Below are 54198 nucleotides of genomic sequence, written 5' to 3'. Positions count from 1 at the left end.
ACGCGGCCCGTCGTACACCAGAGCCTTCATGAGATTCTCTCCTCCTGTCCGATATTTCGGATATCGATGGAAGGAACAAATTCGCGAATGAATCAAATCAACATCCGCCGCGTGAAACGCGCACGCAGGACGCACGCGGCTGCCAGCGCCAGCACGCACTGGCAGCTCTCGCAAAAAAACTCACTCGAAATCGACGCGAGCAACTCACCGGGGAGGAACTCATCCGGGAGGTACACGGCCTCAATCGCCGGGCCGCTGCATCACGTTGCCTTTTCAACCGCAGCATTGGGCACAGCAGGTGAGCCCCGCGGACCATTCACTTCAACCCTCCCACCGGGACACTGCATGTCAACTGGAGACTGAGGTCTGCTCAGCGGTGATCACTCCCAGGTCCCGTTGAGGACGAAATGAGTTCTCGCCGGGTCGCGCGGCTCGATGTGGCCGTGGTCGTCGGCTTGACCTTGGTCGTCATCGCTGCCGTGTTCGCCCTCTTCTACGGCAGCGCCGAGGCGCCGGGGACAACACGGGCTGACCCAACCCCGCGCAGCCGGGCGCTCGGACGTTCTCCGGCCACGCCTGGTTCGGATAGGCGACGTTCTCCGGCGTGGCCTCGTTTTACTGGGCGACGTTCGAGACGGCCTCGCGGCTGGGTCCTCTTGTTTGCCGGCCCGCTAGGCCCGGCACAGCACTAGCGTGACGACCCGGTCTTGGCGAACTGGTCGACGATGGCCCGGCAGAAGGCTGGCAGGTCCGCCGGCGAGCGGCTGGAGATGAATGTCCGTCGATGACGACTTCCTCATAGACGACCTCGGCCCCGGTGTTGCGCAGGTCAGTGCGCACACTGGGCCAGGAGGTGAGTCAGCATCCGCGCACATGAGCAGCCTTTGCACCTTGGCGAGATGAGCGGCGGGCGGGGCGGCCAGGACGGCCATGCCGAACCGTTCTTTGCCCTCGCCGTTGACTCCAAGTCCTGAAACGCGTTGATGACGCACTGCCGTGCAGCGCCAGGAAGAACCCTCGTCCTCCTGGTTCTCGGTCGTAGGTCGGATCTGGACCGGACCATAGACCGATGGCGCCGGCCCGAACGGTTGCTAGCCTGGAAAGCAGTTCCGGCAGCCAGGGGGGCAGCCAGGGGGAAGGAGGCCGACCGATGGCGGTCGAACTCAACCACACGATCGTCGCCGCGCACGACACGATGGCGTCCGCACGGTTCCTCGCGGATCTGCTGGGTTTGGAGGTGGCACCGGAGTACGGTCCGTTCGTCCCGGTGCAGATACCGAACGGCGTGACGCTGGACTACATGGAAACGGCCGAGGCGATCAGCCCACAGCACTACGCGTTCCTTGTCTCCGAGGACGACTTCGACGCGATCTTCGCCCGCATCGGCGACGCGGGCCTGACCTACTGGGCGGACCCGTCCCACCACCACCCCGGCGAGATCAACCGCAACGATGGCGGCCGCGGGGTGTACTTCGACGACCCCAACGGACACCACCTCGAGATTCTCACCAGGCCATACGGCAGCGGCAAGGACTGATACCCCGGAACGTGCCGGGAGCCGGAGCCCCTCGACGACGTGTGCCGTGCCCAGGGCGCCATTCGGACCACAACTCCTCCAAGTGCCTGTTGTCGTACCGATCGTGGGGCCTGATGACTCGAACGGGGTTTGCTGCCGGTTCCGGCCTGGCTCGAGGGCCGGGGCGGACAGCCAGAGGGCTACTGCCACCGCGAGATGCTCGATGCGGTCCGCCATCTCATCGACAACGGCATCAAGTGGCGGGCGATGCCGGTCGACTTTCCGGCCTGGAGCGCGGTCTGTGCGTTCTTCCGCCGATGGCGAGAGCAAGGGCTGATCACAGAGTTCCACCACGGCTCCGCGCCCGAGTGCGGCGGGCCGTGGGGCGACCGGTGGGCCCTGCGGATGCCGATGAATCATCCGCCCAAGTGGCGGCCTTGATCACCGATCTCTGACTGTGCCCGCCGATCGCCCCAGTGTCTCACCCTGACCGGCAGGCGCCAGCACATCCTTGCAGTCATCGAGCATGCCACCCGCCGCATCCCGATCTTGGGCACCACCACGCACCCCACCGCGCCATGGGTGCCCAGGCCATCCGGAACCTGGCCATGGACCTCAAGGACACGGGAACCAGCGCCACTTGCCTCATCCTGGATCGAGACGCGAAACTCCCTGTTCTCTTCGACCAGATCCTGTGCGACGCCAACATCCAGACCGCACTAACCGGCGTCCGGATACCACGCATGAACGCCATCATCGAGTGCTGGGGCCCGGCCTGCAGCCACGAACTCCTGGACCGCACGCTCATCTGGAACGAACACCACCTGAGCCACGCCCTTCGCCAGTTCGAAATCCATCACAACGCTCACCGGCCCCCTCGAGCGATGAACCAGGCGACGCCACTGCGCGCGGCCCCCGAACCGATCACCGATCCCGGACAAAGCCCCGTCTCGACATACGCCGCCGAAACCGGCTCGGCGGAGTGATCCAGGCGTACCGGAATGCCACCTGACCTGGGCGGATGCGATATTCGGCAGCCGCAGCGTCAGCCCACGTCGACGCCAGCAGTGGGGAGATTTTCGAGAATGGTCGCGACGGTCTGCTCTGGTGTCTGCTCCGAGGTGTCGAGCCAGGGCCCGATACGCGGGGTCTCCCCGCGCAAGGATTGATCGAGAGCATCAACCACCCAGCAGTTCCAACTAGGCCCTGGCCTCTGAGGTTTCCTCGGGTAGTAGTTCCTCTCGGCTAGAGGCCATCATCCGCCGAAAGATGTCGCCGCGTACATTGGCAGCCCGAGGTAGCCGCCTGGCAAGCAGGTCGGCCACAGTGGACCTGGACCTGCCGCCATCACACCTGTGACCAGGACGACCGCAGCACCCAGTTCTTCCGCCACGCGGGCCTCTCGCTCAGGGACGGCATCCGAATCAGTCAGCATGCCGCCGACAGCCTGCCGACACAGCACGAGACGAAGCATCCGGATTTCCCGCACGGGACGGGGCGCATCTCCGGATTTTTGTCCCGTGTCATTCGTATTGACGTACGGCGGCCCCGTCCAGCATGATCACGAATCGTGCACGCCTCCGGTCCGTATCTCCAGTCGACGCTCGTCGAGCGGCTGCATGTCGACCTGGCCCGGCAGTCCAGCGCACTCTGTCGCTCCCCACGCTGAACAGCGCCCGCAATCACCGCACTTGCCGCCCTGCACAGTCGCACCCGGGAGCTCCGCCATGCCTGCACCCCACGTAGCCTTCGACGTCCCTGTCACCCGCCGCACGTTCGCAGCGCTGGCCGGGGCGGTGGCCGCGACCGCCGCTACCGCCCCGGCCGCCAGCGCCGCTACCAGCCGGACACCGGCCGAGCGCCCCAACATCCTCTGGCTCGTCGCCGAAGACCACTATCCATTCGTCGGCGCGTACGGGGACCCCGTCGCGCGCACCCCAACCCTGGACCGTCTCGCCCGCGAGGGCATCCGCTACGAGAACTCGTACTCAACGGCGCCGGTGTGCGCGCCATCCCGGTTCGCGCTGCTCACTGGCGTCGCGCCGCAGAGCGCCGGGCCGGCCGAGCACATGAGGGCCCTCGGCCGGACTCCCGCATTCCTGAGGGGCTTTCCGGAGTACCTGCGCCAGGCCGGCTACTACACCACGAACAACTCCAAGACCGACTACAACACCACCGTCGACATGACGGCGACCTGGGACGCGTCCAGCGCGACAGCCCACTACCGCGACCGCCCCGCGGACGCCCCGTTCTTCGCAGTCTTCAACGACATGACGACCCACGAGTCGAGCCTGTTCACGGCGCAGGACGGCCGCACTCGACGCGACGAGATCCGGTTGCCTGCCTACCTGCCCGACACTCCCGAGATCCGTGGCGACTTCGCGCACTACTACGACGCGATGGAGACCATGGACAGCCATGTCGCGGCGCGGCTGGCCGAGTTGGAGGCGGCCGGCCTGGCCGACGACACCATTGTCTTCTTCTACTCCGACAACGGTGGTGTCCTTCCCCGCAGTAAACGCCACTGCTACGACGAAGGCATGCGCACGGCGCTGATCGTGCGATTCCCCGAGAAGTGGACGCACCTGGCCCCGCGCGCGACCGGGTCGGTGGAGCAGCGTGCGGTGACGTCAGTCGACTACGGGCCGACTGTTCTCGCCCTCGCCGGCCAGGACATACCCACGTACATGCAGGGGCGTCCGTTCGCCGGGGTGCGCCACCTTCCGCCCGCCCGTTACGCGTTCGGGGGACGCGACCGGATGGACGAGCGCTACGACATGGTCCGCACGGCCCGCGACGAGCGTTACCGCTATCTGCGCAACTACGCCCCGCACCGCCCATGGGGTCAGCACGGCGCCTATGCCTGGCTGGCGCGCGGCTACCAGTCGTGGCAGCAGGCCCATCTGGACGGCACGCTCGACGCCGTCCAGGATCGCTTCTGGGGCACCAAGCCCGCTGAGGAGCTGTACGACCTGCACACCGACCCCGACGAAATCCACAACCTGGCCGGTGATCCGGCGCACACCCGTACGCTCGACCGGCTCTCGCGCGCCCTCGACGAGCACATCGTGGCCGTGCACGACAACGGGTTCATCCCGGAAGGCAGCGCCCTGGAGGGATGGGAGCAGAGCCGAAGGCCCGGGGCCTATCCCCTGCGCCGTGTCATGTGCCTCGCCCAGCAGGCCATCGAGCGGGACATCCGTCATCTCCCCGACTTCATACGGGAGTTGGGCAATGAAAATGAAGTCGTCCGGTACTGGGCCGCGCAAGGACTGCTGCTGCTAGGACGCGCCGCCGGGCCCGCGCTCAAGCGACTTATCCGGACCCTACGCACCGACGTGTCGCCGCAGGTGCGGATCAGCGCCGCCGAGACGCTGATCCGGCAGGGACACCACGTCTCCGAGGCAGTGGACTTCCTCGGCCGCACACTCGCCGAGCACGCCGACGTCCGTGTCCGCCTCCAGGCGATCAACGCGCTCACGTTCATCGACACGGACCTCGCGCGCCCCGCTCGCCCGGCGATCGAGGCGGCTGCCACCAGCAAGGACGAATACCTTCACAACGCGGGCCGGTACCTGACGTTTGTCCTCGACGGCACGTACACGCCGTCGTCACCCGTTTACGAGCCGGTGGCGACGGGCTGAGCCCGACAAGTACGACATCCTCAATTCAGCCCGGCCCAGCTCCTGAGGCTTGCCCTGAAGGGCACGTGGACGCGAGCTGCTGCACCGCACGCTGATCTGGAACCAGCGCCATCTGCTCCACACACTGCGCGAGTTCGAGACGATCTACAACGAGCACAGGCCGCACCAGGGCATTGCCAACGCCCGCCCATCACACCCACTCCCCCAACCGATCACCGACCCCGAGCAGATCACCCACCTCGACATACACAAACGCCACCCACTCGGTGGCCTCCTCAACGAGTATGAACACGCCGCGTGACCTGCCCGGATGAGGTCACCGGCAAGGGCCGGGTCGTCGGGTCGTCGATGACAGACCCGATCATTGCCGGTACTCATCGCAGAGGCGGCCGAAACGAGTACCGGTCCGCGACTTGCCACCGCACGACGACCCATCGGACGACCCATCGGACAGGTCAGTCCGACTCCTGTCGAAGGACGCGGCGAGCCGCCTCAGCCTCGGCGGCCGGCGGCGACACCTCGTCGAGGACATCAAGCTCGTCATCACCCTCCAACTCCCTTTCCCAGGCTGTGGCGAGCCGCTCCTGCTCCTCCCTGGGCCTGGCCACGACGGCCTCCCTGTCCTCAGGCGTCAGGACCGCCAGGAAGCGTGCGACTGAGTCGTTCGGCATGCTAAGCACCCCTTCGCCGGGACATGGTGCTGATCCGGGCTCAGCATGATCAATCAGTCCGGCGATCGCGGCCCGACACAACCGCAGCACACTCGGATGGCGCCATCTCGAGTTCCAGCCTCGCCCCACTCGTACCGTCGCCGTCCCGAATGCGCCTCTTCCAGGACCCGTACACGTCGCTGAACCCGTCCCACACCATCGGCGACACCCTCGCCGAACCGCTCCTCGCGCAGAGCGTCGACGCCCGCGAGGCGCGCGGTCGGGATCGGCGGCCTGCTCGACCGGGTCCGTCTGCCGTCCGACACGGCGCGACGCCTGCCGCGCGAGTTCTCTGGCGGCCAGCGCCGGCGCCAGCGCGTCGCCATCGCCCGCGCCATCGCCCTCCGCCCCCGCCTAGTCGTCTGCGACGAACCGGTGTCCGCACTCGACCTCACCACGCGCCGGACCGCGCTCGGTCTCCTCCTGGAGATCCAGGAGGAGACCGAAGTGTCGTACCTCTTCGTCTCACACGACCTGTCGGTGGGCCGCTGCATGAGCCACCGGGTCGCCGTGATCCACAAGGACGAGATCGTGGAGACGGGCGACACCGACCACCTCACGCGCTCCCCTCACCACCCCTACACCCGCACCCTGCTGCTGTCGGCCCCGTGGCCGACGTAGCGGAACAGCGCCGCCTCAGGCAGCTGCGCCAGGAGCCGGATCAACCGAGACAGGCTTCGTGACCGCGTCCGTCGCCCGGCGCCCGGCGTCACTTCGGCTTCGCCCTCGAAGACGATCCAGGTCCCGGACGCCGCGCCGAGACCCTTACTCGCGGCCATTGCGCCTGCCGAGAATGCCGTCCGTGCAGCTCACTCAGGGGTCTGTGCGGTGCTGCGGCAGCCCACGAGCAGCGCCTCCCCCTGGCTGCTTAGGAAGTCGGCCATGTTGTGCGCTCGCGCTGGGGAGACGGTTCAACGCCGTGCGCTGGCAAGATTTCCCAGATGGTGGAGGCAGCCGCCTTGACGCCCAGTGCGGCCAGCTCGCCGTGGATACGCCGGTAGCCGCCGCGGACCTTCCGCAGCGGCATCCCGAACGGCGGAAGGTCCCCCGTGGACTTCCCCGGTGGGCGCGCCGTCCTCCCTCTGGCCGCCAATCGCCTGCACATGTCTTGCGGAACCGCTGTGGTCACCCTTCCAGCGGACCGTTGACACGTTTGTAGACCTTCTCGGCGGGCGCGGCGACGCCGTACTCATATGTTTGAAATAATTACCTCATTACCCTTTCTGCCGTGCGACTCCATGACCTCGATCGCTGAGGGTCCTGCCAGGAGGCCGAAATGCACTCCTCAATCGTGTGGGCGGACCCGACAACAGTGCGGAGCGAGTGCCCCAGACCGAAGGCGACCTCGATCGGCTGTCCGTTCTCCGGGGGCGTGTGATGGCGGGAACCGAGGAAGGCACCCACCCGAGGCAGCCGCGCATTCCCGACCTGCACGAACGTCTGCGTGCCGAGTTGAGCCGCATCGACGAGCAGTTGCGGTCTCTGCTGGACGCCATGGACCGGGTCCAGGGCCTCCTGGACGCGGTGGTGTCCATCAGCCGGGAGGTGGAGCTGCCCGCGGTGCTGCACCGTATCGTGACCACCGCCATGGATCTGGTGGGTGCCCGCTACGGGGCACTGGGCGTACTCGACGAGTCCGGCGACCGTTTGAAGCGGTTCATCGCCGCCGGCCTGTCCGAACAGGAACGCGGCGATCTGGCCCCCGCTGGTTACCCCCGCGGTCTGGGGGTCCTCGGGCACCTGATTCGCCACCCGGAGCCCCTGCGTGTGGAGAGCATCCTCTCTCATCCGTCGTCCGCCGGGTTCCCGTCCGGTCACCCTCGTATGCGTACCCTCCTCGGCGTCGCGATCAGCGTCCGCGGCGAGATCTACGGGGACCTCTACCTCTCCGAGCGGCTTGACGGACAGCCTTTCGACGCTCACGACGAGAGCGTCGTCGTCGCCCTGGCCGGCGCGGCCGGGATCGCCATCGAGAACGTGCGCCTGTTCGAGCGGGTTCGGGTCGGAGCCGAGCAGTTCCAGCGGCTTCTGTTGCCGACACTTCCCGACCTGCGGCCTTTCACCGCGGCCGCCATCTACCGGCCCGCCGCCGAGCCCAGTCAGCTCGGCGGAGACTGGTACGACGCCATTCCGCTGCCCGGCAACGTCGTGGCGATCGTCATCGGTGACGTGGTCGGTCACGATCTGCGGGCCGCGGCCTCCATGGCCTCCACCCGCAACATGCTGCGCGCCCTGTTGTTCGAAGGGGGTAGCGCGCCAGGTGCCGTCCTCACCCAGCTCGACCGCACACTGCAAGCCATCACAAGCAATCTCGTCACCACCACGACGCTGGCGCGTATCGAACCGGCCGGACCGGGCTGGCGCCTCCACTGGAGTAGCGCGGGCCACGTCCCGCCCCTGCTGATCGTCCCTGGGCGCCGTGCGGAATCCCTGTTCGCCGAGCCGGGGCTGCCGCTCGGGGTCGACACCGAACAACCCCGCCCCGATCACTCCCGATATGTGCCCCCCGGCTCCACCGTCGTCTTCTTCACGGACGGGCTGATCGAAGATCCTGCCCGATCCATCGACGAGAGCCTCGACGAGCTCACCGATCTCGCCACCGAGTACACCGCCCTGCCCCTGGCCGGATTCGTTCAGGCGCTGGCCGATCACCACCCCAGTGACGGTCACGACGACATGGCCGTCCTCGCCGTGCGCACCCCGCCCGCCTGATCGCGAATCTGCGCCGAACGCCCGGCTCAACGATGCCGTGGAGAATCCGAGGCAAGCGGCGGATGATGGATCACGGAGCGATGTCGAAGCGGAGGCCGCCCCCATGACTGTCGCCCGGCGAGAACGGATCCGGCGCGGCACTGTGGCCGTCCTGGAGATCTGTGTCGTGGCCGCGGTCTACTACGGCGCGGCCAAGCTGGGACTGCTCCAGCAGCTGGTGCGCGGCCAGGTGACGCCGCTGTGGCCGCCGACCGGCATCGCGGTGGCGAGCCTGCTCCTGCGCGGCCCGCGGGTCTGGCCCGGGATCGCGCTCGGTGCGCTGCTGGTCAACGTCTCCCTCGGCCCGTCACTTCCCGCCGTGCTCGCCATCATGGCGGGAAACACCCTCGCACCCGTCTGCTCGTACGCACTGCTCCGTCATGCGGGGTTCCGCATCGAACTGTCCCGCCTGCGGGATGTGCTCGCACTGATCTTTCTCGGAGCGTTCACGGGGATGCTGGTCAGCGCGACGATCGGCAGCGGGACCCTGGCCCTGGCCGGAGTGGTGGGCGCGGGCGGCTTCTGGCCGACGTGGTCGGTCTGGTGGACCGGCGACGCGATGGGCGTCCTGGTGGTGACGCCGGTCCTGCTCGTTCTGCGCTCGGCACGCTGGCCCAAGGAGGCTCCGCCGTCCCGTTGGGCGGAGGGTTTCCTGCTCCTGGCTGCCACCGCGAGCGTCGGACTCCTCGGGACCAGTAACGCGCCCCTCATGTTCCTGGGCTTCCCGCTGCTGATCTGGGCAGCCTTCCGCTTCCAGTTGGCTGGGGCGACACCCTGCGCGCTGGCCGTGTGCACCTTCACGATCGTCGCCGCCGCCCGGGGGGCCGGCCCGTTCGCCGGTCACGATCTGCTCACCAACATGATCACCCTCCAGGCTTTCAACGGTTCCTCGGCGCTGACCGCCCTGCTCGTTGCGGCGGCCGTCAGCGAGCGCAACCAGGCCCAGAAGGAGATCTCGAGAGCCTGCGCGTATCTCGCCGAGATGGTGGCCAAGATCTCCGCGGGCGGCTTTTCGCCGATGCTCCCCGTCGGCCTCGGCGAAAAGGACGGCGACGAAAAGGACGGCGGCGAAAGGAACGGAGTCGGCGAAGAGGACAAGAACGAAGAGCGCGGCGGCCGAACCGACAGAACGGTGTGATCGGCCTGGCTCACCGCGGGACGGTGATCCACCCGTCCTTCGCACGGTGCGCCGTGCCATCGCGCCGGAGGGACATCTGGGGGAGCGGGAAAAGGCGGCCCGCACGGCTCGCCGGAGAGCTGAGCGGACCACTCCGCGGGGCGCGGGAAAGGGGCGCGTGTGTCTCCGTCTGACTCGGTGCCGACGCTTGAAGGCTGTCCTTCTGGCTCGGTGCCGACGCTTGAAGGGTGTCCTTTTCCACGCGGGCGTTGACCTGGAGTTCTGGCCGACGCTGTGGGCTAGGCGTGATCGTCGGTTGTGGCCTCGGCGACGGCTCTACATGATCTTCTGTCGGATACTCGGCCAGCTCACCTGTACAACTTCTTCGTGATGGAGGTCGGCACCAGAACCGTCCACGTCCTCGGCGTCACCACGCATCCCACCGGCGACTGGGTCACCCAGCGGGCCCGCACCCCTCTCCTCCAACTCGAGGACCGCGCCCACCCGTTCCACTTCCTGATCAGTGATCGCGACGCCAAGAACTCCGTCAGCGCGATGCGCTACACGTCCTCAACGGTGTCCGGCCGCTCGCCAGTGCGGCGGGCGCGGGCGAGATCGGCCGCGCCGAGGGCCAGCAGCCGCTCGCGGTCGTGCCGCTGGTGGGGCTGGTCGCTGTTGAGGGCGGTCAGCACCTGCCGCCACCGGCCCGTCATCGGTGCCGGGCACCGGCCGAGGGCGTTCAGGACGGCTTCAGGTTGGGGCTGTCACGGTCAGGAACCCTGATCCACCAGGTGTCCGCGCGCGCTGAGGAATGGATGCGACCGGTCCCGTCGGCCACGGACCTTGAAGAGGCGACGGGACGAACTCGAGTGATAGGCAGCGCAGGCGAAAGCGTCGCGTTCCCTCCGGGCGGGCGGCTTTCCTGTCGGTAGAAGCAGATGCCGCCGCCGCATCATCCGGTGGGTCGCATACGGCTCTCTCGCGCTATCTGCGCCAAGGGTCCAGAGGTAGCGCCAACGGCACGGTCGGGTGGACTCTCCTCGCTTGCGCATGAGATGCGGCGCCGGAAGCAACACATGAATTGTTCCCCCCACTCGATGATGCGCTCCGGGAGCGCGGCGTCGATGCACCAACCAGGAGTAATGACCATGGCGAAGTCAAAAGCGCTGACCGAGTTCGAGGTCGCCGACACCGCCCCCTACGTGATGAAGAAGTTGCCAGAGGTCACACTCGCGTTCTGGATCATGAAGATCGCCGCGACGACCCTCGGCGAGACGGCCGGTGACCTGTTCTCCCAGACCCTCGGACTCGGCTACTTCCTGACCACGATCGCGCTGTTCCTGATCTTCGTGGCCACACTGGTCGTGCAGCTCAAATCCAATCGGTACAACCCGTTCTTCTACTGGACCGTCATCCTGTCCACCAGCATGGCGGGCACCACGATGTCGGACTTCATGAACCGTGACGCCAGCACCAAGTTCCTTTCCGGCGGGGCCACTTCACTGGGCTGGGGCCCACAGGGACTGGGGTTGGGATACCCGGTCGGAGTCACAATCTTGATCTCGATCCTGATCGCGATCTTCGCCGTCTGGAAGTTCACCGGCATGACCTTCGTCATCCGGGACATCACCACGTTCCGCGGCGAGGCGCTCTTCTGGACAGCGATCCTCGTGTCAAACACGCTCGGGACGTCCATGGGTGACTTCCTGTCCGACAGTTCCGGGCTCGGGTACCTGGGCGGTGCACTCCTCGTCTCCGGACTGCTCGGGGTGCTCCTCGTCCTCATGCGTGTCCCTGCTGTGCCGAACGTCCTGCTGTTCTGGATCGCCTTCGTCCTCACCCGGCCGCTCGGCGCCACCGGGGGTGACTTCCTCACCAAGCCCATCGCCAAGGGCGGCCTGGACCTGGGCACCATGGGCGCATCCGCAGCGCTCCTCGCAATCCTGATCAGCCTCATGGGCTGGGCCCACGCACAGGAGCGCAAGCCCGCCCTATCGGGCCGCTAAGAGGAAGCCGTTCAGATCCGGCCGCGTCGAGATCACAACATCTGCGTCCGTGTCGGCGAGCCAGGCCGTGATGCGTTCTTCATGCAGGTGTCTCCCGTGGGGGAATGCCCGTGCGAGGGGCGTGGCGGTCTCAGCAGCGCGGCGACGTGCCCGTGCTTCCTGGCCCACCGGGTGTGCCGGGCGCGGTTGCCCAGTTCGCGGGTGGCTTGCAGACCGCTGATGCGCGCGTCGTACGTGTCCGCGCTCTCGCCCATGTCGTAGGCATCGGCCGTGGCCAGGCCGCTCGGCCCATCCGGTGCCGTCTGGCCGGGTCGTCGATGAGCCCGTGCAGAGCGGTCGCGAGTGTGTCGCGGTCTCCATGAGGTACGAGGAGGCCGTCCTCTCGCCGTCGGTGATGATGTCGGCGGGTCCCCGCGGGCAGTCGGTGCCGACGACGCGTACAACGCAGTGCATCGCACAGCCCTGGCGCCCGGTGCACCGTCAGCGTTCCAGCCGGGTGAGGGGGGACGCTCCGCATCGAGTCGTGACGAAGACAGGGTGCTCGCCCACGTCCCGGACGAACACCCTGCCCATGAGCCGCCGCACAACGGCTGTCGTGGCCAACGGCCTTGGCAGCAGGATCCTGAACGCGGTGCCGGGACCGGTTCGTCGCGTCAGGCCGTGAGCTCGCCCTCCGCGTCGGGTTCGGTGACGTCCTTGCGCGTCACGGCGAGGTACACCACGAGCGCCAGAATGACGGCGAGGAACAGCACGCTGGTCACCACCGTGCCCAGTCCCAGGCCGCCGTCCCCGGTCGCCTGAGAGAGGTAGTCGCCGATCGAGGCGCCGAGGGGCCGGGTGAGGATGTACGCGATCCAAAAGGCCCAGACCGCGTCGAGACCGAGCGCGAAGTGAGCGATGGCGACCGCGGCGATGGCCAGGCCGAACAGGACGGCGGCGAGCCAGTAGCCGAGGTTCATGCGCTCGGAGACCAAGTCGCCGGCTGCGGTACCCAGGGCGAAAGTGAACAGCACGGCGAGCCAGTAGAAGGACTCGCGGGGCGTGGTGTCGATGCTGTGGATGGAAAGCGTGCGCTCGCGGCGGTACCAGATCACGAAGACGACCGCGAGGGCGACGGCGAACACAGCGGTGCTCGTCTCCAGCGGCACACCCATGTTGTCGGTGAGGTTGTCGCTGATGAGTGTGCCGACGACGCTGATCAGAGCCACGGCCAGCCAGTACACACCGGCCTTGTACGCCCGCGTACGGAACTGCACCACCAGCACCCCGGCGAGCAGCAGGCTCATGAGCACCGAGACGCCGGTCAGGCCGAGGCCCGCCTTCTCGTTCAGCAGGTCGGCCGCGGTCTCACCGACGGTGGTGCACAGCACCTTGATGATCCAGAAGTAGACGGTGACCTCGGGCACCTTGTTCCAGCGCATCCGGTGCCTTGTCGGCCCGTCCGCCTCGGGGGTCGCTGATGTCTCAGACGTTTCGTAGGTCATGGCCGACGACGGTGCCACCGCAAACCTGAACGCATCCTGACTGCCGCGCGGCTCCGCTCGCGCCCCACGACCCGGCGTACCAACATGATGTCGTGCACAAGTACATGCCTGGCGTGAACACGACCGAAGTCCCTCCCGGCACCCGCGCCGCGTGGAAGAAGGCACCCGTGTCCACCCCACCGACCCGCCCATCAGGGACGGAGCGCGCAACGAACTGGTTACGCCACCGGCTCGGCTGTGCGGTCGTGCTCGCCTACGCCGCGGCCCTCTTCCTGCCGGGCCCCGGAGTGTGGCTCCGGCACACCCACCCGCTCCCCCTCGTACCGGGCGGACCCTCGTGGTCCACCTCACAGATCCTGCTCGCGCTGGTCCTCTTCTCCGCCGGTCTCCAGGTGCCCGTACGCGCGCTCGGCGCCTTGTTCCGGCGGCCGCTCGCCCTGCTCGCCGGGCTCGTGCTGCACCTGGCGATTCCGCTGCTGGCCATCCCGGCGGTCGCGTTCCTGCTCCACCGCACATCCGATACCGATGGCGGCAGCGGCCTGATCACCGCGATGATCCTCATCGTGGCCATGCCCGTCGCCGCCGGAGCCACGGTCTGGACCGGCAAGGCCGAGGGCGATCAGTCGACGATGGTGGGCCTCGTCCTCGCCTCGACGCTCCTCAGCCCCCTGACCATCCCGCTCGTCATCCGTGCCCTGCAGCCACTGCTCAGCGGCGAGTACGCCACCACGCTCGCCCGTGCCGGACACACCGCCCAAGGTGGATTCGCCTTGGTCGGGGTGGTCGGTCCGTGTGCGGCCGGGATCGTGCTCCGTCTCGTACTCCCCGCGCCATGGCTGAAGGGGGGACTCTGCACCGTCGTGCCGCTCGCCCTCACCGGTTCGGTCCTGCTGACCTACGTCAATGCCAGCGGCGCGCTCGGCAGCTTCCTCACGCACCCGAGACCGCTGCTGCTGGCCGCCGCGCTCACCGTGGCCACGCTCGTCTGCCTGCTGTCCTTCGCCGTCGGCCACGGCGCCGCGCGCCTGTTGGGACTCGACGCCCCCGCGGCGTCGTCCCTCACCCTGGCCTGCGGAATGAACAACAGCAGCGCGAGCGCGGTCCTGCTCACCACCACCCTGCCTGACAAGCCACACCTGCTCCTGCCCGTGCTGGCCTACGGGCTGCTGCAGAAGACCGCGGCGAGCCGCGTCGTGAGACGGCAGGTGCCACTGCCCAGCAGCGGCACCTGAACGGGTGAGGGCCGATACGGAATGCGGGAAGGGTTCGGTAGGGAGCTCTCAACTGGCTTTTGATGACGGCATGTTGGTCACACACCGGAGGCTCCCTGAGCGTGTCCTCCTCTCTGCTCCCGCTTTTGGGCCTTGCGAACCCCGCCGGGCCCGGCTTTCGCGGTCGCAGGCGCCTTGCCCTGGCGCCCCTGGCCTACGGCTCCTACTCGACAGTGCTGGCCATGCAGGCACCGTGACGAACTCGCGCGGCCGTTTGCCGCCGGCGAATCGGGCGGAAGCGATCCGAGGACGACCGCTCTTCATATCAACCGCCGAACGAGCGCGACCAGGGCTGAGCGTGCCGCGTTCAGGTTGCTTTCAGGGTCGCGCGCGGCTCGGGCAACATCTGCACCAGGAGCGCCAAAGCCCTGGCAAAAGGGTCTGGGAAACCGGCAGTCGACCGTGTCAGGGTGCGGGCCATGAGCGCAGAGCACGTCCTCGACCACCAGGGCGAACGTCCCGTCACCCACCCTCTTGTCCGCCGTACGGCGAACAAGGTGCCACACGTCACGGTCTACTTCTGGATCATCAAAGTGCTGACCACCGGCATGGGCGAGACGGCATCCGACTACCTGGCCAAGACCCTCGACCCGGTTGCGGCGGTTGCGCTCGGTGGGCTCGCCTTCACGGCGGCCCTGGCGCTCCAGTTCTCCGTGCGCCGGTATGTGGCGTGGATCTACTGGACCGGGATCGTCATGGTCAGCGTGTTCGGGACGATGGCCGCCGACGTGTTGCACGTCGTCCTCGGCGTTCCGTACACCCTCTCCACACCGTTCTTCATGATCGTGCTGGCCGCCGTTTTCGCCCTTTGGTACGCGAGAGAGCGGACCCTGTCCATCCACAGCATCCATACCCGCCGCCGGGAGTTCTTCTACTGGGCCGCTGTCCTCGCCACGTTCGCGCTGGGCACCGCGGCCGGCGACCTGACCGCGTCCCTCGGCCTGCGCTACCTCGGCTCCGCCGCCTTGTTCGCCGCCGCGATCTGCGTCCCCGCCCTCCTGCGTCGGTCCGACACCCTGGGCTCGGTGACGGCGTTCTGGATCGCGTACGTCATCACCCGCCCCCTGGGTGCCTCCCTCGCCGACTGGATGGCGCTCCCGCGCAGCCGCGGCGGACTCGCGATGGGCCTCGGCCCGGTCACCCTGTCCTGGACCGTGGCCATCCTCGGGTTCGTCGCCTACCTGGCCGTCTCGAAGCGGGATGTACAGATCGACTGACCTGGACCGGACGACATGGTCGTCCTGATGAACTGGGCTCGCTCCCGGCCTGAAGCCGACACAGAAGCTCGTGGACCAGGTCCTTCAGTAACTGCCCCACCTTGCCGAGGCCTTTCAGGCGGACTGAGCCTGCCCCATCGCGCTGAGCGCGCTCGGTGTCAGTCAAGTTCGAGCCGGTAGCCGTGCCCTCGCAGAGTGGTGATGCGCGGCACCTTGTACGGGGGCGACACCCGGTGGGGGTGCACCATCACGTCGGTCAGACGCCGGCGGAGCCCTGCCATGGTGACGTCGAGCGTCTTCGTCGAGCCGAACCAGTTCTCGTCCCACACTTCGGCCATCAGCGTCTCGCGGGACACGGCTTCGCCGACGTGCCGGGCAAGCACGGCGAGCAGCTCGAACTCCTTGGGACGCAGCTCGATTTCCTGGTCCTGCACGGTGCACCGCCGCGCGATCACGTCGATGACGACATCGCCTGCCCGGACCGGCTCCTCGGGAGGCGCCGCGATGGTCCGGCGTCGCAGATGGGCTCGCAGTCTGGCCAGCAGCACCGTCAGGCTGAAGGGTTTGACCAGGTAGTCGTCGGCTCCGGCGTCGAGCCCCGCGATGACGTCGATGTCGTCGGTACGCGCGGTGAGGATGAGGATCAGCAGGTCGGGAAAACGGGCGCGCAACTGGCGGGCGACGTCGAGACCGTCCATGTCGGGCAGACCGAGATCAAGGAGCAGCACGTCGTACGGGGACTGCGTGGCCTCGGTGAGCGCGCCCGCTCCGGTGCGGCTCCAGGCCGGCGCGTAGCCGTTGCTGCGCAGTCCGGAGTCCAAGTGGCGACCGATGGTGTCGTCGTCTTCGACGACAAGGATCCGGAATCGGGCGGGGGCGGGTGCAACGGGCCTGGGCATGAGGGGCAGCGTAGAGCGGGAGCGGGTGTTCACAGATCCCGGAGTTCCTCGACGGCGGGTCGGGCGGCCCGGCGTACCCCGTTCAGGGCCGCGGCCAAGATGGCGACCGTAGCCGCGAGCGCGGTCAGCACCAGATAGCTTCCTGGCACCGAGAGGGCTGCCGGTGGCGGGTCAAACACTCCGGTCAGGACCTTGACCAGCATCTCCGACAACGCCCAGCCGATGAGCCCGCCGCCGGCGAGGCCGCCTGCGGTCAGCAGGAGGGCTTCCGTGAGGACCATGCCGCGCAGTTGCCGTGGTGCGGCACCCAGCACGCTGGCAATGGCGAAGGTGCGCCGTCGTTCGGCGAGCCCGAGCGCGAGGACGAGTCCGCCTGCTCCGGCCGCGAGGAGTACCGCGAAGGCCAGCTCGATCCGGGTGAGGCCGGCCAGGTCCACGGAGGTCAGGCTGGTGCCCACGGTGCCGCGGGTCTGGGTCAGGTCGGTGACTGTGGCACTGGTGCCCAGCTGATGGCGCAGGCGCTCCGCGATCTGCTTCTGATGAGTGCCTGCGGTGTCCAGCAGGAACGCGCCGACCGCGTCGCTGCCGGTCGCCTTGGCGACGTATGAGGCGTTGGCGACGAAGAAGCTGTCCTTGGGCGCGGTCGGGAACTCCTTGGCGACGCCCACGTAGTGGAACGGCACCGTGCGCAGTGCCTTGGTGTGTGCGTCCTGGATCCGCAGGTTGACCGTGTCGCCGGGTGTGAGCTGGAAGTCGTGGACGGTCTCCGCACTCACCAGCAGTCCGTCGGGCTGGTGAGCCAGCCGCTTCATGAGTGTGGCAGCGCTGCCTCCGGCGAAGTACGCGTCCTGCAGTGAGGTGGCTGAGGCGACCGTGGCCGGGCGCACACCGTAGAGGTCCTGGAGGTCGGAGCCCACGTACGCGAACCGGTGCTGAATGGGCTCGACGTGACGAACTCCGGAGACCCGCAAGGCGCTCCCGGCGCTTGCCGGTGTCTGTGCCCCGGGCGGCTCGGTGACCGTGACGTCGGCTCCGTTGGTGAGCCGCGCGTCGACCTCGGCCTGCTGCTGGTAGGTCGCGTTGAAGGTCGCAGTCGACACCGCGAACGACACCGCGAGTGCGAGCAGCACCACTGAACGTGCCAGCGGACGCCGACGTCTGGAGAGGACTGCGGCCGTCGTCCCGCCCAGGCTGGACGCAAGCGGCCGCGACAACAGGGTCAGGATCGGGCGTCCGTGTGTGAGAGCCAGCAGCGTGAGCCGCCACACCAACAGAGCCGAGCCGATCCACAGCAGCGCAGGGCCGAGGAAGGCCCAGTAGGACACGGAGATGCTCGGCACTCCCTCAGGGGCGAGGACCAGCGCGTACTGGTTGCCGGACGAGGCCCGGAATATGAGCCAGGAGCCGATCAGCAGCACGAAGTCGAGCCCGTACCGCAGGACCCACGGGGAGCCCGTGCGGCGCTCGGTGCGGCGCGTGTCGGCAACGGTGACGGTGCGCAGATCGCGCAGCGCGGGGATGAGGACCGCCCCTGCGGCTACCGCGGCACCGAGTGCGAAGGCAAGGACGTACCAGGCGATCCACTGGCCGGTGCTCGTTCCGAAGGAGGCCGAGCCGAAGGCGATCCGGCCCGTCAGCGCCGCGGCGACGAGCCCCACGGCGCCCCCCGTGACGCCTACCATCGCGGCTTCCAGGCCGGACAGGGAGGCGATCCGCCGGGGCCGCAGTCCGCGCAGCCGCAGCAGGCCCTGCTCGCGGCGTCGCCGCTCCCCGCCCGCGGCGGCCACCGCGGCGGTGAGCGCGGCTGCCAGCACCGCGCCGGGGACGCCGAGGAAGAGGAAGAGGATCTGGGCGTACAGCGCGTCCTGGCGTGCGGAGTCGAGGGCGGCGCCGAGATTGTTCCCGACCACGGCTTGGCCCGAGGCGCGGGCCTCCACGTTGTGGGCGGCGCGGGTCACGCTGTTGAAGGCGGACGCAGGGTCGGTCGGCAGCTTGGCGTCACGTGCCGTGTGGATCTGGGTGGTGACGGCGGCACCTGACGCGTGTGCGGTCAAGGAGGAGAAAGTTGCGGTGGGGACCAGCAGCACGTTGTCCGGTGGCGCGGTGGGCTGGGTCTGGCTGGGGGCTCCGACCTTTTGGAACAGAGAGTCGGCCTGAGGGAGGTCGACGACTCCGGCGACACGGACCTGGTGCGTGCCCGTCCCGGGGAGCTGGACGCTGATCGTGTCGCCGGGAGCGACATGCAGGTTGGAAGCGGTCTGCTGGGCCAGCAGGACGCCGCTGGTGCTTCCCGTGAGCGGTCGGATCTCGCCCGGGAAAAGCTTCTGGTAGCCGTCGGGCAGGCCGAGCAACACGCCGGGCCCGGTGGTCTGCACGCTGCCTTGTGCTCGCGCGGCGTACGAGCTGCTGTGGGCGAATCCGACCGGCAGGGCCGATTGGACGCCGGGCGTCTTGCGCACCAGCGAGAGCACTGCGTTCGGGTCGGCTCCCTGTTGGACCTCGACCTGCCAGTCGACGGCGACCGACCGCACGGCGCGCTGTGTCATGGTGGCCTTCGACGCGGTGAGGAAGGACCCGAGCGATGCGACGAGCGCGACGGCCAGGGCGATTCCGGCGAGGGCCGCGAGAAGCCGTCCGGCGCGGTGCCGGGCCAGGCCGCCCGCCCATGCAGAGTTCATGACGCTTCCGCTTCCTTCGGTTCCGTGGCGCTTGCGGTGCTGTTGTGCAGACGGCCGTCGCGCATGGTCAGCCGGATGTCGAGACGAGCGGCGACGGCCGGGTCGTGCGTGGTGACCACGAGGGCCGCGCCGGTGCGGTCGGCCGCCGCGAGCAGGGCGTCCAGGACGAGGCCACCGGTGGCGTGGTCGAGCCGGCCGGTGGGCTCGTCGGCAAGGATCAGCCGGGGCGCCTGGGCGATCACCCGGGCGGCGGCGGCACGTTGGGCCTGGCCGCCGGAGATCTCCTCCGGCAACCGGTCGGCCAGGTCGGCCGCGTGGACGAGGGCGAGCGCGGCTACGGCCGCTTCCCGCGCGCGGGCGTCCGGCTCCCCCGCGAGGACGAGTGGCAGCGCGGTGTTTTCGGCGACGTCCAGGGCGGGGATCAGGCTGTCTCCCTGGAAGACGAGCCCGATGTCGCGCGGGCCGGCGAGAGCCGGCCACACGACGGTGCCGCTGGTGGGCTGCTCCAGCCCGGCCAGCAGGTGCAGCAGCGAGGACTTGCCCGACCCGGAGGGCCCGACCACCGCGAGCCTGTCCCCGGCTCGCACGTGCAGACTCGCGCCGTGGACGGCGACCACGGCGCCCGCGCCACGGCCGAAGGTGAGGGCGGCGTCCTCGCACGCGACCAGGACATCGCCTGGCGCCGCAAAGGGCCCGTCTGAGGGTGAGTCGGGCTCGTCCTGGGGCGTGCAGGGCTCGTTGGAGGACGGACCGGATGCCTCCTCGGCCCTGGCGCCCCGTTCAACTGCCGTCGAGGGCTTGCCGGGTGGCACCGCGCGCTCGGCCGAGGCCTGCGCGCCCTCGCGACGCGGCGGCACAGTCTGCCGGGGAGCGCTCACGAACTCGCGGGCGGGTGTTCCACGCTCGTCCCCTGTCATTGCGGGTTCACTCGACGGCGACCTGTCCTCATGGGCGTACATCACTGGCCTTTCCGTCATCCAGGGCGATCACCCGGTCGGCGACCCGTACCGCTTCTGCGCTGTGCGTGACGATCAGTACCGCGCAGCCCGCCGAGGCGCGGTCGCGCAGCATCTGGAGAATCACGCGTTCGGTGTCGCCGTCGAGCTCGCCGGTGGGTTCATCGGCGAGCAGGACGCCGGGCGAGTTGGCGAGCGCGACTGCCAGCCCGGCCCGCGCAAGCTCACCGCCGGAGAGCTGCCGTGGCAGCGCGTGCGAACGCTGCGCCAGCCCCACCTGTTCAAGCAGGTCCTGCGCGGGTACAGCCGGGTGACCGCGCACGGCACTGTGCGCGAGGCGCACGTTGTCGCGCACGCTGAGATGCGCGACAAGATTGCGGGTCTGCAGGAGCACGCCGATGTGGCGGGCCCGCAGCCGGGCCCGCTCCGTCTCAGGCCGGTGGCTGATGCGAACACCTCCGACGCGCACCTCGCCGCCCGAGGGCTCGTCGAGTCCGGCCAGGCAGGACAACAGGGTGGACTTGCCCGCCCCGGACGGGCCGACGACGGCGACTGTCTCGCCGCGCCCCACACGCAGGGACACGCCGCGCAGCGCGAGTGTCTCTTCCTCCCCCGATCGGAAGAAGCGGTACAACTCCCGTGCGGAGAGGGCACTTTCGGCTGCCTCGGTCTCCGGACCGGATGCGCATGCGGCACCGGCGGGACTCTGCGGATCGCTCAGCATCCCGCGCCTCACTTCCACGCGAAGGAGTCGCTGACGATGCGCCAGGGGTCCACGTTGTCGGCGTTGACCGGCCCGGACAGAGTGAGATCCACCTCTCGGCCGTGCTGATAGAACGCGTATCGCTCGAACGCGTCCCGCACGACCTTGCCGGTGACCGGGTCCGCCGCGGAGTCACCCCGGTACTTCAGCAGGACAACGGGCCCCGCCTTCCGCGCCGCCTGCATCACCTTGGGGTCGGCGAACCTGGCCACCTGATGTTGAAGTTGCGGGACGATCTTGGATGTGACAGAGGCAGCCGTGGGCGCGGACGAGGTGGTCGCGGCGGAGATCTGGACACGGTTCAGCTTGTCCGTGAAGGTCGTGGTGCCGCCCTTGTCTGTACGGGCCCACCCCTCCGGCACCTTCACCGTGAAGCCACCGCCGGACGCCTTGTAGGTGACGTAGGCCTGGTTGTCGGGGATGTCGCCGGGAGGGTTCGACTCGGTGGGGGCCGGAGCGGCGCCGCCACTGTGTGCGGCGGCTCCGGGCCCCGAGCCCGTCCCCGCGGTTCCGCCTGCGCCGGAACACCCGGCGGTCAGCGCCGCGGTGAGTACGAGCCCGACGACACCGATGTTCCGTACGCGTGCCATGCCCACTGCCCTCCTGAGTACCTGGCTGCTGACCGGACGGTCATGGAACCGACGCTACGAACCGGCCGGTTAACGCCCGGCCCGGCGATGGTTAGACGACGGCAAAAGCGCGTGGCGGGCTGCGTGCAACCCGGCGGACGGCCCGCATGATGTGGGCATGAGACAGCGCGTCGTGCGGGTGGCCGTCACCGCGGTGCTGGTCGCGCTGGTCCTCCTCGCGGTCCCGCTCGCCCTCGTTATCCGGTCATCCCTGTACGCCGACCAGCGAGACTCTCTCGAGCGGGCGGCCCTGGCGGCCGCGGTCCGTGTGAACCCCGACTACCGCAGCGGTGACCCGGCGGAGCTGCCGCCACCCGCGGCCGGCGAACGCCTCGGCTTGTACGACCCGCAGCTGACCCGGCACGCGGGCGATGGACCTGCCCACGGCGACGCTGCGGTCCGGCGGGCGCTTCGGGGACTGGTCGCGCATACGCAGACAGGCAGCGACCTCGTCGTCGCCGTACCCGTCCCGCACGACGAAACCGTCATCGGCGTCGTCCGGGCCTCCTCACCCGTGTCGACCGTCCGCAACCACGTGTTCCTCGGCTGGTCGGCCTTGCTCGGCGCGGCCGTGCTCGCCCTCACCGTCGCCGTCCTGGTCGCCCGCCGTCAGGCACGCGTGCTCGCCGCGCCACTCGAAGATCTGTCGCGGCACAGCCGAGCGGTCGTTGAAGGCGATCTGACGGCTCGCGCTGCCCCCAGCACCGTCCCCGAGATCGACCAGGTCGCCCGGACGCACAACGACATGCTGCACAGCCTCGCGGAACTCCTGCGTCACGAAAGAGACTTCACTGCCAACGCATCACACCAGTTGCGCACCCCGTTGACCGGCCTCCAGCTCACCCTTGAATCAGGCCTCGACCAGAGCGACGCCCAGCTGCGTCCCGTCCTGGAAGAGGCGCTGACGTCCGCACGGCGGCTACATCACACGGTCGAGGAGGTACTGCGCCTGGCGGGCTCGCCCGAACCGGCGCACCGGGCAGTGCCGGACCGATTGGTCACCCAGCTGCTGCAGGAGACCGAACAACGATGGCACGGCCTCTTCGCCCGGGACGGAAGACGTCTGGACTTCGCCGTCCAGGACGCCCCTGCCGACGTACGCGTCCCGGGTGGGCCCGTCGCGGAGATCCTCGGCGTCCTCCTGGACAACGCGCGCGCACATGGCCACGGCAGCGTCCGGGCCTCCGTCCGGGATCTCGACGACGCTCTTGCCTTCGACGTGTCCGACGAGGGCACTCTGGGCATCGAGCCGGCTCTCCTCTTCGACCGCGGACACACCGGTGCCGGCAACGGTGGCACGGGGATCGGCCTCGCACTCGCCCGCGATCTGGCCGCTTCTCTGGGCGGCCGAGTGGTCGTGTCGAGCGGCCGCCCCACGACCTTCACCCTCCTCATCCCCGTACACCGCGAGGACTCCGTCCAGTAGGCGCCCCGACCGTGCCGCACTGGCGGATGCGTTCCCACTCCGGCCGACAGAGTCAGTGCACGCGCTTGTCCGGCCGCCGGACGTCGGCTCAGTCTGCGTCGGGCCGGGCGAGGCCGTGGTCGCAGGCGAAGTTCACCGCCTGGATGCGGTCGCGGGCACCGATCTTGCGAGGACACGGCAGATGTGGGTCTTGCCGGTGGACTCGGGCAGGAGCCGCCCGGGACGAGCACTCCTCCGAGTAATCAGTTTCATCCAGCTCAAAGTAAGGGCAGCCTTCCCTCAGTGTCTACATTTACGTAGACTCTGCTGCGGGCGGGCATCCGCACCCGTGCCGTCGGCCTACACATGTGAATTGAGGCATCCTTGTCCGCCCGACCGCGTCTCCTTCTCCTCGACGCGGGCACAGGGGTAGCCGGCGCCGTCACCCTGCCGGGCTGCAGGCAGTGGGCGACGCGCGATGACGGCGCGCTCTCGGTGACCGTCTCGGATCGGGAGTGCACGGTCTCCCAGACCGAGTTTCGGCCGGGCACGTCACTCTGGACCTGGAGAACAAGGACTCCGAGGTGAACGAGGTGTACGCACTCTTCCTCGACGACCGGATCGCGGCAAAGCGCGAGAACATCGGCCCCGGCACCAGGGCCTCGCTGGTCACCGAACTCCAGCGCTTTCGTCGGCATGCTCTTGGGCGGAGCCGACGCGCTCACGCCGGAGCCGTGCAACTCTTCGTCCTCGTCGCCCTGATGGCCGTCCAGACCGTCTCACGGTCGCCCTCGGGCTGGTCGCCCGCTCCCGCCTCACCGCACCCCGCCGCGGCGCCCCCTTCACCACGGTGGGCACGGACTGCGTGGCACGCACGCCGCAGCACGCGCTCTGAAAGCCCCACGTCATGACAGGACGAGCAGCACCGCCTCAGCTCGCGCACAGCCTCCGCCGCCGTGGCCTTGCCCAACTGGGCCACCCAGCCGGGCCGTCCGGCCATCCATCGACCGGCCCATCCCGACCGATATCTGGAACCCCGGACCAGCCACGCTCCACGACCTCCGCCCTTGCCCTGGGAGGGAGATGATGTACGAGATCAGAAGGCCCAGCGCCGAATCGGTCGCCGCCACGGATTCACAGGCCGAGCAAGTAGTCGAATGGCTGGCCGCCCGCGAGGGCGTCGAACAGACACTGCGTGCACCCCTGGATGCGCTGCCGAGCGAACGGGACGAACGTCTTGCGCGGATGGCCGACATTCTCCAGGCCACCGCGCAGGGACTCGGCCCACAGGCGGCGGCCCTGTGGGCCGGCGTGCCCGAGCACCTCCTTCAGCAATGGCTTGCGAACGACCCGGACTTCACCTCCGCCGTCGAGGCCGCCTCAGCATTGGCCACGGCAAACGGACTTGAGCCCGGCGGGAAGAAGACTCCGGCGATGCTCCGTGTCGTGGTCCTGGCCCTGAGCCAAGGCGCGACATTTGAGGCCGCGGCCCGCGTGGCGGGGCTCAGCACCGCAAACTCCGGCTGCTTTGGAGAACGTCCCCTACCCTGGTCGCCCTGATAGAGGCGGCGCGGCGCTCGCGGCCCCGAAAACGGCAGAACTACGTCCCGTCGAGCTACCGGCCCCGAAAGCCGGGACTGAAATCTCCTACCACCAGATACCGTCTCATACAGCGTGATGACGCATAGACGTTGGCTGCGGCACGGCCGTCCACCAGAAGATTGCTCACCTCAACCGGACTGCCGCTACTGGTGAATGTCTTTGGTGTGGGCAATTGCCGGGGCGCCGCACCCGGCGTAGCGCCAGCCTCCCGAGTATGAACCAGATCCGGATCCACAGGTATCGAAGGCGGTTAGGTGTCGTGGCAGGCCATCAGGCAGACGGTGATGCCCGCAGTGAGCCCTTTCCAACCTCAGTCTGAGCTGGCCAGATGGAGGGTGAGGACGGCATGGACGGCGCGAGTACCGAGAGCGCGACGGTGTTTCCTCAGGCGGGCGGCGAGGAAGCGGAGGGCAGAGCTGGAGGCTTCGACGCCGGATGGGTAGACAAGCATGCGAAGCCTCTGGTGGAGACGGTTCTCTGGGTCGAAACCCATCTACCAGAGGCTTCATCCGTCTGTCAGGCCAACTGCCCGGTCGGCATGCGAGGTTGGCAAGGGCTCAAAAGCGCCAACGGGGCGCCTGGCCTCAACTTCACTGCGGAGAACCGGGCTACCTCCTCCGATGAGTTTCGGTCACGGGAGCGGTCCACTTTCGAAACGACTCCGAGGAGTGATCCGAGTGGACCTGTACAGCGTCATGTGCGTGAGTGACCGGATCAAGGCACTGAAGTGGTTCGAGGTGTTCTTCGGGCGCCCAGCGGACGAGATCATCGGCGAGGAGTACCTGTGGCGGGTCGGTGAGAACGCGTGGGTCGTCGTGGACGATCGAGATGTGCGCGCCGAGCGAGTAGGGGGAGCCATGATCACGCTCGGCGTGCACGACCTCGACGACATCCTGGCCCGCCTCGCCGCACACGGGATCGACCACGAACCGGTCGAGACCTACAGCAGCGGCGTACGCCACGTCGTCGTGCTGGATCCCGACGGGAACAGCCTCTCGCTCGCCGAGGCACCCACCCGGTGAACCTCTTTCAACCTGCGCGGTGCTGGATCACACTCCATCTGACCTGCCCGAATTGAGGCTGGAAATCGCTCAGTGTCCCGCGCCGTACTGACGGCCAGTGCCTGGCGGGAAGCACAAGTAGGTACTGCGCCGTGTGTCACGACAGAGGCCGCGCTGCGCCCGGTGGGTCACCAAGTTCCTTTGACCAGAAGGTCTGTGACGATCCATCAAGGGCATTGCCGGTCGCGGCCCGAGTGCGTCGTCGTCCGCTACACGGCCCAGAGTGCCTCGCTGGTGAAGCCGGGTTCGGAGCGGCCGTGCATGGGCTGATTCACCCGTCTTCAGGTTGACGAGTTGCTGTGTGTCCCCTGACGGCAGTCGCCCTGAAGGAGTCGGCGCTGATGTCGATCTGGGTTCCGTGGGCCACGCCCCAGGCTCCCGCGCGCCGGCCGGTCTCATCCGGTGAGCAGCAGTCGGACGGTGGGACCGCTGTCGGTGATGTGTCCTGCGTCGAGCAGGTGGACGGTGTCGGTGTAGCGGGCGACCAGATGCCGTTCGTGGGATACCACGACCAGGGTCATCCGGTGTTCCGTGCGCAGGCGGGTGAGGAGGTCCATGATGCCGGTGGCGGTGTCGGCATCGAGGGCGGAGGTGACTTCGTCGCAGAGCAGGATGTCGGGGTCGGCGGCAAGGGCGCGGGCGATGGAGACGCGCTGGCGCTGTCCGCCGGACAGTTCGCCGGGATAGCGGTCGGCGTAGTCGGCGGGGAGATCGACCTGGGCGAGGAGTGCGGCGACACGGTCGGGGTGGACGCTCCTGGGCAGGTCTGCGTGCAGGCGCAGGGGCCGGGTCAACTGCTGGCCGACGGTGTGCCGGGGGTTGAGAGCGGCGAGGGGGTTTTGGGGAATGAGTTGGATGCGGCGCTGCTGTTCCCGGGTGCGGCGTTGTACGCGTGCGGCGAGTGGGCGGTCGTCGAGGCTGAGGTGCCCGGTGTGGCTGGAGTGAAGTCCGGCCAGGACGCGCAGCAGGGTGGTCTTGCCGGATCCGGAGGGGCCGATGATGGCGGTGGCCGAGCCGGGTGCTGCGGTGAATGCCACACCTGCCAGGACCGCGCGCCGGTGACGGCCGTCGCGGAAGAAGGCGTCGATCGCCTGTGCGGCGATGCCGTCGCCGGCGGGAACGTCGGGTGGGGTGGATGGGTCGGGGGCTGCGCGCGGTGCGAGTGCCGTCTTGGGGCTGAGCCGGATGGTGTGGTCGGCGCACGTCTCGACGAGGTGCGGGTCGTGGGTCGCGATGACGACGGCGAGGTTCCGGCTGGCGGCGAGGTGGCGCAGCAGGTGGGCGATCTCGTCACGTACTGCGGCGTCGAGTCCGGCGGTGGGCTCGTCCAGCAGAAGAATTTTCGGGGTGCGAGCCAGGGCACGGGCGAGGGCAACACGTCGTTGCTGGCCGCCGGACAGAGCGGTGGGCCTGCGGTCGGCAATCCCGGTGCCGGCGGGCAGGCGGCATTCGGCCAGCAGCTCAAGCACGTTCCCCTGGGCCGGGTCTGTGGCGAGTTCGGCGACCAGGCGACGCACGGTCATGCGGGGGTTGAGGGCGGAGCCGGGGTCTTGGCCGACGTAGGCGACAGCTGTGCGGCGCAGGGTGCGCAGTTCTTCGGCCGGCAACTGGTGCGGGGTGCGGCCGAGGACGTCGATGCCACCGGTGACGGCGGCGCCTGGGGGAAGGTGGCCGATGAGCGCGCGCAGCAGAGTGGTCTTCCCGGATCCGGAGGCGCCCATGAGGGCGGTGACCCGACCGGCGTGGATCCGTGCGCTGGTTTCGGGCAGGAGGACGGGGCCCTCGGGCAGGCGTACTTCAAGGCCGGTGACGGTGACGAGGGGGGCCTCGGTCGCGCCATGGGGGGTGGGTGCGCTGGGGCGGACAGGGGCGAGGTCGCTCATGAGCGGGTCACCGCCTTCGCTGTGGTGTCGGGGGCCAGGGAGAGAGTCACCAGGTTGACGGTGATGGCCAGAACCGCGATGGCCAGACTGGGGGAGACAACGGCCCAGGGGTTGAGGAGGATGCCGGAGGCGTTCTCACGGACCATCAGCGACCAGTCGGACGCGGGTGGTTGGGGTCCGATCTGGAGGAACCCGGCCATCGAGATGACGTAGACGGCTTCGACGAACCTGAGTCCGAACAGGGTCACGATCGTGGCGCGCAGGTTGGGCAGGATCTCACGCAGGGCGATATAGACGGTGGAGTCCCCGCGGCCGAGCGCCGCTTCGACATAACCGGCCGTGGCGACCGGGGACGCGGCAGCAGCGACGACCCGGACCGCGTACGGCACACCGAGGATGACGGCGGCGGCGATCACGGCCCAGCGTCCGCCGTCGGGCCAGGCGAGCGCGATCAGCATGATGCCCAGCAGAGGCGGCAAGAGGATCGCGACGTCCGCGCTGCGTTCGACGGCGCGGCCGAGGGCGGGCCGCAGCACGGCGATGCAGCCGATCACCGTGGCGGCCAGGGTGACGGCGACGGCGACCAGCAGGGCGCCTGCGACCAGAAGGGTGCCACCGGACAGGAGACGGCTGAGCACGTCACGGCCGAGCTGGTCCCCGCCCAACGGGGCATCGCCCCCGGGAGAGGCGAAGGGTGCGGTGACGGGCGTGTCGATCGGGTGCGGGGCCATCAGGGACCCGGCGAGGGTCAGCAGCAGTGGCAGGGCCGCGACCAGCACCAGTGCGGTGGTCTTCGCCCGGCGGGAGGGCCGGGGTTCGGCCAGGGGCAGGGCGGCGGTCATGCGCGATCTCCCAGGACGGCGTGGCGGATGAGGTCAGCGGCCAGCAGGACGAGGCTGACGACGGCACCGGCACAGACGACGACCCCGGCGATCAGCGGGGTATCCCGAGCGGCGACCGCTCCGGCCAGGACGGTGCCGATCCCCGGGTAGTTGAACAGGGTCTCGACCACGACCGCGCCGCCGAACAGCAGGCCGGTGGAGGTGGCCATGCCGGTGGCGATCGCGGGGACAGCTCCGGGCAGTTGGTGGTGCAGCAGGACCCGGTGCAGGGGCAGGCCGTCGAGGTGCGCGGCTTCCACGTGCGGGGCCGATGCCTGGTCGGCCAGAGCTCCGCGCACGACGCGCGTGTTCCACCCGGTCTGCGGGATGACCAGGGCGAGGACCGGCATGATCAGCATGGTCCAGCTCGCGGGTTTTCCGTCGCCGCCGGTCACCGTGACGGCGGGCAGCCAGCCCGTCCACAGGGACAGCACCAGCAGCAGCACGGCCGAGACCACGAACTCGGGTACCGCGAACGCCGCCGTCGAGGTGTGCCCGATGATCCGGTCCGTGAGCCGGCCGGGGCGGGCGGCGGCCCAGAGGCCGAGCAGCAGTGACAGCACGACCGTGATCACGAACGCGGTCACCGCGAGGACGAGGGTGTTGGGCAGGGGGTCGGCGAGCAGCTCGGTGACTTTCTGCCCGCGGGCGGAGGTGCCGAGGTCTCCGGTGGGGAGCGCGGTCATCCAGTTGGCGAACCGTTCCCACAGCGGCTGGTCCAGGCCCAGCAGGTGACGGCGGGCGGCGATGCCGGCCGCGCTCTCCCCGCGCTCGGCCGCGGCACTGGCCGCGTCTCCCGGCAGCACCTCAACTGCCGCGAAGACAACGGCCAGCAGCACGATGAGCATCAGGATGCGGCGTCCGGCCGTCCCTGCGATCCGCAGCCCCATGTGTGCGGCCAGGCGTAGGGCGGTGCCCGCCCCCCGGGTGGGGGCGGGCACCGGGCCGGTCTTGGCAGTCCGGCTCAACGCAGCCACACGCCTTCGAGTTGGACGCGTCCGTATCCGGCGAGCTTGGGCAGGTTCTGCACCTTGGCGGCGGCCAGGTCGATGCCGTCGGCCATGCCCCACAGCAGGTAGCCGGAGCGGTCGTACTCGATCTGCTGGAGATTCTTCAGCGCGACCGCGCGTTGCTTGGCATCGGCGGTGCCGATCACCTTGCGGTAGGCGGCATCGAAGCCAGGATCGCTCCAGCCCGACTCGTTCTGCCCGGCCTTGCTGACCATGGTCTTGGAGGCGAAGAAGATCACCGAGTCGTTGGTGCCCCAGTAGGTGGTGTAGAAGTCGCCGGTCTTCCAGGTCTTGTTCCAGAACGCGCCGGACTCCTGCTTGACGACCTTGATCTTGATCCCGGCCTCGCGGGCCTGGTTGGCGAACAAGGTGGCGGAGTCGGCGAGCCCGGAGATGTCCTCGGTGGTGACCAGCTCGTAGGTCTTCGAGAGGTCGAAGCCCGCATCCTTCAGCAGCTGTTTGGCCTTGGCCAGGTCCCTCTTGCGCTGCGGGATGCTCTTGGCGTAGGCGGGATCGCCGGTGCCGAGGATGTCGTTGGCGACGGTGCCGTACCCGGACAGGACCTGCTTGACCATCGCCTCGCGGTTCACGACCAGACGCATCGCCTCACGTACCCGCTCGTCCGCGAAAGGGCTGCCCTTGGCGGTGCGCATCACGATCGGCATCGCCATGTCGTCCGGGCGGCGCAGCACCTGGATTTCCTTGCGGGACTCGGCGGTGCGTGCGGCCACGGCACCGGCGTTGGAAGCGAGGTCGATCTGCCCGGCCAGCAGGGCATTCGCCATGGCCTGCGGGGTCTCGAACATGGTGACCTCGATGGCATCGAGGTGCACGGCGGGGCCGTACCACTTGTCGTTCTTCACCAGGCGGGCGTTGCCGCCGCGGAACCAGTCCAGCTTGAACGGTCCGGTCCCCGGCGCCTTGGCGATCTCGGATTCCTTGGTGTTCTTCTTCATCACGAACGTCGTGAAACGGGTCAGGACCGGCAGTTCGGCGTTGGCGTAGTCGGAGACCAGGACGACCGTGTCGGTGCCCTCGGCACTGATGTTCTTCGCCTGGATGCCGGGCAGACGGGCCTCACCCGAGGGGGTGTTGCGCAGTCGCTTCAGCGACCACACCACGTCCTCGGTGGTCACCGGCGTACCGTCGTGGAACGCCGCGCCCTTGGCTATCTTGAACTTCCAGGTCTTCAGATCGGCTGACGACTCCCACGAAGTAGCCAGGCGCGGCATCGTGTTGGTCTTGCCGCCGGGGACCGTGAGGGTGTCGAAGACGAGGGCGAGGATGAGGTAGTCGCTCTCGTTGGCCTGAGTGCCGTGCGGGTCGCGGGTGATCGCGCTCGCGCGGCCCAGTGCCCCCACTCGCAGAGTTCCACCGGCACGGGGCTTTCCGGCTGCGGCCCCAGAGGCTTCGGCGCCCTTGGAATTCTCACTTCCGCCACTGCAGGCTGCAAGAATCCCGGCCGCTCCGATGCCGGTGCCGGCCCACAGCAGCTGTCGTCTGGTGACGCCCACGTCTGGTCCTCGTCTCACGTTCGCACTTGGTCGTTCTTAGGGTTACCTAACCTGATCCAGCCAGACTCCGCAAGCCACCCCACGCCGCGCCAGTGACTGCCGACGCAATCCCTTCGATCACCAACACGCCTGCTCTGTAGCGTTTTTGACTGTCCATCAGGTGCACGCGAAGCCTCCGAAAGCGGGACTACTTTGATGTAGTCAATCACACCGGTTAGGGTTGCCTTACCTCAGCAGCGTTGTTACGTTCCTGGTGTCCGGCGGCGCCCCGAGCCGCGCAGCGCCCGACTATTTCGCGTTCCTTTCCCCCGCCGTCGAGCCGGTGCGGCGATGCCGCATGCCCGCGCTTCGATTTGTCCTGCCCCGGAAGGTGCCACCGTGCCCCCCTGCCCTGCCCCGGTACGCCCTCTCGACGTCACCGCCGCAGCCGAACTGACCACCACCGCAGCCAAGCTGCTCGCCGACCACGGCTCCGCCACCTCGCCTGAACTCCTCGCCGCCCTCCCCGAGGCGTGCGCCGGGCTCGCAGACAAGGTCCGCCACGCCCTTCGGCCCGTGGACACCGCCGACGGACTGTTCGTCCTGCGTGGCCTGCACCCCGACGACATGGAACTCGGCCCCACCCCCAGCCACTGGTCGACCGTCGGCGACGCCGGCGCACTGTGGGACGTCGTCCTGCTGCTCGTCTCCACGCTGATGGGCACCCCCATCGCCTGGGACGGACAACAGGACGGCCGGTTCGTCCACAACATCGTGCCCTCAGCCGGACACGAGAGTGAGCAGACCGGCGCCTCAAGCTCCGTCCTGCTCACCCCGCACACCGAGGACGCCTTCCACCCCGGCCGCGCCCACCTGCTCCTGCTGTGCTGCATGCGCAACCACGACGACATCGCCACCACCGCGGCCAGCATCCGGCGCACCTCCCTGTCCGACGAGGAGGTCGAACAGCTGAAGCGGCCGGTCGCACCGATCCTGCCCGACGACGCATACGAGCAGGCCCAGCAGTTCGCGGGCCGACCCGCACCGGTCCCAACCCTCTTCGACACCCCCGCGGGCTTGACCATGCGCTACGACCCCGCCTACACCCCGCTCGACGAGGCGGACGACGAATGGCGCGAGGCGTACGGACGCCTGGGGGACGAACTGGCCCGCGCCTCGGTCGCGGTGAGCCTTGAGCCGGGCGACGTCCTGGTCGTGGACAACGACATCGTCGTCCACGGCCGCGTCCCGTTCAAGGCGCGCTACGACGGCACCGACCGCTGGCTCAAGCGCGCCTCCGTCCGCGTCGAGGGCCGTCCGACCCGCCCACAGGCCGAACACGACGAGCACGGCTACGGACAGGCCGCCCTGACCGCCTGGACCCTCTGACCAGCTTGCTCCACCCGCCACGCCATCACTTCGAAAGGGCTTCTCCATGGACCGGGACGACACCACCCTGCGCGTGCTGTCCACCAGTGACCTCGCCGGGCTGGACATCTCACTCGCCGACGTCGTCGACACCGTCGAGCAGGCTTACCGCACCCTGGCAGCAGGCAAGTCGGACAACCCGCGCAAGCTCACGGTCAAGCCCGCCGACGGCCACTCCGTGTCATACGCCATGCTCGGCCGCGACGGCGTCCGCAACGTCGTCGCGATCAAGACCTCGTACAAGCACGGCTTGCACGAGAGCCGCGACCAGCAGCACTACTACACGACTCTGACCATCTACGACGACGTCACCGGCCTGCCCGTCGCGATGATGGACTGCTCCCGCATCGGGTCCTTGCGCACGCCGGCCGTCTCCGCGCTTCTGGCCCGCGAGTGCGCCGCCCCGGATGCCTCGACCGCGCTGGTGGTCGGCACCGGCACCCAGGGCCGTCTCGCGCTGCCGTTCCTGCTGACCACCCTGCCCGAGCTGGACCGCCTGCTGCTGTCGGGCACCCACCCCGACGGTATCGCCGCCGTGCGCGCCGAACTCGCCCGACACTTCCCCGACCGTGACGTGGAACTGGTCAGCGACTTGAAGGCCGCCGCCCGGGAAGCCGACGTCGTCGTCGCGACCGCAGGCGCCCACACTCCCGCCGCCATCGAAGCGGACTGGCTGCGGCCCGGCGCGACGGCGATCCTTGTCGGCCACGGCCTGGCCCCCTCCACCCTGCACCGCGCCGACCGGGTCATCGCCACCAGCGAGGCCCAGATGCGCGTCACCGGCACCGACATGGCCGACGCCGACGGCAACCTGCCTGCAGTGGACCTGGAGCTTCCTGTCATCATCTCCGGCGTCTCCAAGGCCCGCACCGCGGCCAAGCAGCGCATCTTCGCCTACAACAGCGGCCTCGTCGTCACCGACATCGCCCTTGGGCACCGCTTCGCGCAGCTCGCCGCCGAGCAGAAGCTCGGGACCGAGGTGGCCCTGTGGCAGTGAACATCGAGAGCTGGCCCCGCTTGCCGGTCCGGCGGGATGCTGCCACCGAGGCGGTGGTGGCATCCGGACTGCTCCCCGAACTCGCCTACGCGTTCGGCGGCCCCTTCCATTTCCTGCTGCCCGATGCCTTCGCAACCAACCTGCGTGGCATGCAGGAGACGCTGTCCGCAGCCGGCGTGGACGGCTTTGTCTACTTCGCGAAGAAGGCCAATAAGGCAGCCGTCTTCGTCGAGCAGGCCGCCGCACACGGCGCCGGCGTGGACGTCGCTTCCACGGCCGAGCTGCGCGAGGCACTCGGTCACGCAGTACCCGGTGAACACCTGGTGGTCACCGGCCCCGCCAAGGACCCGACTCTGCTGCGCCTGGCCGTAACGCACGGCGCCCTGATAGCCGTTGATGCCCTCGACGAACTCGACGCGGTGATCACCACCGCACTGGCCGGCCGGATCCGCCCGGCCCGCATCCTGCTGCGCGTCCTGCCCCCGGCGCAGCCGCACAGCCGCTTCGGGATGTCGGACAGCGAACTCACCACCGCTCTGCAGCGGTGCGTCGAGGCCGGTGATGCCCTGCGGATGGAAGGTTTCAGCTTCCACCTGTCCGGCTATGCCCTCCAGCCCCGCGCCGACCTCGCAGCCCGTCTGGTCGAACGGTGCCTGAAGGCACGGGTGATGGGTCTGGAAGCCAGGCGGATCTCCATCGGTGGCGGCCTGCCCATCAGTTACACCGACGCGGACAACTGGCACACGTTCCTCGAGGCACAGAAGCCGACCCACTACCACGCCGGCAAGTCCTTCAAGAGCAGCGACTTCTACCCCTACCACTCACCGGCATCCGGAGCTCACGCGCTTGCCGCCTTGCTGGAAACCCTGCCCGAGGACGGTGGCGGCACACTCGCCCGGATCCTCACCGATGCCGGAGTCGAACTTCTGCTGGAGCCGGGACGTGCCCTGCTCGACCAAGCCGGCGCCACCGTGTTCACCGTGCGGGGAGCCAAGGAACGCGACGGCTACCAGCTCCTGACAGTCGACGGCACCAGCCTGAGCCTGTCCGAGCAGTGGTTCAACAGCGAGTACGTCCCCGACCCACTGCTGATCCCCCTCCAGCCCGACGCACCGGTCGGCATGTTTCCGGCGAGCGTCGGTGCAGCCACCTGCCTGGAATCGGACATGCTCACCTGGCGCAAGATCGCCTTCCCCCGGCAGCCCCGTGCCGGTGACCTCCTGCTGTACCCCAACACGGCCGGCTACCAGATGGACTCCAACGAGTCCCCCTTCCACGACCTGCCGCTTCCCCCAAAGGTCGTCATCGACCACACCGACCGTCCCCACCCGCGCTGGCGGCTGGACCGCCACTTCACCTGACCGCCGGTACGTGCGCACCCGTCGCCCTGCCACCCCCCTCACAGGAGTCTTCTGATGCCCGGAGCCCTTCAGCGGCCCGCCGTGGTCTCCCGCATATCCGACTTGATCGGCTACACCCCCCTGCTGGAGCTGGCCGCCACCGAGACCGGCAGCCGCCTGCTGCTGAAGCTGGAGATGTTCAACCCGACCGGCACGGCGAAGATCCGCATGGCCCGCGCCATGATCGACGCCGCCGAAGCCGCCGGAGAGCTTCGCTCCGGAGGGCGGATCATCGAATCCACCTCCGGAAACACCGGACTTGGCCTGTCCGTGATCGCCGCGGAGCGCGGCTACACCTTCACCGCCGTCGTCGACAACCATGCCGCCGCCGACAAGCTGCGTGCCATGAAGGCCCTGGGTACCGAACTGGTCTACGTCGACGCCGACAGCGACGGCGAGGAACTCCACACCGCGGCCCGCGAAGAACTCGCCGAGGACATGGCGCGGAACGAGGACAACACCATCTTCACCGAGCAGCACAACAACCCCGCCAACGGCGTCGGCTACTTCCCCGTCGCGCACGAACTGGCCGAAGCTCTCGACGGAGACATCGACATCCTCATCGGCGCCGTCGGCACCGGCGGCGGCCTGTGCGGCACCGGACGCGAACTGGCCGAACTCATACCCGACTTCACCGTCATCGGTGTCGAACCCAAGGGCTCCATCGCCTTCGGCGGCCCCGCCCACGACTACTACCAGTCCGGCACCGGCACCCCCGAAGGCGCCGAAATCGGTGCCCTGGTCGACTTCGACCTCATCGACGAAGGAGTCAAGGTCGGCGACATCGAAGCATTCGCCACCTGCCGGGCCGTGGCCCGCACCGGTCTGCTCATCGGCGGCTCAGCCGGCGGCGTCGTCTACGAGGCCCTGACCCGCTTGGCCTTGCTGCCGCCGGGCACCACTATGGTCGCCCTGATCAACGACGGAGGGGAGAAGTACATGGACACCGTCTTCAACGACGACTGGATGGCCGAACACAACCTCCTCAGCTCCGACGTCGAACGTGAAGTGGACGAACACCTCACCAAGCTCCGCAGGAACCGGTAACCCATGCTGACCATCCTCTTCCGCGACAGCCGCGCGCTCGGCGCCCTCGCCGTCCCGCTCATCCTCACCCAGCTCGCACAGGTCGCCCTGACCACCACCGACACAGTGATGATGGGCCTGCTGGGCACCACCGAACTCGCGGCCGGCGGCCTCGCCATCGTCATCTTCAACCAGATCCGCACCATGGGCGTCGGGCTGGTCACCTCCGTGGGCAACCAGATCGCCGCCGCAGCCGCCCGAGCCGAACAAGCCACCGGCACAGGCGGCAACGGCGGCCAGGACGCGGAGGAGGCAGCACACCACGAGGTCCGGGACATCGTCCGCGCCAGCCTGGCCGTGGCCACCCTCGCCGGCATCGTCGGCGCCCTCGTCATGATCCTCATCGGGCAGGGCCTGGGCTGGCTCGGCCAGGACGCGTCAGTCGTCGGACTCACGAGGACGATGCTCTACTCCCTCGCTCCCGGTCTGCTGCCCTGCCTGTGGTTCCAGGCCATCCGCCAGTTCACCGTCGGCATGCGCCGCCCTCAGGCCCTCCTGCAGATCACCCTCGCCTCCATCGTCATCAACGCGGCGCTCAACTGGGCTCTCATCCACGGCACCTTCGGCCTGCCCCGACTCGGCCTGACCGGCGTCGGCATCGCCACCTCCACCGTCTACCTGCTGTCCTTCATCGCCCTCTACCTCGCCGCGAAAAGGGACAGCACGCTGGCGCCACTCCTCACCCTCGACATCACCCGCGCGGACGCCGCCACTGTCAGACGCCTCCTCGGCCTCGGCATCCCGATCGCCGCCACCTACGGCTCCGAGGCCGGATTCTTCTCCGTGACCGCCCTCATAGCCGGCTCCTTCGGACCCGACGCACTCGCCGCGCACACCGCCGTCAACCAGCTCGTCTACATCGTCTTCCAGGTCGCCGTCGGTCTGTCCCACGCCGCGTCCATCAACGTCAGCCGCGAACTCGCCCTGGGCAACCACGAGGGCGCCCGCCGCATCAAGAACACTGCCCTGGCCTGCGCCGGCGCCGTCATGACCGTCGTCGGCATCATGTACGTCACCCTGCCCCGGCTCGTCCTTGCCCCTTTCCTCGAGAACGGCTCCGGCCAGGCCCTCACCATCGCCACCCACCTCCTGGTCGTCACCGCGTTCCTGCAGTTCTTCGACTGCACGCAGAACATCGGCATCGGCCTCTTGCGCGGCCTGAACGACACCAAGAGCGGTTTCCGGATCACCCTGATCGGCTACTGGGTCATCGGGCTGCCGGCGTCATGGCTCTTCGCCTACGGCCTGAACCTGGACACGGTAGGAATCTGGCTCGGACTCCTCACAGGCCTCGCCGCCACCGCCCTGCTCCTGCTGCGCCGCTACAACACTGCGCTCGCCGCAACGCAGCCCCAGCCCACCCCCACCGCAGCCTGACCGCCCAGCCCCAACACCACACAGTGCAGACAGACTCGCCTCCCCGGTCATCCACGCCGAGACCGGGGAGGCGTGTCTGTCTGCACCTGTACGAGGGCAGCAAGAAGCCCCTTCATCAGCCTGCTGGAATCGGCCGACGAAAGGGCGACGATCGCTAAGCCGCGCCTGAACCGGACAACGCGTCCAGCACACTCCACAAACTCGAACAGCCCTACGGCGCGCCGATCAGCTGCCGCGCGGCGTATTCCACGTACTCGTGCAGCCCGTAAGCCAGCGCGAGAGCCGCCATCGCCGTAACAACCACCATCCCCGCCAAGGCAACGGCGCCGGCCCGCCGGGCACCCCCGCGCGGGGCCGCCGGCTCAGGCAGAAGCAAGGCTTCGACCCGCTGCGGCACAGGGCCGCTCGCCGCCGACAGCACCGGATACCCGCCGACACGGCGGTGGGACGCCCCGGACAGAGCCGCCCGGGCGATAGCCGCAGCTGCCACCCTTCGATCGCCCACGACCGTGGCGGCCTCCTCGTCAGCCCACCGCTCCAGATGGAAAACCAACGCCTGCCGCAGGCTGCGAAGCGCAGGGTGAACGACAGCAGCCAGATCGACCACCGCCGACAGCAGATGATGGCGTCCGGCGAGGTGCGCCCGCTCATGCGCCAGCAAAACCTCGCGCTCGCCAGCCTTCAGCGACCGCACCATCCCGGACGTCACCACAACCCGGCCGCGGCGCCCCCGATATCCGGGAAGCGCGAAGGCATCCACGTCCCTTCCCGGGACCACCAGGAGGTCGCCCTCCCCGGTGCCCTCGTTCGCCGCCAGCCAGGCGCGCTCGAGCAGCGAGCGATGTTGAGACCAACGCCGCACCAACAGCACCAACTGCACCAACAGCACCGCTCCGGCCGCAGAGGCGAACGGCACCGCCGCCGGCCACACCTCCAGCACACGCGTGAGAGACAGCTGCTCCAACACAGCGAGAAGCGGCACGTGGAACAAGCCGATCAGCGCGGAGAACGTCGCGCCGGCCAGCAGGACGGCCGAACCCGTCAGCACCCAGCACGCCCAGCGAGGTGGCAGAACGCCGGCAAGACGCCTTGCGATGGCGGCCCCGCCCCACGGGAAGACGAGGGTCAGCACGACCAAGACCAACACGTACGTCATCCAGAGCCGTCCTCGGCCTCACCGAGAAGCCGCCGCAGCGTCTCCTCGTCGCTCCCGGACAGGGACGACACGAATCGCTTCAGCACCAGATCCCGCCGAGGCTCGCTCTCCAGCTCACGGCGCATCCTGCCGGCGACGAGTCCCGCAGCGTCCTGCACCGGCTCGTAGGCGAAACCGCGCACCACAGGGATACGGCGCAACGTGCCCTTCTCGTAGAGGCGACTCAGGATGGTGGCCATCGTCGTTCTGGCCAGCCCTTTGTCAAGCGCAGTATTGACCTGCTGTGCAGTCATCGGCTCACCGGCCTGCCACAGCACCGCCAGCACGTCCGCGACGAGTTCGCCGTGCGGACGCCTCTCGTCCCGACGCTTGTCCGACAATTCTCTCCCGTCCTCCCACGCCTCAGGCGGCGTGGCGAGCCGGACTCGGCTCACACCCTGTCGACGACTACAGCGACGTAGACGAATGCCGCACATATTTCTAAGGTATGCCTAATCTACCTCCCTCCGTGACCGGCGTGTCGCGGGTCACCTGCTTGTCCGTTCGGTGGCACGCACGCTGCCCCTGGGCGATCTTGTTGTCGTAGTAGGCCCGCGATGCCAGGTCGCCCAGGGCTGCGACCGCGGGGAGGAAGAAGACCGACACCGCCGCGCCCGGCCGTCAAGCTCCACCGTGGCGGCGGCGCCAGCCCGCCCACGCCGAGGCGATCATCTCGTCGACATCGTGCCGCGCAGACCACCCCAGTTCCTTGACGATCAGATCCGCGGAGGCGACGACCCGCGCGGGGTCGCCGGGGCGGCGGGGCTCGGTCTTCGGGAGAAGGCCGGCGTGGCCGGTGTGGGTGCGGATGCGGTCGACCATCTCAGCGACAGAGACCCCTTCACCGCGGCCGATGTTCACTGTCAGGTCCCCCGCAGAGCCGCCAGCGCAGTCCGTGGCGAGACGGCGCGCGGCGGCGAGGTGGGCGGCGGCGATGTCCTGGACGTGGATGAAGTCGCGTACGCACGTGCCGTCGGGGGTGTCGTAGTCATCACCGAAGATCCGCGGTGACTCGCCCGCGTCCAACTTTTCGAAGACCATCGGAACCAGGTTGAAGACGCCGACGTCGGCGAGCTCGGGCGCGGCTGCCCCGGCCACGTTGAAGTAGCGCAGGCAGATCGTGTCGATGCCGTACGCCGAACCAGCCGCGCGGACCAGCCACTCGCCGGCGAGTTTGGTCTCGCCGTACGGATTGACCGGGCCGCAGGGAGTGTCCTCCGTGACGAGGTCCACGTCCGGCATGCCGTACACCGCCGCGGAAGAGGAGAAGACGAAGTGCTGGATGCCCGCCGCCGCGCAGGCGCCCAGCAGGACCTCCAAGCCCTGCACGTTCTCCCGGTAGTAGAAGAGTGGCTGCGTGACCGACTCGGGCACCTGCTTCTTCGCGGCGAGGTGGACCACACCGGTCACGCCGTGCTCCGTGATGGCTGCATCAAGCGCCGCGCGGTCCAGTGTGGAGCCCTTCACCAGCGGTATCTCCCGCGACAGCCGCTCGGGGATGCCGGTGGAGAGGTCGTCGAAGACGACCACCCGCTCTCCGGCTTCCGCCATGGCACGCGCGACATGCGCCCCGATGTAGCCCGCTCCGCCTGTGATCAACCACGTCGTCATGAGCGCCACCCTAATGACGGGAGCGGCACGGTCCGAAGCCGCGTGACGCCGCTCGTTGATCTCCTGCCTTTCGCTTCCCTTTTTCTTTCCTCTCTCTCACCTGGTCTTTGTGGGGTGTGCGTAGCGTGTTCAGGACGGTGTGTGTCGCGCGGCACACAAGTGTGTCCATGGGTATAAGCGGCCGCTGGATTTCAGCACTTGAACCTTCGAGATCCCATTGCCTCTCGCAACATCACCCGTATTGGTCCCGTCTTCATCAGGAAACGTCACTTCATGACTATGTTCAGCGTCATCGTCACCGCCCTCAATGCGCAGGGCTACCTCCGGGAGTGTCTCGAGAGCGCCCTGAACGGGGCGGCTGCTGACACCGAGGTCGAGGTCGTCGTCGTCGACAACGCCTCGACAGACGCCAGCAGAGCCATCCTCGACGAGTACGCCGAACGGGACGAGCGGGTGCGGGCCGTACGCCTGCCATGTCGGCTGCCGGCCGGTGCCGCGCGGGTGGCCGGAGCCCAGCAGGTCAGCGGCGACTACGTGTTGTTCCTGGAGGGGCACGACTCCCTCATGCCGGATGCGCTCGTGACGCTGGCCCGCCGCGCCGAAGAGACCGGACGGCCCGACGTGATCGTCTTCGACCACGTCCGTTCGACCTGGTCCGACTCCGCGATCGGCAGCGGCGACGGGCGGTTGTTCATCGCCGCCGGCAGCGAGGTCTTCACCATCGAGGCGCAGCAGAAGATGCTGAACCTGACGCCGACGATGGCCAATCGCGTGCTGCGCGCCGACTTCTTCTCCGCGTACCAGGAGTTGTTCGGCCAGGACGAGTACGCCGAGGTGCTCCCGGCGATCGGCTCTCTGCTCGCCGCCGAACGGATCGCGATCACCGAGGCGGTGCTGGTGCGCCGCAATGCGCGCGACGTACCGGTGGGCAAGGAAGGACACTCCAACCTCTTCTCACAGTACGAGGCGCTGTGGAACCTGCTCGGCTCCGGGCCCGCGATGGCCGAGGCCGCTCGGATCGCCTTCAGCGGCATGGTCCGCCGCTACCTGAAGGTGCTCACCCTGCGGGGGAAGCCGGACCGGGACCAGGCAGAGTTCTTCCACCGCGCCTCCGCGCACTTCCTGCGCTACAAGCCCGCCGACTACCAGCGGCCCGCCAACCTCAACGGCGTGCGCCACGCCATGCTGGAGCGTGACTCCTACTCCGGCTACCGTGCCTTGCAGCTCGCTAACCGCAAGCGCCGCAGCGTGCGCACCCTCGCAGCCAAAGCGAAGAAGAAGGCCGCCGAGGTGGCGAAGGAAGGCGCGTACCGCGAGCAGTTGCGCCACCCGATCGAGGGGGACCTCGCCGTCTTCTCCGCGTACTGGGACCGCGGCGTCACCTGCAATCCCGGCGCGATCTCCGCCAAGCTCGGCGAACTCGCCCCGCAGATCCGCCAGGTGTGGGTGGTCCGACGCGACGACGTGCCCCTCGTTCCGGCAGGCATCGATCACGTGGTGCCCGGCTCGCGCAGGTACTGGAGCGTGCTGGCGCGCGCCAAGTACCTGGTCAGCAACGTCAACTTCCCTGACTCGGTGATCAAGCGACCGGGCCAGATCCATGTGCAGACCCACCACGGCACGCCACTGAAGCGGATGGGCACCGACCAGATCCCGTACCGGGCCACCTCGCGTGGCGTGGACTACGAGGCGTTGCTGGAGCGGTGCGCCCGCTGGGACTACAGCGTCTCCGCCAACCGGCATTCCTCCGAGACCTGGTCGCGTGCCTACCCAGTACCGTTCACCTCGCTCGACTACGGCTACCCGCGCAACGACCCCTACTACACCGCGACCGGCAAGGACGTGCTGCGCATCCGCGAACGCCTCGGCATCGCGCCCGGCAAGAAGGCACTGCTGTACGCGCCGACGCACCGGGACTACGAGGCCGCCTGGACTCCGCGGCTCGACCTGGAGCGGTTGGCAAAGGCCCTCGGCGACGATTTCGTCCTGCTGGTGCGCGGCCACTACTTCTACGACCGCGGCCACTCCCCGCTGCAGGAGCTGCACCGGCGCAAACTGATCATCGACGTCTCCAGGTACGACTCCGTCGAGGAGTTGGGCCTGGCGTCCGACGCGCTGATCACCGACTACTCCTCGGTGATGTTCGACTACGCCAACCTGGACCGCCCGATCGTGGTCTTCGCCGACGACTGGGTGACCTATTCCGTCACCCGTGGCGTCTACTTCGACCTCACCGAGCAAGCCCCCGGCGCGGTCGCCCTGAGCCAGGACGATGTCGAGCGGTTCTTCCTGGACGGCAGCTGGCGGGACGAGGCCGCAACGGCCAAGCGGGCCGAATTCCGGCGCAGGTTCTGCGAGTTCGACGACGGGCATGCCGCCGAGCGCGTCGCGCGCCACGTCTTCCTCGGGCAGGAGGCTGTCCCGCCGGTCATTCCGCTCGACCAGCGCGTGCCTGCCCCGACCCCCGAGTCGGCCGCTGCCCTCGAACCGTCCGCATAGGTGACGCCCGTGACCAGCTTCGCCCACGATTCCACTCACCGAGCAGTTCCTACCGGAGGATCCATGGCCAAGGCGGCCCCCGACGTCACCGTCACAGTGATCGGGTACAACGACGCCGAGCGACTGCCGCGCGCGGTGGAGTCATTGCGCCGCCAGAGCCTGCGCAACATCGAGATCATCATCAGTGACGACCATTCCGCTGACAACACCCCTGAAGTGGCACGGGCATTGGCGGCTCAGGACGACCGCATCATCTACCACCGCCTGCCGGAGAACAGCGGTGGTTGCAGCGCCCCGCGCAACGCGGCGATGGAGATCGCCAGGGCGCCGTACCTGATGTTCCTCGACAGCGACGACACACTCCCCGAGCGGGCCTGCGAGATCCTGCTGGAGGCGCTGCGCGCCGACAGTGAGGTTGACTTCGCGATGGGTGCCGTCGAGCGGGTCCGCACCGACACCGGGACTCTTTCCTACTGGCACCCGCACCTGTTCGAGCGCAAACGCACGGTGCGTGGCATCCGGCGCGAGCCCAGCGTGCTGTTTGAGCACCTGTCGACCAACAAGATGTACCGCCGTGAGTTCATCGACCGGCACACGCTGCGATTCCCGCTCGGCATCCATTACGAGGACCAGCTGTTCTCGGCGCAGGCCTACTGCCTCGCCCGCGCCTTCACCATCGTCCCGGACCCGGTCTACCGCTGGTACATATCACCGTTCGAGGCCGCTGACGCGCTGTCCATCTCCAACCAGCGCCACCGCATCGAGAATGTCCGCGACCGGGTCGATGTCGCGAAGCTCATCGACTGCTTCCTGGTCGACAGCGGTCACCAGGAGATCAAGACCGACAAGGACTTCAAGTTCCTCAGGCACGACCTGCGGATGTACACCGGCGACCTGCCGTACCGCACGCACGACTGGATCAAGCAGTTCAGCGATGAAGTCTCCCCGTACCTCGACACCCTCGCCCCCGAGGCGTTCCAACGCCTGCCGCGAGACCAGCGGGTCGTCATCCAGCTGGTGCGCGAAGGGCGGTACGAGGAGGCGCAGCTGGCGGCGCGCGGCATGGACAGGGCGGCCGGACCGCGTGAAGTCACGGAGGACGCCACAGGGCGCGTCTACTGGGGTTCGACGATCCCTGCCGACCCGGATTCCGCCCGCGAGCTGGAGATCACCGATCTGGCGCCGCGTAGCCGGCCGTTCCGCAACGCCCTGCTGCGACACGAGATCACCCGGGTCACGCCGGCGTCCGGCTCCCGCATCACCCTGGATGTGCGCACCTACGACCCGGGAAACCAGTTGCCGATGGGCTCGGTCATGGCGACGATCCACCTCGCGCCCGCAAGAAAACGACTCAGCACCTCCTTCAGGCTCGACCCGGTCCACCCGGGGCTCTTCGAGGGCACCGTCACCATCGATCTCGGTGCAGTCTCGTTTCCGCTGCAAGGCTTCTCCGGGGTGCGCCATCCGGTGCTCACCATCTCCCGGCACCGTCAGCAGAACACCGGCGTGCTGCTCGCCCCGCTGAACTTTCCCCGGCTGAACAAGAAGGTCACCCACCGCCGCGGCATGGCCGAACACCACGTCACCGTCGAGCCCGAGGGCCACGGCGGCGGTCGTCTCAAGATCACATGGGAGCGCGCGGGACTGCTGGCGAAGGCGGAACCGCACCTGCCCACGCTGCGCAAAGTCGCGGGTCCCGGCCTGCGCCAAGCGCGCGGTGTGATCCGTGGTCTGGTGAAGTAGGAAGCCGGTCTGTTTCCGAATGTGATCACCATCAGCAGACCCAGGCACGGTGATGACGTGCGGCTTCCCGCCGTCGAACCCGTGTGAGGCGGTCGGCGCCGCTGGGACAGCGGCCTCCCGTGCCCCCTCGGCGACGCCCCCGAGCTCCGCTACATGCGAGAGGCCGGGGGCGTCGTACGACGTCCAAGGAGTCGCGGCCCCGGAGCAGGACCTCGCCACCAGGGCTGGTTGCAAGCGGGAACTTGTTCTTCCGTGGCCCTGCGCCGGCGCCGCGTACCGCGTGAGCTACCGGAACCGCCGGAGGAGCCTGCGGGCTCGCCCCCTGGTGATACGGCCCAGCCCACGGGCACTGTCCACCACACGTACTCTGAGGGCCGATCCAGGCGTCACGTGTGCCTGCACGAACAGTGGGCGTCCCAGGCGTACGACGGCCCGGCGGCATGCCTGCTCGGCCCCCGCTGCGCGCACCTCGGCCTGCACGGCCTCTCCCCCGGCACACCGTACTTCGGCCGTGATGCCCCAGGCCATCAGGTCCGCCGGACCGGTCAGTTCACTGGTGCGCAGCCGTACCTCCGCGGCCCAGCCCTCTTCGGCCGGGACCAGCGGAACCTCAGTGCCGCGATCGGCACGTGTCCCGGACCGTTCCCGGAAGACGACGCTTACGGACTGCGGGGCGAGAGCGGCAAGCCTGCCGTACAGGTCATGCACCCGCAGGGTGAGCCGGGTGACCCGACCTATCGTCACCCGCCCATCGATCGCTATCGGCAGTTCGCGGGGGGCCAGTTCGTCGAAACCTTCCAAGCGAACGGACGCCGGGCCCGGCCCGAACACGGGCGCGGAGCCGTCGGTGCAGTACGGCGGCACCAGGCGCGGCGGCCGGGCCGCCAGCTCCACCAGGCGGCCGGTCTCCGCGGGCTCGGGCAGTGCCTCCAGAACACGGCCTAGCCACTGGGAGGGCACGCGTGCGGCGGCGTAGCCGGCGGCGCCGAAGGTCCTGAGGTATCCACGCGTCACCCTCCACCAGTTCTCCTGATATTCCCTGGTGCGCAGCGGCAGTTCTCTTGTGTACATGGCCACGTCGTAGTCGAGGAACTTGCCTTGAGCGGCGGCGACCAGATCCGGGTGTCCGGCTGTCCGCAGAACCTCCACGGCCTGCCGGTGGGCAGCCACCCGGTGCTCCCAGTTGGAAATCACCGCGCGGCGCAGAGAGATGGACAGACTCGACGCCTGCCTGCGGACCTGCCAGACGTAGACCGGGGTGTCCACGATCGCGAGCCGCGGCTCCGCGGCGTAGAGCCGGGCGGTGAAGACGAAGTCCTCGTAGGGGAAGGCACCACTCGGAAACCTGACGTTGTGCTCGGCGAGAAAATCCCGGCGGTAGAGCTTGTTCACCGACAGGGTGTCCCACAGGAGACCGGGCTGCTGTCCGATGCCTTCGAGTACCTGACCCGGCAGTTCAGCGCCGGCAGACCGGTCGAAGAGTTGGGGCTGCCACCCCGCGGTCCGACCGTCGGGCAGCTCACGGCGCAGGCACTGGCCGGCCACGACATCGGCGTCATGAGCGTCCGCGGCCGCCAGCAGTGCCTCGACGGCGCCGGGCGGGAATGTGTCGTCGCTGTCGAGGAACATCACGTATTCGGAACGTGCGGTAGCCATGCCGTCGTTGCGCGGGGTTCCACAGCCACCGCTGTTGCGCTCCCTCGACAGGACCCGCACCCGGTCGTCGTCGGCGAAGACGAGCAATGCGTCCCGGGTCCCGTCGACGGACGCGTCGTCGACGACGATGACCTCGGCCACCATCTCTCCCTGAGCGAGCGCCGAACGCACCGCGTCGGGTACGTGCTCCGCGTCGTTATAGACGATCACCACGACACTGACGTGCCCGGTGGTCGTGCAGGCTCGGCCGGACCGGTTCCGTACCGGGATTTCGGCGCCACGCGCTGTGCTGTCGCGCATCACGATGAAATCGCCAGGAGAGCTGCGAGGCTGATGTCGGTGCTGATCGCGCCGTTGGCGCCGAGGGCGTGACGCGGCTGGAAGTCGAGCTTCATGCGGACCCCGGGGTCGAGTGAATGCGAGACCTCGTGGCCGGAGAGGGCGACGTCATACGCCGACGGTCCGCGGGTACTCGCCAGGACTCGCCCAAGCCTTGCCTCGCGATGTAAGAGGAGGACGCGAAACGAGCTAGAGCGCGGTGGGAACGCGACCGCGTGGCGTGCAGGCGCCGGAACCGGCCCGCGCAACGAGCTGCCGGCGTGCTGTCCGTGGCGCGGGCCCAGTTGAATTCCGGCCGTCCTGGCTCCGTTGCGGGCGCGAGCGGTCAGCGGCAGCGGGCGGTCTCCAGAAAACGGCGCAGCCGCCTGCCCACCGGCTTCTCCACCCACCGGGCCACCGCGTGGGACAGCATCAGCAACACCACCAGCAGCGCGATCAGCAGCGGCCACCGCGGAACGTCGTGGCGGAACGCCCGGATCGCGGTGTACCCGATCTCGTCATGGAGCACGTACAGCGGGTACGTCATGGCGCCCGCCGTACTGAGCCAGCGCACGTCGAGGCGGGCGAGCGGGCCGACGACGCAGAGCACGAGCAGCGTCAGCAGCACGGTGAAGACCGCGACCGAGCCGGGCCAGGAGACGTGCCAGCCCAGGGCGTTGGAGGTCCACGTGGAGCGGCGGGCCAGCTCGTGGACCTCGACCAGCCAGGAGAAGCCGAAGACTGCCCATGTCTCGGCACGCGAACCGAAGCGATGGATGAGATAGAGACAGACGCCCATGATGAACGGCTGGCTGTACGACGGCTCGAAGACCGCGTCCCACGACGCGGAGCCAGAGAGCTCCGCCAGGATCGACAGCAGCGCCCACGCCAGGCAGAACAACAACACCCGCCGGTATGTGGCGCCGAAGATAAGCACCACTGCGAACAGCAGGTAAAACCGTATCTCCGACCACAGCGTCCAGTACACGCCGCTGACCTCGGAAACTCCCAGAGGTCTTTCGAACATGGTCAGGTTGACCAGTACAGCCCGGTGCGACTTCGGCTTCTCGACGGTGGGAGACAGGGTGAGCACGGCCGTGGTGACCAACACGCCCAGCCAGTACGCCGGATAGAGACGCGAGATGCGAGAGGCAGCAAACTGGCGCATCGTACGCCCCCACCCCGACAAGCAGATCGCGAACCCGCTGACGGCGAAGAAGATCTCGACGCCGAGGTAGCCGTACTGCGCGAGGTGGTGCGCTGCCGGGAACACCTTGGTGGTGGGCATCTCCCAGGCGCCCCGTGTGCTCCCGGCGCCGGAGGCTACGAAGTGGTACGCGACCACCAGCAAGGCGGCGACCAGGCGAAGCCCGTCCACCGCGAACAGGCGGCGGCCGACCGGAGAGACACACTCCGGTGGGTCGAGACAGCGGTGGAGGCGCCGCGCGATGCGGGCGGGCGGTGCATGGCGGTCGTCCGCTGTACTCATACGCGAGCTGTGCTCTTCTCCTCGACTGCATCGTGCTCGTTACCACCGCGCTCTTCGCCATGCCTATTCGAAGTAGGCCCGCAGCGTCTCGAAGAGCGACGTCTCAGCATCGTCGTCCGTGTCCCCGTCCGGATCGTCCTCCTCCGGCAGTAGATCTGTCAGGTTGCTGAGGGCGTCGTCGGACTCGTCACGGTCACGTGTGATGGACGTCAGCCTGATCATGTCTCCCTTCGAGGCAGCCTCTACGGCATGCGGCTCACCCAGTCCGCTCGGGGGCAAGCGGTCGCGGCGGCCGATCCCTGGGGGCTGCAGACGGAACAGGGCGCCGCGCGCCGGGAACGGCGGGACGGCGGCCGTCACTACGCTGACGAACGGAGGTAAGCCGACGCCGTGGTGACAGTGAGAGCCGAGTGAGAAGCGTCGGTCCCCTTGTGGGCAACACTGCACGACCGAGCTCACACTCACGGTCCAGTCGGCCACGGCCCCGGTCAGCGGCTCGCAAGACGGATCACCGGCGGCTCGAACTGGCCGTGCCGGTCTGTGGCACGGACGAGGCGGGGCGGCGCGTGCGCGCTTCCGACGATCAGCCCGGCCCGTACCGAGGGTGAGCCGCGGCTGCCGGCCGGCACGCCGGGCACGAGCTGCGCGCCCGCCGCGTTCCTCGCCCACGCCCGGCGCACCGCCCCGTACCTCTACGACCTGTGCACCGCGCTGGTCACCAACGGGCTGCGCCGCGGCGAAGCTCTCGGACTCGCCTTCGAGATTATCGACTTCACCACACGGCGCCTGTTCGTACGCCGCTCCCTGACCACCATCGACAACAACCGCCTCGTGTGGGGAGCACCCAAGACAGTTGCCAGCGCCAGCTGGATCGCGCCTCCCGCGCCCTGGCCGCCCTACGGCAGACGGCAGCGAGCCATCGGGCGCACCACCGGCCTGGTCTTCGCCCAACCTGACGGCAGCCCACCACGCCCACAACAGGTCCTCAACGACTTCCGCGAAGCCGCCCACAACGCCGGCCTGCGGCCCATCGCCCTCAAAGACCTACGCCACGGCACCGCCACCCTCGTGATCACCGCAGGCATCCCGCTGGTCCTGGTCTCCGAACTGCTCCGGCACACCCAGCTCAGCACGACCGCCGACCTCTACACCCACGTGACCGGCCCAGCCGCAGCCCGCGCCGCCCGCACCCTCGACGCCACCCTCACACGCGCCATCCGCACGCTGTGCTGGCATCGGCTCATGGACCGGCTGCGACCACCACAGGGAGGTGCCCGAGCGCCCCACAGCCCGCGTCAGGGAGTCCGGACGGCGACGCGCCAGGCGGCATCGCCCGGAAGTCTGAGGGTTCCCACCCGGGACTGCCGAAGCGTCAGCCAGGCGGAGAGCCGGGCTTCCGGGCAATGCAGCGGCCAGTCCTCTGTCAGGCGGAAGCGGGTTTTGTTTCGGCCGCTGACGAGGCGACGGCTGCCGAGTCCACCGTCCCGCCTCCTACGCTGTCGTTCCTGCCGCCTCCTCGTACGAGAAGGACGCTGAGTGCGGCCAGGATTCCGACCACTGTCAGGCCGACCAGGCCCCCCTTGGTGGAACCCGTCGTGGTCTCCAGGATGCCGAAGGCGGTCGGGGCGACGAAGCCGCCCAGGTTGCCGATGGAGTTGATGAGCGCGATGCCCGGGGCAGCGGCGCGGGCGTCCAGGTAGTTCTGCGGAATGGTCCAGAAGATGGGGGAAGCGGGCTTGAAGCCGACCGCGGCGACGCAGAGGGCGCCGAGGCCGAGCCACGGCGAGACGTAGACGGCGAGGAGTGTGCCGAGGCTGCCGATGAGCAGCAACGTGATCAGCAGGGGGCGGCGCTTGCCCATGCGGTCAGAGATCCGGCCGGAGACCCAGACGGCGGCGATCGCGAACAGCCAGGGTACGGAGGTGAGGAGGCCGACCTGGAACTCGGAGAGGTTGCCGATGTCGTCGACGATCGAGGGGAGCCAGAACGTCACCGCGTACAGGGCGACGTTGATCGCGAAGTAGATCCAGAGGAAGAGCAGCATCTGGGGGTCGGCGAGCAGCTTCCAGCGGGAGACCGTCGCGGTGCCGCGCTTGCTTTCGCGGGCGGCCTGTTCGGCGTCGATCGTGGCTGCGAGGCCCTGCTTCTCCTCGCCGGTGAGCCAGTCGGCGCTGTCGATGCTGTTGTCCAGGAAGCGGTAGACGACGAAGCCGAGAACGACCGAGAAGAGGCCCTCGATGAAGAACATCCACTGCCAGCCGGCGTGACCGAGGAGGCCGTGCATCTCCATGAGCGCGCCGGAGATCGGGCCGACGATGACGGTCGCCGTACCGGAGCCCATGAGGAAGATGGAGGTGGCGCGGCCGCGGTGGGAGTCGGGGAGCCAGCGGGAGAAGTAGTAGATGACCGCGGGGAAGAAGCCCGCTTCCGCGACGCCGAGGAGGAAGCGCAGCACGTAGAACATCTCGGCGCTGTTCACGAACGCCATGGCGGTGGCCACGACCCCCCAGCTGATCATGATCCGGGTGAGCCAGATCCGTGCGCCGAATCGCTCCATGAGGATGTTGGAGGGCACTTCGAAGATCGCGTAAGCGATGAAGAAGATGCCCGCACCGACACCGAACGCGGCCGCCGACAGACCGGTGTCGGCGCTCAGTTCGTCCTTGGCGAAGCCGATGTTGACCCGGTCCATGTAGTTCACGACGAACATGATGAAGAACAGCGGTATGACGCGCTTGAAGATTTTCTTGATGGCGGACTCGACGGCCGGGGGGTGCGGCACGGCGCCGTTGACGGCACTCTGGGGTATTGCGGACACGAGCGGCTCCGATCGTGAAAGCGGGGTACGGCAGGGGCGGGAGTCGGCCGGGGCCGGGAAGGGGCTCCCGGCGGAGAACTCCCGCAACCAGAGCCGGGGGCCGGGAGGAACGAACGCCCGGCTCCCGTCAGGCAGTGGGTGTCACCAGCGGGGGACGGCCGGGGTTTCCCAGGCCGGGTCGGCGACCCGCATCGCGGTCGCGTCGTCGCGCTCGCGCATCGTGCCGTCGTCGTCCAGCCAGCGCTGGTGCAGGACAGCGAGCCTGTCACGGTCGAGGGTGACGCCGAGGCCCGGGGCGTCGGAGACGGTCACCTTGCCGTCCGTGAAGGTGATCCGTTCGTTCAGCACGTCCTCGGACTGCCAGGGGTAGTGCGAGTCGCAAGCATGGTGCAGGTTCGGGACCGTGGACGCCACGTGTGTCATCGCGGCGAGCGAGATGCCCAGGTGGGTATTGGAGTGCATCGACACTCCGACGCCGAACGTGCGGCATATGGCGGCGAGTTCGCGGGTGTTGCGCAGGCCGCCCCAGTAGTGGTGGTCGGACAGGACGACCTGGACGGCGTCGCGCGTGAACGCCTCCTTGACCTCGTCGAAAGTCGTCACACACATGTTGGTGGCGAGCGGCACGTCGGTACGGGCGGCGACGGCGGCCATGTTGGGCGTACCGAGAGTGGGGTCCTCCATGTACTCCAGGACGTCCTGCAGAGCCTCGATGACCTTGATGGAGGTCTCGACGGACCAGGCGCCGTTGGGATCGAGCCGCAGCGGGCTTCCGGGGAACGCCTCGGCGAGGGCGCGTATCGCCGCGATCTCCTGCTCGGGCGCGAATACGCCGCCCTTGAGCTTGAAGGAGCGGAAGCCGTAGCGCTCGGTGAACTTACGTGCCTGGTCGACGATGCCCGCCGGGTCGACGGCCTCGCCCCAGTCGTCCACCTCGGAGGCGACGCCCTTCGGGTGCTCGCCCCACTTGTAGAAGAGGTAGCCGCTGTACTCGACGGCGTCGCGCACCTTGCCGCCGAGCAGGGCGTGAACCGGCAGGCCCTGCGTCTTGCCGAGTGCGTCCAGGCAGGCGACCTCGAAGCCGCAGACGACGGACAGCCGCAGCTTGTCGGCGGTCTGAACGCCTCGCAGGCCACCCACGTCCACCTGGTTCGTCACCCGCTCCTCGGCCACCGCGACCTCGTCCGCGAGGGTGAACAGGCCGTTGAGGTCCGCGACCGACCGGCCGACCAGCTTCTCGGCATACGGGCGGGCCAGCTCCAGGTACTTGGTGTCGCCGTAGGTCTCGCCGAGGCCGGTGATCCCGTCGGCGGTGGTGACCTCGATGATCAGGCGGGGGGTGTACGGCTGGTGCACCCCCTGGGCGTTGAGCAGCGGCGGGTCGGCGACGAGGATCGGGGTCAGCCGGACGTCGGTGATCGTCAGGTCGTTCATCGGGCGGCTCCAACGAGGTTCAGGCCGGTGGTGAGCAGTGTTTCGAGGTCGGCGAGGTCCGAGGGGGTCGGGTCGGTGAGAGGCGCGCGGACCGGTCCGACCGGGCGGCCGCGCAGCCGGGCCGCCGCCTTGACCAGGGACACCGCATACCCGGGCCGCCGGTCGCGCAGCTCCACGAAGGGCACGTAGAAGTCGGCGAGCAGCTTGTCGACGCGGCTGTCGTCGCCTGCCGACAGGGCCTGGAAGAAGGCGTTGGCGATCTCCGGGGCGAAGGCATGGACGGCCGAGGAGTAGGCGGGGATGCCGACCGTCGCATAGGCGCGGGCCTGGAGCTCGGCTGTCGGGGCGCCGTTGAAGAAGAGGAAGCCGTCGGGAGCGGCGAGGGTGCCGCGCTGAAGCCGGTCGAGGTCGCTGTGGCCGTCCTTGAGGCCGATGACGCCGGGGATCGCGGCGATCCGGCGCACGGTCTCGGCGTCGTACGTCACGTGGTCGCGCTGGTAGGCGATGAGTGGCAGCCGGGTGCGGTCGGCGATCCGGCGGAGTTGCTCGACCAGCCCGTCCTGTGGGGCCTTGTTGAGGTAGTGCGGCAGGACGAGGAGTGCGTCGGCTCCGGCATCCTCGGCGATACGGGCGAAACGCAGCGCCTGGGCGTAGCCGTAGCCGGTTCCGGCCACGACCGGGACGCGGCCCGCCGTCACCTCCACGGCGGTCGCGACGACCTGGCCGTACTCGTCCTCGTCGAGTGCGCTGAACTCCCCCGTGCCGCAGGCCGGAAAGAGCGCGCCGGGGTTCGTCTCCAGTTGCCCGGCGAGATAGCTGCGAAAGCCGTCGAGGTCGAGCGATCCGTCGGCCTGGAAGCTGGTGAGCGGGAACGACAGCACGGCCTGGGCCATGCCGGCGCGCAGCCGCGCCGCAGTGTCGGCGAGGGGGGTCCGCGTCACCATGCCGTCTCCGTATGTAGATGATGTTCGCACATGGGGATGGACAGTAGGCTCGGGAAACCACCCCGTCAATGGGTTCGAGCAGGCGTTTCGGCATCAAGTGCAGGCGGGGACACGCAGGTCGGGACGGTACGTACGATCGACCCATGTCCGAATCTGTTGAGCCCGTGGTCCGGCCGTCCGAGTCCGGCGTGCGGGAGGTGAAGTCGGCCGCTCGCACGGTCGAACTGCTCGAACTCCTCGCCGACCGCGGCGACCGGCCCGCCCGGCTGCAGGAACTCGCCGCCGAGTTGGGCGTCCCCCGCAGCTCCATGTACGCGCTGCTGCAGACCCTGATCGCACGCGGCTGGGTACGCACCGACGCCACCGGCTCGCTCTACGGAATCGGCCTGCGCACATTGCTCACCGGCACCACCTATCTGGACACCGACCCCGTGGTCCGCGTGGTGCGCCCGTACCTGGACGATGCCTCCGAGCAACTCGGCGAGACCATCCATCTGGCCCGCCTCGACGGCATGGACATCGCCTACCTGGCGACCCGCGAGTCGCACGAGTATCTGCGCACCATCAGCCGCGTGGGGCGCTGGCTCCCCGCCCACGCAGGCGCACTCGGCAAGGCGCTGCTGGCCGAACACCCGGACGCGGCACTGCCCGACGCACCGTACGAGGCACTGACCCCACGCACCCACACCACACTGGCCGCGCTCGTCGCCGACCTCGCGCAGGTCCGGGCGCGCGGCTACTCGATCGACCGCGAGGAGGGCGTCACCGGCATCGTCGGATTCGGCTTCGCTCTGCGCGTGAACGGCGAAGCGCCGCCGCAGGACGCGATCAGCTGCTCGGTGCCGGTGGCGCGGCTCACCGAGGCGCGCGAAAGGCGGATTGTGACCGTGATGCAGAAGGTGCGCGAGGACATCGAGGCAAGACTCGCGCAGGGCACAGGCGCGGGCGGGGTCGACTGGCGCTGAGCCCCGCGCGTACGGACGCCCCTCGGGCGGGCTTCACGTCTGGTACCGGCCCGATCCTGCCGTCGGGTGGCAGTGCTCGCAGCTGTCCTCTGGACGGCGAACCCCGCCTCCGGAGCCGGCGCCTTCGACTACACCGCCTGCGACGGCGGACAGATCTCGACGACGATCTGGAACGACGGCCACGGCGACATCTTCAGCCTCAACAAGCCGGCGGGGATCGACCGCTGTGAGGCGGCGGGCGCCGCCGGCCGCACATGGAGCA

Annotated in this window: 43 protein-coding genes and 5 pseudogenes; 24 read left to right on the top strand and 24 right to left on the bottom strand. The window is 68.7% G+C overall.

All coding sequences use genetic code 11. The features are described 5' to 3' along the window. Positions 1–688 precede the first annotated feature (688 nt). A pseudogene (locus ACIPWY_RS39200) lies at positions 689–858 on the bottom strand (DJ-1/PfpI family protein); the annotation flags it as partial. Positions 859–1150: 292 nt separating this feature from the next. On the opposite strand from ACIPWY_RS39200, the gene ACIPWY_RS39195 reads away from it, so the two are divergent. The 5 genes from ACIPWY_RS39195 (at position 1151) to ACIPWY_RS39175 (ending at position 5160) form a co-directional block, all read left to right on the top strand. Further along, positions 1151–1537 (top strand): VOC family protein, encoded by a 387-nt coding sequence (locus ACIPWY_RS39195; RefSeq protein ID WP_393706180.1) that lies wholly within the window; start codon positions 1151–1153, stop codon positions 1535–1537. A 129-nt stretch (positions 1538–1666) separates the two neighbouring features. Further along, on the top strand, positions 1667–1957 hold the full coding sequence (locus tag ACIPWY_RS39190) for a transposase (protein WP_393706179.1): 291 nt from the start codon (positions 1667–1669) through the stop codon (positions 1955–1957). A 167-nt stretch (positions 1958–2124) separates the two neighbouring features. After that, positions 2125–2502, top strand: a complete 378-nt coding sequence (locus ACIPWY_RS39185; protein ID WP_393706178.1) for an integrase — start codon at positions 2125–2127, stop codon at positions 2500–2502. Between the two features lie 584 nt (positions 2503–3086). Beyond that, a complete protein-coding gene (locus ACIPWY_RS39180; protein ID WP_362909569.1) occupies positions 3087–3185 on the top strand; it encodes a putative leader peptide in 99 nt (32 codons plus the stop codon). Positions 3186–3243: 58 nt separating this feature from the next. Next, a complete protein-coding gene (locus ACIPWY_RS39175) occupies positions 3244–5160 on the top strand; it encodes a sulfatase-like hydrolase/transferase (RefSeq protein WP_393706177.1) in 1917 nt (638 codons plus the stop codon). A 455-nt stretch (positions 5161–5615) separates the two neighbouring features. On the opposite strand, the gene ACIPWY_RS39170 is transcribed toward ACIPWY_RS39175, so the two are convergent. Next, positions 5616–5831 (bottom strand): hypothetical protein, encoded by a 216-nt coding sequence (locus ACIPWY_RS39170; protein ID WP_362909565.1) that lies wholly within the window; start codon positions 5829–5831, stop codon positions 5616–5618. Between the two features lie 155 nt (positions 5832–5986). On the opposite strand from ACIPWY_RS39170, the pseudogene ACIPWY_RS39165 reads away from it, so the two are divergent. The 3 genes and pseudogenes from ACIPWY_RS39165 to ACIPWY_RS39155 form a co-directional block, all read left to right on the top strand. Next, positions 5987–6553, top strand: a pseudogene (locus ACIPWY_RS39165) (ATP-binding cassette domain-containing protein); the annotation flags it as partial. A 694-nt stretch (positions 6554–7247) separates the two neighbouring features. Then, on the top strand, positions 7248–8582 hold the full coding sequence (locus ACIPWY_RS39160) for a PP2C family protein-serine/threonine phosphatase (RefSeq protein WP_393706176.1): 1335 nt from the start codon (positions 7248–7250) through the stop codon (positions 8580–8582). A 103-nt stretch (positions 8583–8685) separates the two neighbouring features. Beyond that, positions 8686–9759: an MASE1 domain-containing protein gene (locus tag ACIPWY_RS39155; RefSeq protein WP_393706175.1), complete on the top strand. Its 1074-nt coding sequence runs from the start codon at positions 8686–8688 to the stop codon at positions 9757–9759. Between the two features lie 539 nt (positions 9760–10298). On the opposite strand, the gene ACIPWY_RS39150 is transcribed toward ACIPWY_RS39155, so the two are convergent. Next, positions 10299–10451 carry a hypothetical protein gene (locus tag ACIPWY_RS39150; RefSeq protein ID WP_362909628.1) on the bottom strand — a complete coding sequence of 51 codons (153 nt, stop codon included), beginning with the start codon at positions 10449–10451 and terminating at the stop codon, positions 10299–10301. A 435-nt stretch (positions 10452–10886) separates the two neighbouring features. Here ACIPWY_RS39150 and ACIPWY_RS39145 point away from each other — a divergent pair, with 435 nt between their 5' ends. Next, positions 10887–11744 carry a hypothetical protein gene (locus ACIPWY_RS39145; protein ID WP_362909559.1) on the top strand — a complete coding sequence of 286 codons (858 nt, stop codon included), beginning with the start codon at positions 10887–10889 and terminating at the stop codon, positions 11742–11744. Between the two features lie 653 nt (positions 11745–12397). On the opposite strand, the gene ACIPWY_RS39140 is transcribed toward ACIPWY_RS39145, so the two are convergent. Then, a complete protein-coding gene (locus tag ACIPWY_RS39140) occupies positions 12398–13228 on the bottom strand; it encodes a hypothetical protein (protein WP_362909557.1) in 831 nt (276 codons plus the stop codon). 167 nt (positions 13229–13395) lie between these two features. On the opposite strand from ACIPWY_RS39140, the gene ACIPWY_RS39135 reads away from it, so the two are divergent. After that, on the top strand, positions 13396–14460 hold the full coding sequence (locus ACIPWY_RS39135; protein WP_362909624.1) for a sodium-dependent transporter: 1065 nt from the start codon (positions 13396–13398) through the stop codon (positions 14458–14460). A gap of 458 nt (positions 14461–14918) precedes the next feature. Beyond that, a complete protein-coding gene (locus ACIPWY_RS39130) occupies positions 14919–15716 on the top strand; it encodes a hypothetical protein (protein ID WP_362909555.1) in 798 nt (265 codons plus the stop codon). A gap of 158 nt (positions 15717–15874) precedes the next feature. Here ACIPWY_RS39130 and ACIPWY_RS39125 read toward each other — a convergent pair whose 3' ends face one another. The 5 genes from ACIPWY_RS39125 to ACIPWY_RS39105 all read right to left on the bottom strand — a co-directional run bounded on the left by ACIPWY_RS39125 (position 15875) and on the right by ACIPWY_RS39105 (position 21602). Next, positions 15875–16615 (bottom strand): response regulator transcription factor, encoded by a 741-nt coding sequence (locus tag ACIPWY_RS39125; RefSeq protein WP_362909553.1) that lies wholly within the window; start codon positions 16613–16615, stop codon positions 15875–15877. A 29-nt stretch (positions 16616–16644) separates the two neighbouring features. Continuing rightward, positions 16645–19293 carry an FtsX-like permease family protein gene (locus ACIPWY_RS39120; protein ID WP_393706174.1) on the bottom strand — a complete coding sequence of 883 codons (2649 nt, stop codon included), beginning with the start codon at positions 19291–19293 and terminating at the stop codon, positions 16645–16647. Further along, complete coding sequence (locus ACIPWY_RS39115) at positions 19290–19961, bottom strand: ATP-binding cassette domain-containing protein (RefSeq protein WP_362909622.1); 672 nt, start codon at positions 19959–19961, stop codon at positions 19290–19292. The genes ACIPWY_RS39120 and ACIPWY_RS39115 overlap by 4 nt, the downstream gene beginning before the upstream one ends. Positions 19962–20238: 277 nt before the next feature. Next, complete coding sequence (locus tag ACIPWY_RS39110) at positions 20239–20832, bottom strand: ABC transporter ATP-binding protein (protein WP_393706173.1); 594 nt, start codon at positions 20830–20832, stop codon at positions 20239–20241. A 149-nt stretch (positions 20833–20981) separates the two neighbouring features. Beyond that, on the bottom strand, positions 20982–21602 hold the full coding sequence (locus tag ACIPWY_RS39105) for a hypothetical protein (protein ID WP_362909547.1): 621 nt from the start codon (positions 21600–21602) through the stop codon (positions 20982–20984). 157 nt (positions 21603–21759) lie between these two features. On the opposite strand from ACIPWY_RS39105, the gene ACIPWY_RS39100 reads away from it, so the two are divergent. Further along, on the top strand, positions 21760–23067 hold the full coding sequence (locus ACIPWY_RS39100) for a sensor histidine kinase (protein WP_393706172.1): 1308 nt from the start codon (positions 21760–21762) through the stop codon (positions 23065–23067). Between the two features lie 88 nt (positions 23068–23155). Here ACIPWY_RS39100 and ACIPWY_RS39095 read toward each other — a convergent pair. Beyond that, positions 23156–23280 (bottom strand): annotated as a pseudogene (locus tag ACIPWY_RS39095) (DNA-binding response regulator); the annotation flags it as partial. 849 nt (positions 23281–24129) lie between these two features. Between ACIPWY_RS39095 and ACIPWY_RS39090 the strand changes: the two are divergent. Beyond that, positions 24130–24606 (top strand): hypothetical protein, encoded by a 477-nt coding sequence (locus ACIPWY_RS39090; protein ID WP_362909543.1) that lies wholly within the window; start codon positions 24130–24132, stop codon positions 24604–24606. A gap of 397 nt (positions 24607–25003) precedes the next feature. Here the strand turns inward: ACIPWY_RS39090 and ACIPWY_RS39085 are convergent. Next, positions 25004–25099: pseudogene (locus ACIPWY_RS39085) on the bottom strand (IS5/IS1182 family transposase); the annotation flags it as partial. Between the two features lie 226 nt (positions 25100–25325). Here ACIPWY_RS39085 and ACIPWY_RS39080 point away from each other — a divergent pair. Beyond that, positions 25326–25670, top strand: a complete 345-nt coding sequence (locus tag ACIPWY_RS39080; protein WP_362909541.1) for a VOC family protein — start codon at positions 25326–25328, stop codon at positions 25668–25670. Between the two features lie 434 nt (positions 25671–26104). On the opposite strand, the gene ACIPWY_RS39075 is transcribed toward ACIPWY_RS39080, so the two are convergent. The 4 genes from ACIPWY_RS39075 to ACIPWY_RS39060 are packed head-to-tail and all read right to left on the bottom strand — an operon-like array spanning position 26105 to position 30997. Beyond that, positions 26105–27592, bottom strand: coding sequence for an ATP-binding cassette domain-containing protein (locus ACIPWY_RS39075; RefSeq protein ID WP_362909539.1), 1488 nt, complete (start codon positions 27590–27592; stop codon positions 26105–26107). After that, positions 27589–28434 carry an ABC transporter permease subunit gene (locus tag ACIPWY_RS39070; RefSeq protein ID WP_362909537.1) on the bottom strand — a complete coding sequence of 282 codons (846 nt, stop codon included), beginning with the start codon at positions 28432–28434 and terminating at the stop codon, positions 27589–27591. The genes ACIPWY_RS39075 and ACIPWY_RS39070 overlap by 4 nt, the downstream gene beginning before the upstream one ends. Further along, the gene (locus ACIPWY_RS39065; RefSeq protein ID WP_401536954.1) at positions 28431–29450 is read right to left on the bottom strand and encodes an ABC transporter permease; all 1020 of its coding nucleotides are present in this window, start codon (positions 29448–29450) and stop codon (positions 28431–28433) included. The genes ACIPWY_RS39070 and ACIPWY_RS39065 overlap by 4 nt, the downstream gene beginning before the upstream one ends. Further along, on the bottom strand, positions 29438–30997 hold the full coding sequence (locus tag ACIPWY_RS39060; protein ID WP_362909533.1) for an ABC transporter substrate-binding protein: 1560 nt from the start codon (positions 30995–30997) through the stop codon (positions 29438–29440). The genes ACIPWY_RS39065 and ACIPWY_RS39060 overlap by 13 nt, the downstream gene beginning before the upstream one ends. A gap of 378 nt (positions 30998–31375) precedes the next feature. Between ACIPWY_RS39060 and ACIPWY_RS39055 the strand changes: the two genes are divergently transcribed. From ACIPWY_RS39055 to ACIPWY_RS39035, 5 genes are read left to right on the top strand one after another with little or no spacing between them, the layout of a single operon-like run. Then, entirely contained in the window at positions 31376–32365 is a 990-nt protein-coding gene (locus ACIPWY_RS39055; protein WP_362909531.1) for a TauD/TfdA family dioxygenase, read from the top strand. 46 nt (positions 32366–32411) lie between these two features. Next, positions 32412–33401, top strand: coding sequence for an ornithine cyclodeaminase family protein (locus ACIPWY_RS39050; protein ID WP_362909529.1), 990 nt, complete (start codon positions 32412–32414; stop codon positions 33399–33401). After that, entirely contained in the window at positions 33392–34762 is a 1371-nt protein-coding gene (locus tag ACIPWY_RS39045) for a Y4yA family PLP-dependent enzyme (protein WP_393705947.1), read from the top strand. Before ACIPWY_RS39050 ends, ACIPWY_RS39045 begins: the two co-directional genes overlap by 10 nt. A gap of 54 nt (positions 34763–34816) precedes the next feature. After that, positions 34817–35848 carry a cysteine synthase family protein gene (locus ACIPWY_RS39040; RefSeq protein ID WP_362909525.1) on the top strand — a complete coding sequence of 344 codons (1032 nt, stop codon included), beginning with the start codon at positions 34817–34819 and terminating at the stop codon, positions 35846–35848. Positions 35849–35851: 3 nt separating this feature from the next. Beyond that, positions 35852–37264, top strand: coding sequence for an MATE family efflux transporter (locus ACIPWY_RS39035; RefSeq protein ID WP_362909523.1), 1413 nt, complete (start codon positions 35852–35854; stop codon positions 37262–37264). A 211-nt stretch (positions 37265–37475) separates the two neighbouring features. Here ACIPWY_RS39035 and ACIPWY_RS39030 read toward each other — a convergent pair whose 3' ends face one another. The 3 genes from ACIPWY_RS39030 to galE all read right to left on the bottom strand — a co-directional run bounded on the left by ACIPWY_RS39030 (position 37476) and on the right by galE (position 40070). Further along, complete coding sequence (locus ACIPWY_RS39030; protein ID WP_362909522.1) at positions 37476–38420, bottom strand: M56 family metallopeptidase; 945 nt, start codon at positions 38418–38420, stop codon at positions 37476–37478. Beyond that, on the bottom strand, positions 38417–38800 hold the full coding sequence (locus ACIPWY_RS39025; RefSeq protein ID WP_362909520.1) for a BlaI/MecI/CopY family transcriptional regulator: 384 nt from the start codon (positions 38798–38800) through the stop codon (positions 38417–38419). Before ACIPWY_RS39025 ends, ACIPWY_RS39030 begins: the two co-directional genes overlap by 4 nt. A gap of 280 nt (positions 38801–39080) precedes the next feature. After that, positions 39081–40070: a UDP-glucose 4-epimerase GalE gene (galE, locus tag ACIPWY_RS39020; protein WP_393705946.1), complete on the bottom strand. Its 990-nt coding sequence runs from the start codon at positions 40068–40070 to the stop codon at positions 39081–39083. 273 nt (positions 40071–40343) lie between these two features. Between galE and ACIPWY_RS39015 the strand changes: the two genes are divergently transcribed. After that, positions 40344–42569: a CDP-glycerol glycerophosphotransferase family protein gene (locus ACIPWY_RS39015; protein WP_393705945.1), complete on the top strand. Its 2226-nt coding sequence runs from the start codon at positions 40344–40346 to the stop codon at positions 42567–42569. A 63-nt stretch (positions 42570–42632) separates the two neighbouring features. Beyond that, complete coding sequence (locus ACIPWY_RS39010) at positions 42633–44312, top strand: glycosyltransferase family 2 protein (RefSeq protein ID WP_393705944.1); 1680 nt, start codon at positions 42633–42635, stop codon at positions 44310–44312. 285 nt (positions 44313–44597) lie between these two features. Here the strand turns inward: ACIPWY_RS39010 and ACIPWY_RS39005 are convergent, their stop codons facing one another. The 3 genes from ACIPWY_RS39005 to ACIPWY_RS38995 all read right to left on the bottom strand — a co-directional run bounded on the left by ACIPWY_RS39005 (position 44598) and on the right by ACIPWY_RS38995 (position 47997). Next, positions 44598–46181 (bottom strand): glycosyltransferase, encoded by a 1584-nt coding sequence (locus ACIPWY_RS39005; RefSeq protein WP_401536949.1) that lies wholly within the window; start codon positions 46179–46181, stop codon positions 44598–44600. Positions 46182–46632: 451 nt separating this feature from the next. Continuing rightward, on the bottom strand, positions 46633–47775 hold the full coding sequence (locus ACIPWY_RS39000; protein WP_393705942.1) for an acyltransferase family protein: 1143 nt from the start codon (positions 47773–47775) through the stop codon (positions 46633–46635). 63 nt (positions 47776–47838) lie between these two features. Then, complete coding sequence (locus ACIPWY_RS38995; protein ID WP_393705941.1) at positions 47839–47997, bottom strand: hypothetical protein; 159 nt, start codon at positions 47995–47997, stop codon at positions 47839–47841. 318 nt (positions 47998–48315) lie between these two features. On the opposite strand from ACIPWY_RS38995, the gene ACIPWY_RS38990 reads away from it, so the two are divergent. Further along, positions 48316–49311, top strand: coding sequence for a site-specific integrase (locus ACIPWY_RS38990; RefSeq protein WP_393705940.1), 996 nt, complete (start codon positions 48316–48318; stop codon positions 49309–49311). On the opposite strand, the gene ACIPWY_RS38985 is transcribed toward ACIPWY_RS38990, so the two are convergent. The 3 genes from ACIPWY_RS38985 to ACIPWY_RS38975 all read right to left on the bottom strand — a co-directional run bounded on the left by ACIPWY_RS38985 (position 49199) and on the right by ACIPWY_RS38975 (position 52971). Beyond that, positions 49199–50593, bottom strand: a complete 1395-nt coding sequence (locus ACIPWY_RS38985; protein WP_393705939.1) for an MFS transporter — start codon at positions 50591–50593, stop codon at positions 49199–49201. The two genes, ACIPWY_RS38990 and ACIPWY_RS38985, sit on opposite strands and share 113 nt — an antisense overlap. 141 nt (positions 50594–50734) lie before the next feature. Then, positions 50735–52027, bottom strand: a complete 1293-nt coding sequence (locus tag ACIPWY_RS38980) for a glucarate dehydratase family protein (protein ID WP_362909502.1) — start codon at positions 52025–52027, stop codon at positions 50735–50737. After that, positions 52024–52971: a 5-dehydro-4-deoxyglucarate dehydratase gene (locus ACIPWY_RS38975; protein WP_393705938.1), complete on the bottom strand. Its 948-nt coding sequence runs from the start codon at positions 52969–52971 to the stop codon at positions 52024–52026. Before ACIPWY_RS38975 ends, ACIPWY_RS38980 begins: the two co-directional genes overlap by 4 nt. Positions 52972–53114: 143 nt before the next feature. Here ACIPWY_RS38975 and ACIPWY_RS38970 point away from each other — a divergent pair, with 143 nt between their 5' ends. Together ACIPWY_RS38970 and ACIPWY_RS38965 are read left to right on the top strand one after the other, a co-directional pair. Further along, positions 53115–53936, top strand: coding sequence for an IclR family transcriptional regulator (locus ACIPWY_RS38970; RefSeq protein WP_362909498.1), 822 nt, complete (start codon positions 53115–53117; stop codon positions 53934–53936). Positions 53937–54002: 66 nt separating this feature from the next. Further along, positions 54003–54198 (top strand): annotated as a pseudogene (locus ACIPWY_RS38965) (hypothetical protein); the annotation flags it as partial.

The organism is Streptomyces sp. NPDC090032 (genome assembly GCF_044748025.1).
Taxonomy (GTDB): Bacteria; Actinomycetota; Actinomycetes; order Streptomycetales; family Streptomycetaceae; genus Streptomyces.
Note: the sequence above shows the minus strand (reverse complement) of the source record. Positions and strands in the feature narration are given on the sequence as shown.

What these genes read in the sequence shown, in the direction of transcription:
- ACIPWY_RS39195 (WP_393706180.1), top strand. Translation starts at nt 1,151, where the DNA reads ATGGCGGTCGAACTCAACCACACGATCGTCGCCGCGCACGACACGATG.
- ACIPWY_RS39185 (WP_393706178.1), top strand. Translation starts at nt 2,125, where the DNA reads ATGGACCTCAAGGACACGGGAACCAGCGCCACTTGCCTCATCCTGGAT.
- ACIPWY_RS39175 (WP_393706177.1), top strand. Translation starts at nt 3,244, where the DNA reads ATGCCTGCACCCCACGTAGCCTTCGACGTCCCTGTCACCCGCCGCACG.
- ACIPWY_RS39170 (WP_362909565.1), bottom strand. Translation starts at nt 5,831, where the DNA reads ATGCCGAACGACTCAGTCGCACGCTTCCTGGCGGTCCTGACGCCTGAG.
- ACIPWY_RS39160 (WP_393706176.1), top strand. Translation starts at nt 7,248, where the DNA reads ATGGCGGGAACCGAGGAAGGCACCCACCCGAGGCAGCCGCGCATTCCC.
- ACIPWY_RS39155 (WP_393706175.1), top strand. Translation starts at nt 8,686, where the DNA reads ATGACTGTCGCCCGGCGAGAACGGATCCGGCGCGGCACTGTGGCCGTC.
- ACIPWY_RS39150 (WP_362909628.1), bottom strand. Translation starts at nt 10,451, where the DNA reads ATGACGGGCCGGTGGCGGCAGGTGCTGACCGCCCTCAACAGCGACCAG.
- ACIPWY_RS39145 (WP_362909559.1), top strand. Translation starts at nt 10,887, where the DNA reads ATGGCGAAGTCAAAAGCGCTGACCGAGTTCGAGGTCGCCGACACCGCC.
- ACIPWY_RS39140 (WP_362909557.1), bottom strand. Translation starts at nt 13,228, where the DNA reads ATGACCTACGAAACGTCTGAGACATCAGCGACCCCCGAGGCGGACGGG.
- ACIPWY_RS39130 (WP_362909555.1), top strand. Translation starts at nt 14,919, where the DNA reads ATGAGCGCAGAGCACGTCCTCGACCACCAGGGCGAACGTCCCGTCACC.
- ACIPWY_RS39125 (WP_362909553.1), bottom strand. Translation starts at nt 16,615, where the DNA reads ATGCCCAGGCCCGTTGCACCCGCCCCCGCCCGATTCCGGATCCTTGTC.
- ACIPWY_RS39120 (WP_393706174.1), bottom strand. Translation starts at nt 19,293, where the DNA reads ATGAACTCTGCATGGGCGGGCGGCCTGGCCCGGCACCGCGCCGGACGG.
- ACIPWY_RS39105 (WP_362909547.1), bottom strand. Translation starts at nt 21,602, where the DNA reads ATGGCACGCGTACGGAACATCGGTGTCGTCGGGCTCGTACTCACCGCG.
- ACIPWY_RS39100 (WP_393706172.1), top strand. Translation starts at nt 21,760, where the DNA reads ATGAGACAGCGCGTCGTGCGGGTGGCCGTCACCGCGGTGCTGGTCGCG.
- ACIPWY_RS39090 (WP_362909543.1), top strand. Translation starts at nt 24,130, where the DNA reads ATGATGTACGAGATCAGAAGGCCCAGCGCCGAATCGGTCGCCGCCACG.
- ACIPWY_RS39075 (WP_362909539.1), bottom strand. Translation starts at nt 27,592, where the DNA reads ATGAGCGACCTCGCCCCTGTCCGCCCCAGCGCACCCACCCCCCATGGC.
- ACIPWY_RS39070 (WP_362909537.1), bottom strand. Translation starts at nt 28,434, where the DNA reads ATGACCGCCGCCCTGCCCCTGGCCGAACCCCGGCCCTCCCGCCGGGCG.
- ACIPWY_RS39050 (WP_362909529.1), top strand. Translation starts at nt 32,412, where the DNA reads ATGGACCGGGACGACACCACCCTGCGCGTGCTGTCCACCAGTGACCTC.
- ACIPWY_RS39040 (WP_362909525.1), top strand. Translation starts at nt 34,817, where the DNA reads ATGCCCGGAGCCCTTCAGCGGCCCGCCGTGGTCTCCCGCATATCCGAC.
- ACIPWY_RS39035 (WP_362909523.1), top strand. Translation starts at nt 35,852, where the DNA reads ATGCTGACCATCCTCTTCCGCGACAGCCGCGCGCTCGGCGCCCTCGCC.
- ACIPWY_RS39030 (WP_362909522.1), bottom strand. Translation starts at nt 38,420, where the DNA reads ATGACGTACGTGTTGGTCTTGGTCGTGCTGACCCTCGTCTTCCCGTGG.
- galE (WP_393705946.1), bottom strand. Translation starts at nt 40,070, where the DNA reads ATGACGACGTGGTTGATCACAGGCGGAGCGGGCTACATCGGGGCGCAT.
- ACIPWY_RS39015 (WP_393705945.1), top strand. Translation starts at nt 40,344, where the DNA reads ATGACTATGTTCAGCGTCATCGTCACCGCCCTCAATGCGCAGGGCTAC.
- ACIPWY_RS39010 (WP_393705944.1), top strand. Translation starts at nt 42,633, where the DNA reads ATGGCCAAGGCGGCCCCCGACGTCACCGTCACAGTGATCGGGTACAAC.
- ACIPWY_RS39000 (WP_393705942.1), bottom strand. Translation starts at nt 47,775, where the DNA reads ATGAGTACAGCGGACGACCGCCATGCACCGCCCGCCCGCATCGCGCGG.
- ACIPWY_RS38995 (WP_393705941.1), bottom strand. Translation starts at nt 47,997, where the DNA reads ATGATCAGGCTGACGTCCATCACACGTGACCGTGACGAGTCCGACGAC.
- ACIPWY_RS38980 (WP_362909502.1), bottom strand. Translation starts at nt 52,027, where the DNA reads ATGAACGACCTGACGATCACCGACGTCCGGCTGACCCCGATCCTCGTC.
- ACIPWY_RS38975 (WP_393705938.1), bottom strand. Translation starts at nt 52,971, where the DNA reads ATGGTGACGCGGACCCCCCTCGCCGACACTGCGGCGCGGCTGCGCGCC.
- ACIPWY_RS38970 (WP_362909498.1), top strand. Translation starts at nt 53,115, where the DNA reads ATGTCCGAATCTGTTGAGCCCGTGGTCCGGCCGTCCGAGTCCGGCGTG.